Genomic DNA, 56846 nt, shown 5'->3' with positions numbered 1-56846 from the left:
CGTCAATTCATATCGTAAAAATGGTGTAATTAAATAAATTCCGTTAAATAGCTCGGAAGCTGCATCGATTAGTGATTTTGTAATTGCAATTCCTTCCCGTGCGGATTGAATTGGATCGTCCTGCAGTGCAGCCATTGTGTTCCGAATGGAGTCGGAAATCTTAATGCCGGGCACTTCATTGTGAAGAAATTCAGCATTTTTGCTACTTGTAAGTGGCATTAAGCCAATATAAATAGGGGTATCTAGATGCTTTGTTGCCTCATGGACCTCAATTAGCTTTTCTTCTGAATACACAGGTTGTGTAATAAAATAATCAGCACCATACTTAATTTTCTTTTCCAATCGTTGTACGGCTTTTTCAACTGAACGAACATTTGGGTTAAAGGCAGCCGCTATAGAAAAGTCACCTTTTTGACCGAGGTCCTTCCCGGAAATAGATAGACCTTCATTAAATTGCTTAATCATTTGAATTAATTCAAATGAGGAAACATCATATACAGAAGAGGCTCCTGGGAAATCCCCAACACGAGCAGGGTCACCAGTAATAGCGAGAACGTCATTTAATCCTAGTGTATGTAATCCCATTAAGTGAGACTGAAGGCCGATCATATTACGATCGCGGCATGTAATATGAACAAGGGGACGTAATCCCACTTGTGTTTTCGTTAAATAAGCAAGCGCTGAATTTTCAATGCGAGGGGAGGCAAGAGAGTTGTCCGCCAACGTTATAGCATCGATTCCTGCTTCTTTCAGTGCTCTTGCGCCTTCGAAAAAGCGGGTTGTATTCAACTTTCTAGGTGGGTCAAGTTCAACGATTACAGAAGGACGCACTGATGCGATAGTTTGTAACGGTGTATTATTCCGTTCTATTGGTGAGTGTTCAATAGGAATAGAAGAAACACGCTGAATCCTGACCGTTTTTTCTGTAACTGGCTTCGTACCCTTTAGCTCCTCTGCAAAGGAGTGGATAAGATCAGGAGTCGTTCCACAACAGCCTCCAAGCAGACGAACTCCTTGTTCACGAAAGGCTTGTGCCGATTTCTTAAAATAATCTGCATCTCCTTCATAATGGAACTTTCCATCTGTATAGGTTGGTAGACTTGCATTTGGAAATGCAGAAAGAAACGCCTTTTTTGGAATCTGCGCTTCTTCTAAACTCTTAATCATATGGTGGGGACCAAGTCGACAATTTAAGCCAACAATATCTGCCCCTAATGCTTCAAGTCGTTCAAAAGCTTCATTAATTGGCATTTGATTTTGCATGATTCCCGGCTCATGAATCGACACTTGCGCAATAATAGGTAGATTTGTTTCCTTGCGAGCAATGGCTAACACCGTTTCAATTTCATCTAAGTCATAGAAGGTTTCGAGGAGGATTCCATCAACACCTTCTAATAATAAACAATAGAGTTGCTCGCGAAAACTTCTCTTTATTTCATCGATTGAAATCGCCTTTGGATTAACTCCACGATTTCCCCCCATTGTTCCAAGAATATATGCTTTATTTTCAGCAGCCTGTTTTGCGATTTTTACAGCAGCCGAATTTATCTCTTTAACGGATTCTTCTAAGCCATATCTTTGTAGCTTTAGATAGTTTGCAGCATAAGTATTCGTTTGGATGATGTCCGAACCTGCAGCAATATAAGCCTCATGTATTTTAAGAATATCATTTGGATGGGATACATTTAGTTCTTCAAAACAGCTATCTGTTCCGTAGGAGTATAAAAGGGTTCCCATGGCGCCGTCTGCAATTAAGATTTCATTTTTTAATCTGTCTAGGAAACTCATACTTTTACTCCTTTCTATTTTACTACAGCTACTGCGTTACTTAAGGCATTGGAAAAATCAGCGATCAGATCATCGACATGTTCTAATCCAACAGATAACCTTAATAAGCTATTGCTTATCCCTCGTTTTTCGCGTTCCTCTTTAGGCATCGCACCATGTGACATTTTAGCAGGGTAGGAGAGGATGGACTCAACGGCTCCTAAGCTAACGGCAAACACAGGGATTTTAACGTTCTCGACGAAAAATTTCGTTACTTCTTCATTCTCTAGTTCGAACGAAAGTACCCCACCAGCATTTTTTGCTTGTTTCTGTTGTAACTCATGTTGCGGATGGTCGAGGAGTCCTGGATAGTATACATTATTCACTAAAGGATGATCCTTTAAATAGTTTGCTATTTTAGTAGCATTGGTGACAGATTGTTCGAGTCTTACGGACAATGTTTTTAATCCACGCATTACTAGCCAGGCATCTTGAACACCTAATACAGCTCCGAAAGAATTTTGTAAAAAAGCTAGTTGATTTCCAAGCTCTTGGTCTTTTACGACCGCGAGACCTGCGATAACATCACTATGACCTGAAAGGAACTTGGTTGCACTATGAAGGACCACATCAGCACCTAATTCCAACGGTTTTTGTATAGCTGGGGTTAAGAAGGTGTTATCAACAAAAGTATAAGCATTATGCGCCTTTGCTAATTGGCTGATAGCTTCAATATCAGTGACTTTTAGTAAAGGATTTGAAGGAGTCTCAACATAAAATACTTTCGTATTCGGTTGGATCGCATCTTTGACTGCTCGAAGATTCGTCATATCTACAAAAGTGTGCTCAATCCCAAATCGGGAAAGCACTTGAGTCACAATACGGAACGTTCCACCATACACATCCTCCGTAATGACAACGTGATCTCCTTTTGAAAGTAGGAGGAAGGCTGTTGAAATGGCAGCCATTCCTGAAGCAAAAGCAAAGCCACGAACGCCACCTTCTAACTCGGCAATTTGCTCTTCTAGAGCTTCTCTTGTAGGATTTAAGCTTCTGCTATAATCATATTTTCCGTACTTATCGAAGCTTGATTGATGAAAGGTGGAGGCGTGTTGAATCGGAACACTTACACCGCCTGTGGTTACGTCAAACTTATGGCGATGATGAAGAAGTTTTGTTTCAAAAGAAAAACAATCGTCACTCATCGTACAGCCTCCTTACTCACTTTTGTTAGGGCTTGCTCTAAATCCTCTATTAAGTCGCGGACATTTTCAATACCAACGGAAAAACGTAATAAGCGATTATCTACGCCGGTTGCAAATCGAACTTCTTCTGGGATGTCAGCATGGGTTTGAGTAGCAGGGTAAGTAATAAAGCTTTCCACACCACCAAGACTTTCGGCAAAACAAATAAGTTTTAAGCTTTTTAAGAAAGGGTTAACCCAAGCTTCATCTTGAACACGGAAAGAAATCATGCCTCCACGACCGGGATATAAAACATCCGTAATGCTATGATGTTTTGAAAGATATTCAACAAGTGCTTTTGCGTTTTGTTCGTGTCGGTCCATTCTTAAAGCTAATGTTTTCATTCCACGCATTAAGAGCCAAGAGTCAAAAGGACTTAAGACAGCGCCGTTGCCATTATGATAGAATGCTAGATCTTGACATAATTTTTCACCTTTTGCGACAACTAAGCCTGCAAGAACGTCATTATGACCACCTAAGTACTTAGTAGCACTATGAATAACGATATCTGCGCCGTCTGTGATCGGTTTTTGAATATAAGGTGTATAGAAAGTATTGTCAACAATGAGGAGAAGCTCATTTTCTTTCGCAATTTCTGCTACAGCTTTAATATCTGTTTGTTCCATCATAGGATTTGTTGGTGTCTCAATAAAAATAGCCTTTGTATGATTGGTTATGTATTTTGAAATGTTATCGGGTTCACTTGTATTGACATACGTTACCTTCAAGCCCCACTTTTTGAAGCCTTGTTCTAACATACGGTATGTTCCACCATATAGATCCTGAGAAACAATCCATTCATCTCCTGATTGGAACAGAGAGACAACTGTCAAGATGGCAGCCATACCGGAACTACAGGCAAAACCTGCATCGCCTTCTTCAAGGTCAGCGATCGTTTTTTCGAGCAACTGTCTTGTTGGATTACCAGTACGAATATAATCAAAGCCCGTTGATTCTCCAATGCCCGCATGTCGAAAGGCTGTAGAAAAATAAACCGGGGGATTGACCGTACCAGTTGCCGTTTCACTTCGATTTCCAATTTGCGCTAAAGTCGTTTCAAGTTGATGCATTGATTACACTCCTTTATGTTAGGTGGTGATGGGTAAAGGCTCTTTTCGCAGAGATTGTTCATTTTCTTACGAAAAAAACAACAAGCAATAAGAAAACGGCGTAGGGAAATAAAAAAAAGTCCTCTATAAGAAGAAGACTTTTACGTTTGATTTAGCCATTCTTCTTATCTCCCAAGTCTTAAAAGCGAACTTGCTGGAATTAGCACCTTGCGTAAAATGCATGCAGGTTGCTGAGGTTTCATAGGGCCAGCCCCTCTACCTCTCTTGATAAGAAATACAAGATTCAATTTTCTAAACTTTACTACAATAAATGAACGAAGTCAACAAAATTTTCTGGAAATGGTGGGGAACCATTGATGTTAATCCTCTTCAATTAAATTAAGAATCGGTACATCTTGTTCATCTTCTGGATTTTTCTTAGAATAAATTCGGGCTATCTTCGTTTGCTCATCCACATGTTGAATAATGACTGGTGTTCCTTCATAAGTGACGTTGTGGATATCAGCGCTTTCTACTATTTCTTTTGCACGACCTACATTCACGCTCTGTCAGTCCTCCTAGGATTAAATTCAAAGCATATTTTGTCTATTTTTACGAAAATTTATCCAAGGTTAGAAAAAGGTGAAAATTCTTTTTTAATTATTAGAAGTTCACTTTGGTACGAGAAGACCGGTGGTCCAAATTTGGATTAATAATCTGAAACGTTGTGAAAAGGCTTTCAAAAAATTTTATCGCAATAGGTATTTAGATGATACATTTTTTTACTATTTCAATAGTAAAAACCTTTGTAGATCTCACATGATCGTGTTAGAATATCTATGAAAACGTTATATCCTCTGAAAAATAATATTATTCTAAAATTTGAGTTTTGCTATGCAACAAAGGGGTAAGAGGATATAAATTCTATTTTTATCTATTTTGGAGGTTTTTCACATGAGAAAGCCATTAGAAGGTCAAGGACCTGTATGGCAGGGGTTTCACGGACCGAACTTAGGGTACGTCATGGAATTATACGAAATCTACTTAGAAAATCCAGAGTTAGTTGAAGAAGACATTCGCAGTCTCTTTGACAAATATGGTCCGCCTAGTGAAGAGACGGCTCATGAAAGCACTAGTATCACAAATGTATCTCATGAAGTGGCAACTGAAAAAATCATAGCAGCGGTTTCACTAGCAGATAAAATAAGAGGCTACGGCCACCTTGCTGCTGATATTTACCCGCTCAAAAATCAAGAGCCCGACAATGAATTAATTGAGCTTGAATTTTATGGACTGACAAAAGTGGACCTTGAGAAAATTCCTGCTCGCTTTATTTCAACTGATATACCTGCAAATATTAAAAATGGCTATGAAGCGATTGAATATTTAAAACAGGTATATACAGGCAAAATTGCCTTTGAAATTCGCCATGTAAATAGTCTCAAGGAAAAAATATGGCTCCGAAAAAAAATCGAAACAGGAACACTTCTTCCTGCTTTTAATAAAGAGAAGAAACGAAAAGTATTACAAAGATTAACAGAGGTTGAAGAGTTTGAAAAATTCATTCATAAAACCTTCGTTGGTCAAAAGCGGTTTTCAATAGAAGGACTTGATACATTAGTCCCCTTGATCGATGAAATTATTGCAGAATCAGTGCAAAAAGGGGCTTCAACGGTCAATATCGGGATGGCGCATAGAGGTCGTTTAAATGTGCTTGCACACAATCTTGGCAAGCCATACGAAATGATTTTTGCAGAATTCCAACATGCCCCTAATAAAGAACTTGTACCATCAGAAGGTTCAATTGGGATTAATTTCGGTTGGACCGGAGATGTAAAGTATCATTTGGGCTTAAATCGTGAATTGAAGGAAGAAGATCGACCAAAAGCAAGATTAACACTTGCTAACAATCCGAGTCACCTTGAATTTGTCGGAGCGGTTGTAGAAGGATTCACTCGTGCTGCTCAAGATAACCGTACAGAAAAAGGGTATCCACAGGAAGATTTGAATTCCGCGATGGCCATTTTGGTTCATGGAGATGCAGCGTTCCCGGGTCAAGGAATCGTGGCAGAAACACTGAATTTAAGCCGTTTAAAGGGATATCGTACAGGTGGAACGATTCATATTATCGCTAACAACCTAATTGGTTTTACAACTGAACGATTCGATTCCCGCTCTACTCGTTACTCTAGTGATTTAGCAAAAGGGTATGAAATGCCGATTGTTCACGTAAATGCAGATGATCCAGAAAGCGTATTGGCGGCAGCTCAATTAGCTTGTGAATACAGGGAGATATTTAAAAAGGACTTCTTAATTGATTTAGTTGGTTATCGCCGTTTTGGACATAACGAAATGGATGAACCGATGACTACGAATCCATTAATGTATCAACTTATACATGAGCATCCAACTGTGAAGGAATTATATGCGAACAAACTTGAAAATGAAAACGTTCTTTCTAATTCTGAGATCGACGAGATTTATTCAGGTGTTGCAACGAAAATTCAAGAAGCATATGCGAAGGTTCCAGCAGAAAAAGCTGTAGTGGACGATCCGAAACCACCTATTACGGTTGAAAAGGGCATTCCGAGGATCGAGACGAAGGTTTCCTTTGATACGTTAAAAACGATCAATGAAGAATTATTAGATTGGCCAGAAGATTTTCAGGTTTTCAGTAAACTAAGCCGAATTTTAAAAAGAAGAAAAGAAGGATTCCATGACAATGGCAAAATCGATTGGGGATTAGCAGAAACATTGGCATTTGCATCCATTATTGTAGATGGAACTCCAGTACGTCTGTCTGGTCAAGATTCGGAACGTGGAACGTTTGCTCATCGAAATATTGTTCTCTATGACCAAAATACGGGAAGAAAGTTTTCACCATTACATCGTTTATCTGAAGCAAAGGCATCATTTGCCGTATACAATAGTCCGTTATCTGAAGGCTCTGTCCTAGGATTCGAGTATGGGTATAATGTGTTCGCTCCAGAAACGCTTGTATTATGGGAAGCACAATTTGGTGATTTCTCTAACGCAGCACAGGTAATATTCGATCAATTTATCTCTGCAGGTAGAGCAAAGTGGGGAGAAAAATCGGGTCTAGTTATTCTTCTTCCACATGGATATGAAGGGCAAGGTCCAGAGCATTCCAGTGCAAGAATGGAAAGATTTTTAACACTTGCCGCGGAAAATAACTGGACAGTTGCAAACTTAACAACATCTGCTCAATATTTTCATGTATTAAGAAGACAAGCCGCAATTCTACAAAGGGAAGAGGTTCGTCCACTTGTCATTATGACACCGAAGAGCTTACTTCGTAACGTAAATGTAGCTTCGAATGCGAGTGACTTTACTGAAGGGGAATTCCAAGCAGTCATTGAGCAGGATGGACTCGGTCAACAAGATAAAAAGGTTGAACGAATTGTCATGGGAACTGGGAAGATTATGATCAATGTTATGGAACAGCTCGATTCGGTACAAGAACAAGATTGGTTACATATCGTAAGGGTTGAAGAAATCTACCCATTCCCAATGGAAAAGCTTCGCACTATCGTCGCGCGTTACCCAAACTTAAAAGAAATTGTCTGGATTCAAGAAGAACCGAAAAATATGGGAGCATGGACTTTTGTAGAGCCTCGTATTAAAGAAATTGCTACGAGTGCAGTAGAAGTAGACTATGTTGGTCGCAGACGTCGTTCAAGCCCGGCTGAGGGAGATCCAGATGTTCATAAAAAGGAACAAGCAGCAATAATAGAGAAAGCATTAACCCGCTCGGTAGAAGGAGGAAATTAAGGTGGCAGAAGTTAGAATACCTGAATTAGCAGAATCCATTACAGAAGGTACAGTTGCTCAGTGGCTTAAGAAATTAGGGGACCAAGTGGAAAAAGGCGATTATCTGGTTGAATTAGAAACAGATAAGGTCAATGTAGAAATCATTTCTGATTTTAGCGGAGTCTTAGCGGAAGTACGATACACCGAGGGTGATACAGTTAATGTTGGTGAAGTAATTGCTGTCGTTGAAGAAGGAGGAGTAGCTACTCCTCCTGCACCAAAGGAAACTCCGGTACAGAAGGAAGAGACGCCTGCTGCACAAGCACCAGTTGAGGCACCACAAGCCGTGGAGGAAACAGTAGATAAGAATGGTCGACCAATTGCTTCTCCATCAGCACGAAGAATTGCTCGTGAAAAAGGAATTGATTTAACTGCAGTGCCGACAGTCGATCCATTAGGTCGAATTCGCGCTCATGATGTCCAAAATTATAATCCACAGGCAAAAACAGCTCAAGCTGCGCCTGCACCTGCTCCAGCAGTAAAACAAGATGTAGTTGTTGATAGCAATAAGCCAGTGGAGAGAATCCGTATGTCTCGGCGTCGTCAAACAATTGCGAACCGTCTTGTTGAAGTACAGCAAACAGCAGCGATGCTTACGACTTTTAACGAAGTAGATATGACGAATGTGATGAACTTAAGAAAACGTCGTAAAGACCAATTCCAAGAAGAAAACGATGTGAAGCTCGGCTTTATGTCCTTCTTTACAAAAGCAGTTGTTGCAGCTCTAAAGAAATCTCCGTTATTAAACGCTGAGATTCAAGGCGATGAAATCCTTTTAAAGAAATTCTACGATATTGGAATTGCTGTATCAGCACCAGAAGGTTTGGTTGTACCAGTGGTTCGAGATGCGGATCGTAAAAATTTCGCGGAAATCGAAAAAGATATCCTACACCTTGCTGATAAGGCTCGCCAAAACAAACTAGCTCTCAATGACCTACAAGGTGGAACTTTTACCATCACAAATGGTGGAGTGTTCGGATCGTTGATGTCTACACCAATTTTAAATGGCCCACAGGTTGGAATATTGGGAATGCATTCAGTGAAGCTTCGTCCGGTTGCGATTGATGAGGAAAGAATGGAAAATCGCCCGATGATGTATATTGCCCTTTCTTATGACCACCGTATTGTAGATGGCAAAGAAGCAGTTACATTCCTGAAGCGAGTGAAGGAATTAATTGAGGATCCAGAATCATTAATTTTTGAATGAAGCTCTTTTCTCAAAAACTGACTTGTTTTTAAAACCATAAATTATAGTATTGATGTTTTCGATGACATCCTGCTGTATACAAATGAGAAAAGAGCCTGCAAACTTATTTGGGAATGTCAGAATAGCTTTTTCTACGTTAAAATCGGTAGTAGTATTTTAACATTAGTCCTTAGGGGAAAAAATCGAATAGCAAAAAGAGAACCACCGTTTTTTACAAACGGTGGTTTTTTTAATCTTAGTTTTTGAACGGTTTTAGCCCGCGTCTTCTGATTTCATTCATTAAAATTCTTGCCCATTCCTTATCCTTCCCCGACTTCAATGCATCACGATACGAGACAATTAACATTTCGTTACTCATAATCTTCATAGTGCATACCTCCTGGTAAAGGATTGTTAAAACTATGTTAATTCATTGTAAAGGATTTTCAGCATGTTGAAAACCACTTTCACCAAATTTTCAGAAAAAAGTTTTTTCTTTTGTTGGATATAAGGTAAAATAGGAATATCTTGGCTGGGGGGAAGAACATGAAAGTATTTGTGTACGGTACATTAAGAAAACATGGAAGATATCATCATTTATTAAATGGGAGCCCTTGTTTAGCTGAACAGGCGTGGACCTTTGGTGAGTTATTTGATACTGGCCGCGGATATCCGGTGATGAAAAGCTCTGCTCAACAAAAAGTATATGGAGAAATCTATGAAATTGATAATGCAACTCTACTAAAGTTAGATATACTAGAAGACTATGAGGAAGGCAGAGACGATAATGAGTACGATAGAATAACTACTGATGTATTTACCGATAGCGGTACACATAAGTGCTTTGTTTATATAGAAAATAAGATTGGACTTGGAAAAGTCACGATCCCACATGGAGATTGGAAACTACATCATCTAATGGAGACTAAACCAAGTTCAACCTATTATTTTGCTTACGGATCTTGTATGGACACAGAGAGATTTTCTATAGCAAATGTTGAACATTATTTTGAAAATGTGGTAGGGGCTAGTCTATTAAATGGATATTCAATGAAATATCTATTTGCTGTTGAGGATGGAGGCAGGGCCGATATTATTGAAGTTGGTGGGACAACAGAAGGAATATTATATGAAATTCCGTATGAGGGAGTCGAATATTTATTTAGGAGAGAAGGGTTTTACGGTGGGTGGTATCGCCCAACCTTTGTAGATGTGACCGTCAATAATCAATTATTTATGGATGTTTTAACTTTCCATGTCTATGAGAAACAGAGAGAACAAGCTCCACCAGCCCATTATGCAAAGGAAATATTAAGAGGGTCTAAAGGTAGAGTAAGCACAGAATATTTTCAGAAACTCGTAGCTGAATTAGCTAGACTTGGATGCATTGTAGAATTTTAAGAAATACTTTCTAAGAAAAATGTTTCAAACAAGCAACTGAAGTGGTAAATGAAATTAACCCCTTTTAGAAAGAAGGTTAGTTTCATGAAGCTATTTGTTGAAAATGGCTATTATGAAGTAATGTACAAAAATAAATGTTATCCATTTTTGGAATTTATCCGAATAGATACGATATGTGAGCGTACTTATGTAACCTTAAAAAATATCATAACCGGTGAAATCTTCACATTTGAGGTGGAGAAAGTAACAAGAATCCGAAAAAAACTTTTGTTGCGTGACTTCAAACTATTTCACTATAATAGGGATTAGATACACATTGAAGGAGCTGTCATAATGAAACATTTAACATGGAACGATACAGAAACGATTAAAACGGTAAAGTGTGTGCATACAAATGCTGAAAAATATATTGTCAACAATGCTTTAACTGTTGGTAAAATGTATGAAGTAAAAAATGAGACTGAGGAATTTTACTTTATCGTTGACAATAGCGGAAAAGTTGGCGGATTTTACAAGGATTATTTTGAAGCTGCTGAGTAAGACTTTGACAAGCAATATCACTAGACAAACGTGGAACTGTATACACAGTTCCTTTTGTATTTCAGCAACAGGTCTGGAGATTACATTTCTAATAAGAGTTGGTGTTTGAATTGAAGGTATATTTGTATGTGGGATTAGGAGGAGCGGTGGGTAGCTTGTTGCGTTATGTGGTGGCGCTTGCTTCTTTGCAGCTATTCGGTACTGGCTTTCCGGTTGGAACGATTTTCGTTAACTTAATTGGAGCATATATACTCGGTTGGTTGACAGCAAAAGTCATTCATCCTCATATGAGAGCAGCAATAGGAACTGGTTTAATAGGCTCTTTCACAACATTATCAACGTTAAGTGTTGATGTTGTTACTCTCATACATAGTGGGACATTATTAATTGCCACTTTCTACATCTTCATAAGTCTAATTGGTGGCTTACTTTTTGCAGCCTTTGGTTTTAGAATGGGAGAGCAAAGGGAAGTAGGTGAAGAAAAATGACATCATGGTTTTTAGTAGCAATAGGTGGTTTCTTTGGCGCTATAAGCAGATTTTATGTTGGGAATGTAGCGAAAAAAAGATTTGCTACCGATTTTCCAACTGGTACAATTGCAGTAAACCTACTCGGTTCTTTTCTACTTGGTTACTTATTTGCAGCACCATTTGAAAAAGGGATCTACACCTTTTTTGGAGTGGGATTTTTAGGAGCATTTACGACATTTTCAACAATGAGTGTGGAAGCCATTCAATTGCTATTTGCAAAAAAGTTTTCTATTTCAATCATCTACTTGGCGCTTACTTATATTTTAGGCATTCTTCTAGCCTTTTTAGGATATTTTATCGGTTACAAATAAGGACCTGCTAATCATAAGCAGGTCCATTTTTACTATTCATTAGTTGTTGCTTGAGCTTTAGGCGTTTTATAAAGTACCCTACCTAACCAAGTTTGGAAAATCAAAAAGATTCCTCCAACCGTCCAATATAATGGTAGAGCTGCTGGGGCGCTAAATGAGACAAAAACAATCATAACAGGTGATAATAAGCCCATTATTTTCATTTGTCCTTGTTGCTCTTTAGGAATGTTGGACATCGTTACTCTGAATTGTAAAAAGTATACGATTCCGGCAATTGCAGTTAGGATGATATCGGGTTGACCAAGGCTAAACCAGAGAAATGAATGGCTAGCAATTTCAGCTGAACTTCTAATTGCATAATAAAATCCCATTAAAATCGGCATCTGGATGAGCATTGGCAAGCATCCCATGGATAATGGATTGACCCCATGCTTTTTATAGAGACCGAACATTTCTTGCTGAAGCTTTTGTTGTTCTTGTTGGTCCTTTGTAGCCTTAATCTTTTTTTGAATCACTTCAAGTTCAGGCTTAAGAACTTCCATTTTCACTTTCATTTCTTGTTGATTCTTTGATTGTTTTAACATCAAAGGCATAAGAAGAAGACGGATGATTAACGTGATAATAATGATGGCTAATCCATAATTTCCATGAAAAAGATCAGCGATAAAATGAATAGCACTTGCAAAAGGGTTTACCAAAAATGTGTTAAAAAAGCCTGTGTTATTTCCGTTTTGAGCAGAACAAGCAGATAGAAAAATAGTTCCCAAGATAACAATAAAAAGCTTTAATTTGTGTTTCATTAATCGATTTCCTCCAATTGTGTAAGTTTAGTATTGTAGGTTATGGAGAAAATCGATAGAATCCTCATCGTTACTCGAGCTTATTTTTTTCCTTATATATCTTAAAATCCATGTAATGATATTGTTAAAAGATTGTTTCGCTGTTTTATAATAATGACCTGATACAAAGAAACATTTATCTTCAAATGTTTGACTTGAAGTTGTAAATTGATACTCAATATTCCAGATCCAGATCATTCTGATCAGAATGAGAAATAGACCACCGTACACTGAGTATATTGTAGATAAACTCGTTATATCTAATTCAGGGTCAAACATAAATTCACCTCTTATTTAGCACATCTTACAGTATAAGAGCAATAGTGCATAAAATCAATACTAGTATATACGTCCGAAAAGGGAAAAAGATTCATATAAAAAGAGCTGTCACGTGGATGACAACTCTTTTAAATTCTTAAGCTGATTGTTTTATATCATTTGAAATAAGTAATTTAGCAGATAACAACCTTTTTCTTACGATAATACCAATCCAAGAAGCAAGAATTGCTTTGATTGTGCCAACAACAAGAAATGGAGTAAAACCACTTGCGAGAGCAGACACCCATGATAAATCAGTTGCAATTTTTAACCAAACGGTTCCGAATGCTAAAGTAATCAACATTCCGATAATATTAGCAATAATTGCGTTTTTAAAAGTGAATCCTAATTTTTCCAAAAATAATCCGATGATAAAGGTTGCTGGAATAAAACCGATTAGAAACCCACCAGTTGGACCGACTAGTACAGATAGCCCTGCAGAAAACTCTGCAAAAACAGGAACGCCAATTGAGCCAATTGCGATATATAGTAAAACGGAAAGAGTGCCATAACGGGCTCCTAAAATTGTGGCAGCAAGACCGATCGCCAATGTTTGACCTGTAATCGGTACGAGAGGAAGTGGAATGGTCAATTGAGCCATAACGCCAATAATCGCTGCAAACAAAGCTGTGATAATCATTGATCTAAGCTTGATTTGTTCCTTACTCATACATTTGCTCCTTTCATATGTTAACCAATATGTATTTTAAGTTTACAATTAAAACTATAAAGATAACTGAAAAATATGTCAATCTGTTTTTTGAAAAATCTCAGGCCCTACAACGTGCTTCACCTTGTGGTATTATAATAGGCAATGGGGAAAATGTAGCAAATACCCTTCCAAAAATGTTAATATTTCTTATTATAGAAAGGTTGACCAATCAATATAGGGGGGAGAAAACAATGTTAAATACTAATTATAAGGAAATTGTAGATTTAACAGCAGTTGGAGGACAAAATCCCAAAAAGTTAAACGATATTTTAAGATTAGCAGCATCAGAAAAGATTGCACCTTCAAGTAGGGATGAAGAAAAAGTATTATTTGTTGGCATTGATTTTCAGAACGATTTTATGGAAAACGGTGAACTAGCAGTACCAAACTCTCATAAAGATATCGAAAATACAACAAAGTTTCTTTATCAAAACTTCGATAAGATTACATCTATTGCGGTCTCACTTGATACCCATGCACCACATCAAATTTTTCACCCCAGCTGGTGGGTTGATAACGAAGGGAATCATCCAAATCCTTACACAATAATCACTGAAGAAGACATCATTCATGGAAAATGGATGTCTGTTGAGAACCAAAAGGAAAGTTTAGAATATGTACAGCAGTTAGAAAACCAGGGAAGAATGAAATTATGTATCTGGCCGTTACATTGTATTGAAGGTACAAATGGCGCGGCATTAGAAGGTCAATTTTCTAATATGATTCATTTCCATTCAATAGCAAGAAAATCTCCGATTCATAAAATTGTTAAAGGAAAAGCTCCTTTAAGTGAAATGTACGGAATTATCAAGCCTGAATATGATAAGAACAGTTATGTGAATTCGGAATTTCTTGAGTTGTTAAAAGGATATGATAAAATTCTTGTTGCAGGGGAAGCAAAGTCACATTGTGTGCTTGAATCTCTGCGTCAAATTTTAGAACATTATCAAGACGATGTTCATTTAACTTCAAGGATTTATGTACTAGCGGATTGCATGAGTTCAATCCCTGGATTTGAAGAAAATGCTGAAAATACACTACACGATTTTATAAACAAATACCATATAAATATCGTTCATTCTAATGAATTGACGATTTAATAATAGTTATAACTTGAAAGAAGGAAATATATATGATTAATCAATACCCAGATGATAGCTTAACTTTACATACTGATTTATATCAAATTAACATGGCTGAGACATATTGGGAGGATGGCATCCATAATCGAAAAGCTGTGTTTGAAGTATATTTTCGGAAGCTACCATTTGGAAATGGTTATGCCATTTTTGCAGGACTGGAGCGAATCATTGAATATATTCAGAAATTCCGTTTCACAGAAACGGATATTGACTATTTGAGAAATGAAGTCGGTTATAAAGAGGATTTTATCGAATACTTAAAGACTTTACGTTTTACTGGAAATATTCGCTCAGTAGTTGAAGGCGAGCTTGTTTTTGGAAACGAACCATTGATCAGGGTTGAGGCACCTTTGGCGGAAGCTCAATTAGTGGAAACAGCGCTCCTTAACATTGTGAATTACCAAACATTAATTGCCACGAAAGCCTCTCGTATTAAGCATGTTGTTGGCGATGAAGTGGTGATGGAATTTGGTACAAGAAGAGCACAGGAGCTTGACGCGGCAATCTGGGGAACACGAGCTGCTTTTATTGGTGGATGTAGTTCTACTTCCAATGTTCGAGCAGGAAAAAAATTCGGCATTCCTGTAGCAGGTACACATGCCCATTCTTTAATCCAAGCCTATAAAGATGAGTACACAGCCTTTCATAAATATGCGCGTCGACATAAAGATTGTGTGTTTTTAGTTGATACGTATGACACAATAAAATCCGGTGTACCGAATGCGATTAAAGTAGCTAACGAACTAGGAGATAAAATCAACTTTGTTGGAATTCGCTTGGATAGTGGAGATTTGGCGTATCTTTCTAAAAAAGCTCGCAAAATGTTGGATGAGGCCGGTTATCCGAATACGAAAATCGTTGCGTCCAATGATTTAGACGAATATACAATCATCAATTTAAAGGCACAAGGTGCGAAAATTGATACTTGGGGAATCGGTACGAAGCTGATTACCGCTTTTGATCAAGCAGCATTAGGCGCTGTCTATAAACTCGTATCCATTGAAGATGAAAATGGAGGCATGCAAGATACAATTAAAATTAGCGGTAATCCGGAAAAGGTTTCAACACCTGGCTTAAAGAGAGTGTATCGCATTATTAATCAAATCAATCATAAATCAGAAGGGGACTATATTGCGCTTGAAGATGAGCATCCTCAAGCAGAGTCACCTCTAAAAATGTTCCATCCAGTGCATACGTATGTGAGTAAATTTGTCACAGATTTTGAAGCGAAGGAATTGCATCATGACATATTTAAGGATGGAAAACTTGTGTATGATTCTCCATCCATTTGGGATATGCAAAAATACGCAGTAGAGAATTTAGACTTACTTTGGGAAGAGTACAAACGTACTCTAAATCCAGAGGAGTATCCAGTTGATTTAAGTCAGAAGTGCTGGGATAACAAAATCAAAAACATCCAAGAAGTTAAAGACAAGCTCAAAAAGGATACGACAGTATAAATAAATGAAGGAGGGCGTCTCGTTATGAATTTACAGCAGCAAATTATGAAGGATTTATCTGTGAATCCAGATATTAATCCAAAAGAAGAGATAAGAAAGCGGGTTGACTTCTTAAAGTCATATCTAAAGAAAACAAAAGCAAATGGGTATGTTCTCGGAATTAGTGGTGGTCAAGATTCTTCATTAGCAGGAAGATTAGCTCAGCTTGCGGTAGAAGAGCTTCGTGCAGAAGATTACGAGGCTACCTTTGTAGCAGTTCGACTTCCTTATGGCGTTCAAAAGGATGAAGAGGACGCACAAAGAGCGTTACGTTTTATCAAACCGGATAAGTCATATACGTTTAATGTAAAAGAAGCGGTTGATGCGGTAAAGACAGAGTATGACCAAAGCATCCCGGGAGAGGCACTAAGAGACTATCACAAAGGAAATGTGAAAGCTCGGATGAGAATGATTGCTCAATATGCTATTGGCGGTCAGGAAAATTTACTTGTCATTGGGACGGATCATGCAGCTGAGGCTGTGACTGGTTTTTTCACAAAGTATGGCGATGGGGGAGCAGATATTCTGCCACTAACAGGATTGTCTAAGCGTCAAGGAAAAGCGTTATTACAAGAGTTAAATGCAGAGAAAGCCATCTATTTGAAGGTTCCAACGGCTGACCTGCTCGATCATACTCCTGGACAAGCTGATGAAACAGAGCTGGGCATTACATACGATCAGCTTGATGATTATTTAGAGGGTAAGGAAGTACCTGCTGATGTGGCAGATAAAATCGAAAAACGCTATTTAGTAACCATGCATAAGAGACAACTACCAGCAACGATGTTTGATGAATGGTGGAAATAGTTTTAATTTCCCTTGTGTGAACTTTAGAGAATTTAAAGTCAACAAATAAAAGAGCTGGAATTCCTGCTCTTTTATTTGTCAGCTCAGTTATTGTTCATTTTTGTTTTTTTGTTTTTTGGTGTACCCACTTAACCGGAGAAATTCCGTTTATTTAAATAAAATAATGGTTTTTAGGTGAAATAGGCGGAGATTTTCCGCTAAATGACCTAAAAAACCTTAAAATCATGAAAAATGTATAGCTAAGCCGGAAAAATTCCGCTTAATTATAGAGAAATAGGTGAATTACTTGATTTAACCGGTATTTTCCGCCTATTTTTCAATGTAAGAAATTCAACGTCTACCATTAACAGGGCTTATTTGTTAGGTGAAATATTTTCCAATGTTTGGGCATTTTCTTTATCTAAAAGTCCATAACTTTCTTTCGTGTTGTTGCTAATTATTATCGCGGTTTGATTACTTTGAATAAACCAGATTTGGTATTTGAATAATCTTTCAGGCATATTCTCATCCAACTCAAAAAAAAGAGTTGCCTTAACATCCTCTTTTCTGGCCATCTTAGGTTCCACATTTGGTTCCCGCTCAATTTGTTTAAATATTTTTCTTAAAGCATCTATCGTTTTTTCATCAGTAATCATAATAGAATCCTCATAGCTTCCGTCTGTTTTAACGATTTCAATGTCAACTCTAGTAAGTTGATTAAAATGCTTTTACAGCCCATTAGAAGTAAGCCGGAAAAAATGCAGATAAATAGAAAGAAATACTTGATTTTTAGCAAAAAACTAACTCCTACGTATTAAGTTCCAATTTATTCTGCAAAGCACGGTAAAATGTTTGAGAATCGTCCACGTTAAAAATGATTCTATCAACTTCTCGCGTTATCCCAAAGATTAAATGCACTTTTTCTTTATCCTTTAGAATGATTTCAAACATCGGTTTTTCTTGAATAAAATCAATGACCCTTGCGTCATGGGTATTTTTTTGATCTGTACGAGAAAGTTTTTCTGGACCATCGTAATGTTTGAATTCTTTGATCTGATTCAATGTTATTTCCATACTAGAAGTGATTCCCACTTGTAAATAGAGCATTTTTTCAGTAAGCAAAAAGGGTGTTAATCGTATAGCCTGAATTTCTGCAAAACTAAAAAGAACTGCATAGATGTTAAATAATAAGAGAATAAATGCGATGATTCCGTTCCATTCATGTAGGAGATAATGTAAACCAACACTTTCAAGGACTGTTGCGTGAATAATCATGATGTAAACAGCTAATACACTGGTCTTCTTATGATAAGTAAAAGTTTGTCCAGATGAAATTCTTATTTTCCTTTTCCAAGAAAATAAGGAGTAATAAAACATCGATACATCAGAAAGTAAAACATAGACCATTCGCTTATTTGGAAAATACTCTTCTAGGCATTTTCTTAAGTTTAATAGAAAATAGCTATTCTTCTGGTCAATGTTTTTAAAATTTTTGAGAAGTTTCGGGAGTATTTTCACAACTGTATAGATAAGATAAAGCTCTAATAGAGCTAATGCACCTTCTGAAACTGCAATGATGTAAGGGAGGAATGAGTATGATTCTAAGTGGTGATTAGGGATGATTAAGTATGCTAAGCCATATCCAGCTAAAAAAACTAACCCCATGTATTTCAATGAGTATTTCTTCCGAATGATAAGGAAGTAAGTGATAATAGGGAGGACAATTAAGAAATCAAAGATAGAACCTAATACAGCAGAGGTGGAAAGTGGTTGCATGGACTCAAGATTGTACAATAGATAATTTGTTAATATGATTAGGGTTATGAGAAATAGGTATATAGAAACACGATTTTTCTTAATATTTAAAACCAAATTGAACACCTCCTGTATTACCATTATATAACAAAAAAATCCAACTGCATTCTATTAGCAGCTGGATTTTTTGATAAGTTTTTCTGTAAGCAATTGTTGGGCAAAAGCAGTTTTTTCTTCACTTGGTGGTTGGATATCCTTTAGTGGATATTCCATCCCTAAGGCTTCCCATTTATAAACACCAAGCTGATGGTAGGGGAGAACCTCTACTTTTTGTACGTTACTCAATGTGCCGATAAAGGCTCCTAAATTTCTCAAATCCTCTTCATCATCAGTAACAGTAGGTACTAAAACGTGACGGACCCAGATAGGAACATTGTTATCAGATAAATAACGAGCGAATTCTAGTATATGGTCGTTTGCCATACCAGTTAGCTTTTTATGTTTTTTACGATCGATATGCTTTAAATCGAGCAAAATTAAATCAGTATAGTTCAAGAGCTCTTCTAAATTTTTCTGAAACTGTTCAGCGTGTGAAAAGCATCCACCAGATGAGTCGATTGTTGTATGAATGCCAAGCTTTTTACACTCTTTAAACAGTTCAATTAGAAAAGGGAGTTGTAATAATGGCTCTCCACCAGATACAGTAATTCCTCCACCAGACGCCTCAATGAAAGGAAGATAGGATTTTAAATCATCAATGATATCGGAAACAGACATTTGTTTGCCAATCCCAATTTCCCAAGTATCTGCGTTATGGCAAAACTGACAGCGAAGCAGGCACCCTTGTGTAAATAAACAATAGCGAATACCAGGGCCATCTACTGTTCCAAATGTTTCGATTGAATGAATGTTTCCGTTCATGTTGATTATCTCCTTTCATAATAAGGGGGTGGGAGAGGGTACAAAATAGGATTTTGACCCTCTCATTTTAATAAAAGATAGGAAAGTATTAAATTCGACTTTGAGAATTGTCCAACTCCAGGCGCCTTGCGCTTTTCTTATTATAGTGAACCGTGGAAGGTTCTGTTAATAACGTCTAGTTGCTGTTCTCTTGTTAGTTTAATAAAGTTTACTGCGTAACCAGAAACACGAATTGTTAATTGCGGATACTCTTCTGGATGCTCCATCGCGTCAAGCAATGTTTCGCGATTAAAGACGTTCACATTCAAGTGGTGACCTTGCTTCACAGCATATCCGTCTAAAATACTTACTAAGTTTTGAACACGGTTTTCTTCTTCTCTTCCTAAAGCTTTTGGCACGATAGAGAAGGTATTAGAAATTCCGTCCATTGCAGAGCTGTATGGTAATTTTGCAACAGATGAAAGGGAAGCGAGTGTACCCTTAGTATCACGGCCATGCATTGGGTTCGCACCTGGTGCAAATGGTTCTCCGGCACGGCGGCCATCTGGTGTATTTCCTGTTTTCTTACCGTACACAACATTTGATGTAATTGTTAAGATGGACATTGTATGAACAGAGTCACGATATGTTGCATGTTTGCGTAATTTTTTCATGAATGACTCTACTAGTTCAACAGCGATGCTATCTACGCGATCGTCGTTGTTCCCGTATTTAGGGAAGTCGCCTTCGATTTCAAAATCTACGGCAATGCCATTTTCGTCGCGAATTGGTTTTACCTTAGCATATTTAATTGCACTTAATGAATCGGCTACAACGCTTAAGCCAGCAATTCCTGTTGCCATCGTACGAAGAATCTTCGTATCATGAAGCGCCATTTCAATGCTTTCATAGCTATATTTGTCATGCATGTAATGGATAATATTTAAAGTGTTGATGTAAAGGCCAGCTAGCCATTCCATTGTTTTATCAAACTTCGCCATAACTTCTTCATAGTCAAGAACTTCGGAAGTAATCGGGCTGTATTCAGGTCCAACTTGAACTTTTTTCATTTCATCTTTGTTCCCGTTGATTGCATAAAGTAGGGCTTTCGCTAAGTTAGCGCGAGCTCCGAAGAATTGCATTTGCTTTCCGATTTCCATAGCAGATACACAGCAAGCAATACCGTAGTCGTCCCCGTATTCAGGTCTCATAATTTCATCGTTTTCATATTGAATGGCACTCGTTTCAATTGAAACCTTCGCACAGAATTTCTTAAAGTTCTCAGGAAGCTGTGTAGACCATAACACGGTTAAGTTTGGCTCAGGAGCTGGTCCTAAGTTGCTTAATGTGTGTAAGAAACGGAAAGAGTTCTTTGTAACAAGAGCGCGTCCGTCATTTGCCATACCACCAATTGATTCTGTCACCCATGTTGGGTCACCGCTATAAAGTGCATTGTATTCAGACGTACGAGAGAATTTCACTAAACGAAGCTTCATAACAAAGTGGTCGACAATTTCTTGTACTTCCTGTTCTGTTAATACGCCATTTTGTAAATCTCTTTCAATGTAAATGTCAAGGAAAGTTGAAACTCTACCTAAACTCATTGCTGCACCGTTTTGTTGCTTCACGGCAGCTAAGTAAGCAAAGTATAACCATTGGAAAGCTTCGATTGTGTTGGTAGCTGGCTTAGAAATATCAAAGCCATAGCTTGCTGCCATTACCTTAAGTTCTTTTAAGGCGCGATATTGTTCACTAAGTTCCTCGCGTAGGCGAATCACATCTTCTGTCATAACAGAAGAAGTAGCAGCAAAATCTTTTTGTTTTTCTTGCATTAAGAAGTCAACACCGTATAACGCAACTCGACGATAGTCACCAATAATACGACCGCGACCGTATGCATCTGGAAGACCAGTGATGATACCAACACTTCTTGCTTTTCTCATTTCTTCTGTATACGCATCGAAAACACCTTGGTTATGCGTTTTACGGTAATCAGTAAAAGTATTTTCAACATCTCTATTTAGTTCAAAACCATATTCAGCTAAAGATTGTTTTGCCATTCTAACTCCACCAAAAGGCTGAAGAGAGCGCTTGAATGGTTTATCTGTTTGGAAACCAACGACTTTTTCAAGGTCTTTATTTAGATAACCTGGTCCGTGAGATATGATTGTAGACACGATTTCTGTATCCATGTCAAGAACGCCACCATTTTCACGCTCTTGCTTTGTTAATTCCATGACTTGGTTCCATAATTTTGTGGTTGCTTCAGTAGGTCCTTGTAAAAAAGTATCTGCTCCTTCATATGGAGAGAAGTTTCTTAAAATAAAATCGCGGACATTAATTTCTTTCTGCCAAACTCCTTTAGTAAAACCCTTCCATTGTTCCATCATGAACACCTCATTATAGTAATTAGTTTGTATAACAGTTAATACAACTTAACTATATTCAAAGTATAACAGATAATATGTGAAATACATCACATAATTTGTGAACGTATTATGAACGTTGAATTGAAAGGGATTTGATTCAAAGAGGCGAAAAACGAGAGGTGAAATCTGTACTATAACTGTTTATAAAAAGGTTAACTATCATAATAATAGTCCAATTCAAATTGAATTGGACCTTGAAAAAAGCATTAACTAATCAACAATAATATTAGCGATCATTGGACCGCTGTTATCCATGTCTGAATGAGTTAAGCAGACAAGTCTGTAAACTCCTTCTTCGGATAGTTGGAGCTCAACGGTTGTATCTTTTCCTTTTGTAACAGTCCCTTTAATATCTGTTCCTTCAATAATAAAGGGATGTTCATGTCCATTGACACCATATAAGTGTAAGAGTACTTTTTCATCTTTTCCGACAAAGATTGTGCCAGGGTCCCAGCGATAAGCTTCAATCTCTTTTCCACCCTCAGTTGTTGTTTTAAATTCAGTTGTGACGAGATGGATCTCACGAATTTTTTCTTCTTGCCCAATCGTTGCGACTGATCCATCCATAGCAAACAGCCAAAAAGAGCTAACAGCAATAGTAGCAATAATTAGACCGATGAATAGAATAGACCGCCTTTTTAATACGATAAAATGCATTTCTGTTGCACCTCCTAAAGTTTCCACTACTACTATATGCTTGTCTCTAACAAGAACTTGTCTACAATTTTTATTTTTTGAAGGCTATTTTCGTAAGTATTGTGGCTAATGGCATTAAAAGGGGTTTATTTACTATTTTATGGTTAGATTAATTTAAAAATTTGTTGCAGTTTTGCTGAAGAATGAACCTTCAAGTTCTTCCAGATAATTCACACAGACGGTTGCGTTGTTTCTGGAAGGATTAACCGCCTATTTTGTTGAACTTGTTATTGGACGAAGCAGAAAAGTTGAAGAAGAAATAAAAGGGGATTTGTCTCTAAAAAAGAAGGACGGAAATTTTTATGCCTATTTATGGTGAATATCAAAGCCTCAAAGAATTCGGAAGCCGGTAAGCTCCTGAGCTCTGACCTCATTAAAGCCATGATGAAGTACAGTGAGGAATTAGTTAAGGCAGGCGTGCGTGCGTGAGGGTTGCGACTAAAGGACTTCATCCAAGTTCAAATGGGATTCGTCTTTCGTATTTGAAACCAGGGGAAAAGCCCGTGGTTTGGTAGGACCCATTTATGGAATCGAAAGAATTGATTACTGGGTTCATTCTAATTGATGTGCAGTCGAGGAAAGACGCCATCGAGTGGACCATGCGTATGCCGGATCCGTAAGGACATCGGGAAGGTCAGATTGAATTGCGTCAAGAATTTGAGTGCCGGAGCTGACCGAGACTTCGGAAATGTTGGCCAAGGAAGGGGAAGTACGCGAGAAATCTGAGAAGGAAAGGTGATTTTGACACCCTGTATTACCTCAATTTTCTTCCCAAAAAAACTCAAAATGGTTTAATAGGAACAGTTTATTTGTTGGTGTTAAACTGTTCCTGTGAATTTTTATAACGTCGGTAAGTTCAATGCTGTATTGATATTATTTAAATCTAAACTGATCTGTTCGTTTGTATCCCATGCATGGTACCATCCTTTTTCCACCATATATGCGGATATTTGTTCATGCATATCAAGAGCTTCCACTAAATGGCGGGTGAGCATTTCTTTAATTTCCGGTGTTCCTGATTCTGTTACTGCCATGGCATAATTTCTAACTCCACTTTTAGCTGAAATCAGTAGGTCCATTGCAACGACTTGATCCGAAAGTCCGTCCATGCCAGTTAAAGTTTCTATGATTGGATTCATGTTCATTCATCTCCTAATTTACTGCTTAGCGTTGGAAAGGATAGAAGCATATTCTTGTAATTGTCTCGTAGTTACATCAATGTCTTGCTGCATAATATCTTTTAATAGCTGATCTGTAACTAACGCTTTCATCGTTTTGGACTTAGTTAAACATGTGGTCTTAAATGCAGTCATCTCATGGACCTCAAGAACTTCATGTAAGGCGTAGTTCATTTTGATACCTCCTTCCTTAAGGTTTCAACACGACTTTTATACATTCATCCATTTTTGTGTCAAAAATCTCATAGCCACGCTTTGCTTCACTAAGTGGAAGTACATGACTCACGACATCTCCTGGATCAATTTTTCCTGTCGAAACTAATTCAAACATATATGGCATATAGTGGATGACAGGTGCTTGACCGGAGCGGATATTGATATTTCGCTGCATAATATCTCCAAGAGGGAAACCATTATATCTGCCGCCGTAAACGCCAGTAACTTGAATTGTCCCGCCTTTACGCACTGCTTGTGAAGCCATGATAAACGCACTTAATGCCCCGCCTTGAAGCTTCATTCCGCTCGCGAGGAATTCTAAATCTGTCATTTTACCGTCCATACCTACAGCGTCAATGACAACATCTGCACCGCCTTTGGTAATTTCTTTAAGGTAATTTCCTACATTCTCATGGTCCTCAAAGTTAACAATTTCTACTTTGTTGGTGCGCTTGGCGTGCTGCAGGCGATAATTGACATAATCAACGGCAATGACTCGCTTTGCTCCTTTTAGCCAACAGAATTTTTGAGCAAAAAGACCAACCGGACCACAGCCAAGAACAATAACTGTATCTCCATCCTTTACGCCTGCATTGTCAACACTCCAAAAACCAGTAGTCATCGCATCGGCAATAACTGCTAATTTTTCATCTGGTTCTTCACAAGTCTCTGGAATTTTGAAATGAGTAAAGTTGGCAAACGGCACTCTTAAATATTCAGCTTGCCCACCTGGATAGCCACCCGTCGAACCAGAATATCCGAAATAGGCACCCATATCACCATTATCATTAGAATTATCACATTGGCTTTCCAAATTGTTTTTACAGTAAGAACATTCACCGCAGGCTATATTAAAAGGAATAATGACACGATCTCCCTTTTTTAGCTTCGTCACACCTGGACCAACTTCTTCCACGATTCCCATTGGTTCATGTCCAATAACATAGTTTTCTTGCAGGTTAGGAATCATGCCATGAATCAAATGTAAATCAGACCCACATATAGCTGTACTCGTTACTTTAATAATCATGTCATCTGGTTTTTCAATCTTTGGATCTGGGACTTCTTTGACTACAACATTTTTAATACCTTGATACGTTACTGCCTTCATTGGTTACAGCCTCCAGTGTTAGTGTTCATCAGGTGTCCGGTCAAACATACCTTTTCTATTGGTCTCAACAGGAAATAGATTCATTTTGCCAATCATCAATGTATTGTTGGCAGAGAGTTGGTCTAATTGATATTGTTCACTTAGTTCGTATATATGTAACCATTTTTTACTAATCATTAGTTCTGTAATTTCTCGGTGCATGGCAATCCCTTGCATTAACTGGTTACGTAAGAGGGTTCTAACATCAGGTGAAGCGGACTCCGTTAATGCGACAGCAATGTTGCGGACACCTTCTTTGGCACGAAGAAGTAAATCCATCGCAAATGTGGTATCTGCTAGCTCTGGTACGTGTAGCGAGTTTATAGGGTCTAAATAGTCATGGTTCAATGAATTTGCCTCCCTTTCAATTTATTATTGGTGTTGGACGGTTTTGAGGAACAGGAGCTTCAAAAGGTGCACGTTGATATAGTGCCTGTAATTCTCTTAGCGCTTGTATTGATTGTTCAACATCTTTTTGCATTAATGCTCTTAAATCATGATCAAATACCAGTCCTTGCATTAGTTTTGATTTCGCTAAGCAAAGGGTTTTAAAATTTATCACTTCGTGTAGATCCAATGATTCATGGTCGGCTAATTTTTGAATGTCCATTTTTGGTTCACTCCTTTTTTACTAAATATAAAATACAAAAGTATTGTTCCAAAATATACGATGAACCATTCTTTAAAAGTTTTTTAAGAATAGTGTATTTACCTGGAGAGACGGCGTTTTCATTAAATTAGACGTTAGTAAATCTATTGGAAAATAAAACAAAAATGATGCTTTCTTCAAATTAGTCCTAGTTTGATGTTAGCAGCTTCTTATCTTGAATAATATTTAGACATTGGTATTTTAATCGTCCATTTTTTAGGTGAAAATGGGCACCCTTTATATTCTCATCAAGATAATATTAATGAATGAGTAGGATTTATCCTTTAAAAGCAATTTCTATTCTTGGGATCCTGCCGACAAAACACGTATATTATATGCTAAGACATTTTTGGGGAGGAAAAGCCACTAATTTTTCTAAGGTAAGTAGAAAATTCAATGGCCTTTTTCGTTTTGAGTGTTTTTTTTGGTGCTTATTATCAAAAAAATAGATGAAAATATAATTAAGAGAAGAAATTGTGAAAATATACTTAAAGTACTGGTCAGTTTTCTGAAGAACAGTAAAAAACCCAACCTAATTTAGGCTGGATTCTTCCGAAAACTTTATTAATTGGATAATTCCCTACGATCGACCGAATGCGGGGGTTCCTCGAACCATTCATTAGCAATCATGATTTCCGCACAGTCTTCCGAGAGTTTGACATCATTTTTAATGGCAGAAGCATACTTGAGTCCTAGATCGCGCCGCATTGAACCAGACAAAGCAGTTCCATAATATGCCATGGCAGATTGAATAAGAAACGCACAATGGAAAGTCATCAATTTATCGGAAAAAGGTGCGGTTTCGGAATCGGTGATATGGGTATCCCAGGAAATCGATGAACTGATAAAGTCCTCTTGCAGGATGGAATGGAAAATCGAAATATGCTCTTCTACCTGTTCCACCACCCGTAGGAAAAATGTTCGAATTTCGTTGGACTTGGCAGTTTGGCTAAAACCTAAGATTAAATCTTTTGCGAGCGTACTCTTCTGTAAATTAAAATAAAGAGTGCTGATTTCAATAACGTTCAAGGGTCGATGGTCCCCGAACCAACCGGCAAGAAAACTTGGTTTTTTAGCAAATTCCACTTTTTCTGGCAAGGGGGTGGTAGGAACACGATCCGATAGTCCCTTAGATTTTAACATGTCTAAGGTCGAATCATATATTTCAGAAGCTCCTTTGAATGCTTCTAAATAAAATCTTCGTACGTCCAGCCTGTGAGTTGCCGTCATTCCTAGAGAATAAGCAGTTAATCCATGGATAGTCATTCCATGAAGATAAAACAGCCAAAATTCATCAGAAAATAAGCGTGGAGCATCAAGATGGACATCTTTCTCCGTAAATCCATGTGGAATCGGAAACTGTTCTTTTTGAAAAATCTCAGTAATAATTTGAATGAAATGATTGGACAGTTGTAGTGCTTTTTCGAAAATGGAATGGATATCGGAATCCATAATGGTTTTTAAAGCATAGGAATTGACGCAACGTGCCATCGTGTTGTTGAGATAGGGGGTCCAGAGATTCGAAACATCCAGGTCTATGATTTTTTTATCCAATGATATTCCTCCAAAATAAATTTCTAAAGCTAAGCCATGATAATAATCAATTTATTGTCCTTTATAAGTAATTATTTTACACCCCTTTACTTTATTGACAGAATTTATTGTACACAAGTATGTGAAGTAATATTCTTAAACGATCGGGTGCAAGAAAGCTGGCAGCTGCCGAGATCGTAAGTGTGACATTCTGTTCCTCTATCTCTTTAGTTGCATCAGCACAACCAACAAGGAGAATGAACAAGAGGGGAAAGAGTAAGCCTATGTATTTCAATGAATAAAGCCTCCAGATAAGCCGACTAAAAATTATTATCTAAGGAATTATAACGAATAATCCTGAAAAGGGAGGGCCATTCAATCCATTCCGTTCACCAGCGAAAATAAAAAGAAGACTAATGAGCTTTAGTCTTCTTAGTTTGATTATCGTAAATTTTGTTCAACTTTTTGGCAAACCTCGTCGGCAGATAAACCATTTGCTTCGATCACTGGACCGGCAATAATCGTATCGTTCATACCCATTACATTTGAATCAATTCCTGTGACAACACAGCAATCACAGCCACGTGCATCTGATTCTTGACTTAATTGAACAACGTCATGCCCTTTTTGCCGAAGGGCTTCTTGAACATTTGTTAAGGAATCCTCAACGCCAATTTTCGCCATCTTCACACCTCCTCCAAACGATAGAATGTGTTTTCTTAAGCGAAATTATTCCAATTGCATAAAAAGGGAGGGTTCTTGACAAGGTAAATTTATGGAGGTGTAGTACAATGTCAAAACGGAAGAAAGATCCTTCAAAGGTTGGCCTAAGTTCTCCAGAAGTGCAAGGGCAGGGGACAACGAATCAGGAAATCGATGGAAAAAGTGTTTCATCGGCTAGGAAAAGCACAAAAAAACCATGATACAAAAAATGAGAGTCTCCATCATGGAAACTCTCATTTTATATTTACAGTTTAAGAAAGCATGTTTAGACTTTGAAAATTGTCTAGCTCCAGCGCCTAGCCCCTCCTGAAAAATAAAGAACATTTTTCATTAGTCACTTCACCCCAGAATATGAGGTCAAAGTACGGACCTCATTCTGGGGCTCCAGTGCTTGTCGGGGCTGACCAGGGCGCTTGTGCTTTTCTTTTAATACATACTAGCTACTTGTTTTTGTAATTCAGCGTTCTCTAGATACTCATCATATGTCATTTGCTTATCAACTAAACCGCTTGGAGTAAGTTCCATAATGCGATTTGCAATCGTTTGGATGAACTGATGGTCATGAGATGCAAAAATCATTGAGCCTTTAAAGTTGATTAAGCCATTGTTCAGTGCAGTAATAGATTCAAGATCTAAGTGGTTCGTTGGTTCATCTAAAAGAAGGACGTTTGATCCGCTCAGCATCATTTTTGATAGCATGCAACGAACCTTTTCTCCTCCTGATAGAACGCTAGCTTTCTTTAATACCTCTTCACCTGAGAAGAGCATTCTTCCTAAAAATCCTCGTAAAAAGCTTTCACTTTGATCATTAGGAGAGAATTGACGTAACCAATCGACAAGAGTTAGATCACTGTTCTCAAAGTACTGTGAGTTATCCTTAGGGAAATAGGCTTGAGAAGTTGTTACACCCCATTTGAAAGTACCACTATCGGGCTCCATTTCACCCGTCAATATCTTAAACAGGGTTGTTTTCGCAAGTTCGTTTGCACCAACAAGAGCAATTTTATCGTCTTTGTTCATGACAAAACTGATATTATCAAGTACTTTAACGCCGTCAATTGTTTTTGTTAATCCTTCAACACGAAGAAGGTCATTTCCAATCTCACGTTCTGGTGTAAAACCAACATAAGGGTATTTACGAGAAGATGGTCGAATATCATCTAATTCAATTTTATCAAGCAATTTTTTACGTGAAGTTGCTTGTTTCGATTTTGAAGCATTGGCACTAAATCGCGCGATAAAAGCCTGTAGTTCTTTAATTTTCTCTTCTTTTTTCTTATTTTGATCTTGAGCCATTCTTGAAGCTAATTGGCTAGATTCATACCAGAAGTCATAGTTCCCAACATAGATTTGAATTTTTCCAAAGTCTAAATCGGCAATATGTGTACAAACCTTATTCAAGAAGTAACGGTCATGGGATACTACGATGACTGTGTTTTCAAAGTTGATTAGGAATTCTTCAAGCCATTGAATTGCTTTAATATCAAGGTGGTTCGTCGGCTCATCTAGTAGTAATACGTCAGGTTTTCCGAATAGAGCTTGCGCAAGTAAAACCTTCACTTTTTCTCCACCGGATAAATCCGCCATTTTCTTTGTGTGAAGTTCCTCTTCAACACCAAGACCTTTTAAAAGGATTGCAGCTTCAGATTCAGCTTCCCAACCGTTAAGCTCAGCGAATTCACCTTCAAGCTCAGCAGCTTTCATGCCGTCTTCATCGGTAAAATCAGCCTTCATGTAAATAGCGTCTTTTTCTTGCATTACTTGGTAAAGACGAGCATGTCCCATGATAACTACTTTAAGAACTTCTTCTTCTTCGAATTCAAAGTGATTCTGTTTTAAAACGGCTAAACGCTCTCCAGGACCTAAATGTACAGAACCTGATTGAGATTCGATTTCACCAGAGATTATTTTTAAAAAAGTTGATTTTCCAGCACCGTTTGCACCAATTAGGCCATAACAGTTCCCTGGAGTAAACTTAATATTTACATCTTCAAAAAGTTTACGATCACCATAGCGCAAACTTACGTCAGTTACAGTTAACATTTACTACCTCCAAATTTGAACAATATCTCACATTATAACATTTTCACGATAGCAAAGGGAAACTTTTTCCCCAAATAGGATGGTGAAAATAAAGGAATTTCTCTATAAATCAAGAATTATGTAGGAGGTAGTAGGAAAAAAGGGGGGAAGAGAATGGAGGCAACACTTCCAATACAGAAACAAAGGGGTAAACGATGGAAAAAGATTGTTGGCTGGACAGCGGGGAGTCTGGTCGTTCTGATAGTAGCGATTGTAATCGGTTTGTACGCTTATATCACACGTTCTCATCCGCAAATAGAAGGGGAAATCCAACTAACAGGATTACAAGAAACTGTTCAAGTGGTAAGAGATGAGAATGGAGTACCTCATATCACTGCAAAGAACGAAGAGGACTTATATTTAGCGCAAGGGTATATCCAAGCTCAAGACCGCTTATTCCAGATGGATCTAAGCCGGAGACAAGCTTCTGGTCGGTTAAGTGAGGTTGTAGGAGAAGCGGCGTTAGAAAACGACAAGTATTTTATAACATTAGGACTTAGAAGAGCGGCTGAAAGCTCATATGATGAGTATTCAGATACAGCCAAAAACGTCCTCGACAAGTTTGCAGAAGGGGTCAATCTTTATATAAAAGAGCTTCAAGAGAGCAATAAGTGGCCAATCGAATTTACCTTGTTAGGTTATGAACCTGAACTATGGACACCGGTTGACTCACTTACAATTGGAAAGTATATGGCATTCGACTTAGGCGGCCATTGGGAAGATCAAGCTTTTCGTTACTATTTATTACAAAGCTTCCCTGAGGAAAAAGCGTATGATTTATTTCCATCCTATCCAGAGGATGCACCCTATATTATTAGTAAAGACGAGTTAGATATTGAAAAAAGCTTTGCATCTGCAGTCATCCCACATGAATTTAACGGGAGTAATAACTGGGTTGTAAGTGGGGAAAAAACGGCATCAGGCAAACCAATTTTAGCAGATGACCCACATTTATCACTTGCTACTCCATCTATATGGTATCAGATGCAATTACAAGCGCCATCTGTAAATGTAAGCGGAGTCATTTTTGCCGGGATTCCTGGAATCATTCTTGGACACAACGAGCATGTGGCATGGGGGGTAACAAATACGGGTCCAGACGTGCAGGATTTATATATTGAAAAAAGAAATCCTGATAATGAATATGAATTTCTTTTTAATGACAATTGGGAAGAAGCATCTGTAGTCAAAGAGGAAATTAAAGTAAAGGATCAGGAATCAGTTGACTACGAAATTGTTATTACACGTCATGGACCAGTCATATCTGAATTTGCTGGCGAAGGCGGAAAAGACACGGTACTATCCCTGCAGTGGACTGCATTGGAACCATCGAGTGAACTCGAAGCAGTGCTGAATATGAATAAAGCGGAGAACTGGGACCAATTCGAGAAGGCATTAGAAGGATTCCATACGCCAGCACAGAACTTTGTTTTTGCTTCAACGGATGGAACGATTGCCTACAAGGCTAATGGGAAAATTCCAATTCGCAAAAAAGGGGATGGATTATTACCAGTACCGGGCTGGACTGATGAGTACGAATGGGTTGATTATATTCCATTTGACGAACTTCCGAGAGTGGTCAATCCAAAGGAAGGCTTTATCTCAACGGCCAATAATAAAGTCATTAGTGATGATTATCCGTATCATATTAGTCATGATTGGGCACAGCCTTTTAGACAAATGCGAATTCAAGAATTTATTTCGGCCAAAAACAATATTACGGTAGATGATATGATGGCCCTGCAAATGGATAAGATGAACTTACAGGCTAGAGAATTTGTTCCTTCATTTGTGGAACAGTTAAAGGATTCCGATGACGAAGAGGTGAAGGAGGCCCTCTCCATTCTAAATAAATGGGATTTTGTTGATGAAGCTGACCAAGCCGCACCAATGATCTTCAATTTATGGACAAGAGAGATTCAGGAGCTTCTGTTCGAAGAGGAAATTCCAGCTGAAACTTTAGAATTATTTGGCGGAAAACGTCAGGCAATTGATGAGCTTTTAAGAAAAGCAATAGCAGGGAATCCCGGTCCTTGGATTGAAGAACATGGGGGATTAACGACTGTTTTAGAAGATTCACTTGTCCGAGTATTAACTGAATTAGAAGATTCCTATGGTTCCAATATGGAGAAGTGGGAATGGGGAGATTATCACCAAGTTTATTTCGCTCATCCACTTTCGAGTGTGAGTCCATTAAATCTATTATTTAATAGTGGTGGGAAAGTTCCTGTCGGAGGAAGTCCGGTGACGGTACAGGCTGCTGCATTCAAAGATGATGGAACCGTGAACCATGGTGCTTCATGGAGATTTGTCGTTGATACGGATGACATTCAGACTGGTTACCATCTTGTCGGCCCTGGTCAATCAGGAAATGTCCTAAGTAAATGGTATCATAATCAGCTAGAAAGCTGGGTCGATGGAACGTACCATACAACCAGTATAGAAGACTATAAAGGAAAAACATTGGAACTTACTCCGAAAAAATAAAAATATTTTTCATTTTTTCATAGTTTATTCATATTTGTCAGTTACAATAGAAACATCTAGAATGGTAAAGGAGTTTTGAGAATGGATAAGAAGAAGCTAGTCGAACTTGTCGATCGATTAAAAAAGTCCGGGATTAAAGCGAGTATTACCAAACCAAGATCGAAAACTATCATGATTCTCAAACAACAAACGGCACAATGAATTAAGGAAGCGGTGAATTTCAAATCACCGCTTCCTTTTTTTAGTCAATTTTCTTCAATATTTTATCAAACATCGCTTCTCTATCGAATTCCTCACCCATAGGGTATTTCTTGATATATTGGTTGTTTTCATCTAACAGGTAGATATAAGTCGAGTGAACGAAGAAGCCATCACCTGGATCTCGATATTGGAATTGGAAGGTACCGGCAAGTTCTTCGATTTCTTTCAAGTCCTCTTTAATGTTCTTTTGGTCACCTGTAAGGAAAAGCCAATTACCGTCATCTTCAATCTCGAAATTCTTCATATATTCCTGCAACTTTTCAGGCGTATCTCGATAAGGATCAATCGTAATGGTTAGAAATTGTATCTTGTCTCCAAAGACACCAGCTTCTTGTAAATCCTTTTTAAGCATATTCATTTTTAAAGTTGTAGTAGGACAGATATCAGGGCAATTTGTATAAATAAATTCGACAACTTTTAATTTCTGATCCGATTCAGAAAATTTATAAGGCTCATTATGCACTGTGACTAAATCAATCGTATTTGGAATGGTTGAAGTTTGGTCACGGATGATGAAAAATGAAATACCCGCTGCAATCGCGAGTGCTACGATAACACCACAAATAATATATATTCTCTTCATTTTGTACCCTCCCATAATAAAGATAAGAAATAAGTGAGGAAAATACTATGGATATATTGTGAACTTATTTTTAGAAATAGTTTGTCCTTTCCATTTTTTTATGTGGTTTTTTAAATTCTTTTAAGTCGTTAGTGAAGAAGCCCATTCGGGACAACTTGCCCTTTCATAATATAGGTGTAGATGTTATAGGAGGTGGATTTTAATGAGCGCAGGAGCTGGAATTGGATATGGCGGCGGATTTGCATTACTCGTAGTATTGTTCATCCTTCTTATTATTGTAGGTGCGTCCTACATTGGTGGATGGTATTAATCACGGAGAAGGCCTCCAAATAATAAGATAAAAAGAGAGAATTCTTCAACACTTTAGGAAGGAAGTGGAGTAATGGGTTACGGTTACGGTAGTTGCGGCTACGCTTATCCAACGGGAGAATATGGTCAGGGCGGTTTTGTATTAATTGTCGTTCTATTCATTCTCTTAATCATTGTCGGAGCAGCTTGGTTGTAATTTAATTATTTATAGAAAAACCTGCGTTTTGCGCGGGTTTTTCCAATTTCAAGAGGTAAAAACTGAGAAAAGATCCGGATCTATGAATGAATATCCTTTAGTTAGTGAAAGCTAACTTTGTTACCACTATATTTTTTGAAAGGGGCATACATATGAAAGACAATAAATCTGAAGATAGTTCAAAGCTAGCAAACCGCCATTATTCTCCTGATGATTACAATAAAAATGATCAAGTTTCCTCTGGCTTAGCTACTACACATGAACAAGTTAATGATTCTTATGTAGAGGGAGAAATTGAATCAAACGATACTAACAAATAGGGGGCGGTTGCAATTTTTTTTAATAGAAAAGCGGCAGAAGAAAAACCAGAAGATATTCTCATGGATACGGAAGTATATGCATGTATGGATGATGGCTGTAATGGCTGGATGAGGAAGGATTTCGCAAGTAACGATTTGAAATGCCCTTTATGTGGAAATGAGACATCGATGGAGGTACGTGAGCTCCCTAAGATCAATTAAGAATAAAGGGCCAAACTCATAAGATTCGTGAGAAGTGGCCCTTTATTTTATAGATTTTCCCTTTGTTGACCAATTTCACCTTCGGCGATAATGGTATTTGCTGTTTCAAGACTTTCATGCTCGTTAACAGAATCACCAGGGTAATTTTTTTGATTAGGTGCTCGTCCATCCGTGTTAATCGTCATCCCTTTTTTTTTGGGTGCATGTGTTAAGTACTCATCATTATTCATTTCGCTCACCTCATATTAAAAGGGTTTACCCATGGACTAAAACTTATTCAAAAAAAGAAAACTCTCTAGCGGACTAGAGAGCTTTCAACCGTATAATTATTCTATTCGTAACTTTCCTCAAGAATATCGATTAATGAACCAACATATGCTACTGCTTTTTTAATAGGCTCAGGCTGTGACATATCAATGCCCGCATGTTTCAATAAATCAAGCGGTGTCTTTGTTCCTCCTGCTTTTAAAACTTCTAACCATCTGTCGACAGCAGGTTGGCCTTCTTCTTTAATCAATTGTGACATAGCAGTGGAAGCTGTTAAGCCAGCCGAATAAGTATAAGGATAGAGACCCATATAATAATGTGGTTGACGCATCCACGTTAAGCTAGCACCTTCATCTAAAACAACGGAATCTCCCCAGAATTCGGAAAGGACATTTCCTTTGACCTCACATAATACTTTTGCCGTTAATGGTGTACCTTTTTCAGCTAAAGCATAGACTCTTCTTTGGTATTCACCCTCTAATAAATGAGTCACAAAGTTGTGGTAATACGTACCGAGCAACTGTAACACAACCCAACGTTTCATTTGTGGATCTGTTGTATTCGAAAGTAAATGGTCACCTAAAAGCATTTCATTCATCGTAGAAGGGGCCTCGACAAAATACGTAGAAGGTCTAGTATTCATAATTCGTTGATTCTTATTCGCTAAATAGAAATGTCCTGCATGTCCTAGTTCATGAGCAAGGACGAATGCTCCTCGCATTGTGTCAGTCCACGTAATCAAAATGTAGGGATGAGAACCATAAGGACTTGAACAGAATGCGCCTGTAGCTTTCCCGACATTATCAGCTAAATCGACCCATCTTTCCGTTAATCCTTTTTTCATGATCTCTGAATACTCAGGACCCATGACTTTTAATGCTCCTAAAATGACTTCACTTGCTTCCTCATAAGTAGTTTGTGGATTGAAATCGGGATCTAAAGGTGCTTTTAAATCACAAAAGCGGAGCTCGTCCAGTCCTAATACTTTCTTCTTTAAATGAGCATATCGACGCATATGAGGAGCTAACTCTTTTTGGATAATATCCAGTTGATTATTGTACATTTCAGTCGTCACTTGCTGTGGCTGTAAAAGCATGTCCGTAACTGAATCATAACCTCTTAATTTAGCTAAGGTTACTTGCTTCTTTACTTCTGTTGCATAAGTTGCAGCAAATGTATTTTTATAGTTGTTTAATGTCTCTACAAATGAATCATACGCTTTTCTACGAGTATTTGTATCAGGTGTAAATTCATAACGATCTTCAAATAGAGCAAAAGAGTTTGGCAGTTCAAATCCATTTTCATCTTCAATGGATTTGAATTGCATATCAGCCAATTTGCTTGTTTGATAGATAGCATAAGGAGCATCATGTACGATTCCTAATGCTGCTAAAACTTCCTCAGTTTCAGGAGAAAGTCGATATTTTTTCTCATCTAAAATGTCAATTAAAGTCTTTTCAAATGGTTTTAAGCCATCCTTTTGTAAGTAAGCCTGAATGGTTTCTTCTTCTATTAAAATGATTTCTGATTTGATAAAAGAAAGAGTTGCATCTACTTTTGAACGCAGATTACCAATAATAGAGGCATTTGCTTGATTGATCGGGTCAGTCCCGTCACCTGATTGCTTTAACTGTGCGTACACGACAACCAAAATTAACTTCATTATTAATTTTTCTTGTAGTTCAAGACATTCTAATAATGTACTTGCGCTCCCATGGAGTCTTCCTTTGTATGTTGAAAAGGAAGATAGCTCTGCTTCTATTGCAGCAATTTCAGCTTCCCAGTCTGCTGGGGTCTGAAATAAATCTTCAAGTTTCCATGTAAGTTCTACAGGGACTTCTTCACGCTTCAAACGTCTAGCAACAGTTTTCTCCATTTATTCTCCTCCTTATGTATGGCAGGGCACTATTATTTCGATACCCTAATTAAATAATAGCATAATTTTAAATATAATTAATATATTCTTCTAAATATTTTATGAAATGAATCAATTACTAGATTAAAAGAAAAAATGCAATGAGGCTGTATGAACTCCTCATTGCATTTTTTCTTTACTCAACCTTTTTTGATAAACAGCGGTCGCATTCCATTAAATAGGATTCTGCTTGCTCCTGCATCACCTGCCCACACTCAGGACAAACCTTTTTTGGTAACGTACGGAAAAATTCAACTGGACTTTGAATCATCGTAATCCCCTCCTTGTTTGACACAGTTTATCATTGTTCGTTCTGTTATAGTACAGTATACGCGAAAGTTTAGAAAAAGTGTACTGTTTTTTATAAAAAATTCTGAATTCTAATATCTTGTCCCTTTTTAGTGAATAGATAAAATATTCCTTTCTTGTTGCGACACTTTCCATTACAATCATAGTTGTAATGTTAGGATGTTTTCGTAAAAAACAATTTAAGCACCAGGATATATTGATGATGCATGGCTCTTGCCAGAATAAAAGAGCTTTATATAAACAGCAAAAAGGATTGATACATGGATGGAAAATCTTTTGAACTCAGTGGACCCGATTATTATGGGCGTCGCTGTTATTTTAACAATGATGGCAACGTATTCAGCTTTAGATATGTTTTCAATGCTAAGGACATCTGAACGAAATAGACCACTATTATTTATCGGTGGCTCATTATCGTTAAGCTTCGGTATTTGGATCATGAATTTTTTGTTGGCATTAGATGTAACTGCAACTTCAAATTATAATTTGCTTATTACGCTGTTGGCAATCGTAGTGGGGATTTGTTTTACAGGGATGTCTTTTTATGCTGTTTCGATTGAGAATACATCTACAATTCATATACTTATTGCCAGCTTCTTAATGACTGGTGCGGTTTGTGCCATTCATACAATTGGGATGTTTGGGCTTGAAATGTCGATCACATACAATATAGCCATTCTGGTTGTAGCAGCTGTTCTTGTATTTGTGTCGTTTTATTTTGTGTTTTGGCTCCTGTATAATCCGAGAATCGGAAGCCTTACTAAAAAGACGTGGCTTCGTCCTTTGAGTGCTTTGATTATTACAGGGGCAGTCGTTGAAGGGCATCTGTTACTTTTAAAAGCTACGAAAATTGCTGAAAGTGATCGAATAATCGACGGTACTCCCTTTCAAGACAGCTTTCTTATTTATGTCATCTTAATAATTGCCGTCCTTATTTTAAGTGGATTAATTGGTTCGAGTGCACTTGTAAGCAAAAGGCTGGCTGTTTCCGACTCTAATTTAAAAGATATAAAAGCTGCTCTAGATGTATCTTCGATTGTGGCTATTACTGATGCAAAAGGTACAATTACTTATGTGAACGATAAGTTTGTTGAAATCTCTCAATTCTCACGAGAAGAATTAATCGGACAAAATCATCGGATTTTAAATTCTGGTTACCATTCAAAAGAATTTTTTCAATCTCTATGGAAAACGATTGGAAATGGTGGGGTATGGAAAGGTGAGATTTGTAATAAAGCGAAGGATGGAACTTATTATTGGGTAGATACGACGATTGTTCCTTTTTTAAATGATAAAGGGAAACCTTATCAATATGTATCCATTCGGACTGATATTACCGATCGGAAAACCTCCGAAAGAAAATTGAAGGAAACAGTCAAAGAGATCACAGACATTAAATTTGCTTTAGATCAATCATCCATTGTCGCTTTTACGGATGCTAAAGGAATTATTACAAAAGTGAATGATAAATTCTGTGAAATATCAAAATATAGCAAGGAAGATATTATCGGTAAGGATCATAGCGTTCTAAACTCTGGCTATCATAGTAAGCAATTTTTCCAAAACCTATGGAGGACGATTGGGAACGGACATGTTTGGAAGGGAGAAATCCGAAATCGAGCAAAGGATGGATCCTATTATTGGGTAGATACGACGATTGTTCCTTTTATGAACGAGAATGGCAAGCCGTATCAGTATTTAGCGATTCGTAATGATATTACGGAGAGGAAACGTACAGAAGACATATTACATCGTCAAGATAAGCTTGCTGCAGTTGGACAGCTTGCAGCTGGTGTTGCTCATGAAATCCGCAATCCGCTTACTTCAATGAAGGGTTATGCCGAAGTACTACTTGAAGATGAAGTTGAGCCTCAAAAGCGCGAATTTGTTGAAATTATATTGGATGAAATTGATCGAGTGAATCAGATTGTTGAAGATTTTATGGTGTTAGCAAAACCGAGAGCAGTGGACTTAAAGGAAAAGAATATTGTTCCGATTGTCCAAACTGTTGTATCATTACTGGATTTTGAAGCGAGGAAGAAAAAAGTGCGGATGCACCTAGAGGCTCCTGACGATATTGTCCAGATTGAATGTGATGAAGACCGTTTAAAGCAAGTGTTCTTGAATTTTATCAAAAATGGAATCGAAGCGATGCCAAATGGTGGCGATATAACTGTAAAAGTAAATGTAGAGCAAGAGCAAGTTAAAATCTCGATTCAAGATACTGGGGTTGGAATTCCGGAGGATAAGCTGAAAAAGATCGGTGAACCATTTTTCACAACAAAGAAAGATGGAAATGGTCTCGGTTTAATGGTTAGCTACAAGATTATCGAGAGTCACAATGGTACTGTTTATATTGAAAGTGAATTGAACAAGGGTACAACATTTAATATCATCCTGCCAGCACATACAGCTTAAAAAACGAGCGAACCCCCATTAATTATTGGGGGTTTTGTGTTTCCTTTACTTTTTCTTTGTCATCTTTTGAAACCAAGAATCTTTGTATCGGGCTCGTAATACGTTGAAAATTGTTCTCTATGCTCTCAACAATATGTGAGGCACGTTCGTAAATAACTGAGCGAAGATGATCAATTTCTCCATTAATCTTTTTAATTAGTCCTTCTTGTTGATCGAGGCGTTCCATCACGGTATTATGAAAAACCTCTTGTAGGTTAAGCTTATTTGAGAATTCATCGTATACTTCATCTTGTTTTTTCAATTGTTCTGAAATGGCTTCATTTTCATCCAACTTGTCGGCAATTTTCGAAAGAATGGTATCCTGCACCGACTGCTGTTCTAATATTGCCTGAGTTAACAGCCCATCTGCTTTCATCTTCTCGAGTAATGCTCCATTGTTTTTCTCTAAAAGCTCTAATCTTTGCAAAAGACTTTCTGTGATTTGTTCTTGTTGTTCGATAAAATGAAGCACTTGTGAATCTAATTCTTCTTTTTGTTTAAGCTTATTGATTACTTCTGTCATTTGGTTATTTTGTGATTCGCGAGTGCTTTTAATAAAGTGGCGCACTTGTTTCACCGATTTAGCTAATGATTTGTTTATGGTTGCTTGCCCATCAAATATATCTTGTAAATAGCTCCTTCTAAATTCTTTTTGATTGGAGCTATTTTTTATAGAATGAAAAACCTTAGGTTTTACTTTAGGATCTTGATATAAGCCCATTTTTTCACATCCTTCTCTATTTTTTCAATTTCCTACGATTATCGTATGAAACGGGATCTTAAAAGGAAACTTCTTAAATCAAAGTTAGCATAAACGTCTTGTACTCTGGCCAAAGTAAGTAAAAGGAGATGAACATATGAATAAGAAGAAAAATGGGCAGGAACCAACTATGGCCCCTGGAATGAATGATCAAGAAGAATTAAAACAAGATGCAACGAATGAAGAAATTGATAAAGGCGAATACACGAATGTGACGAGACTGTCCTTTGATGAGGTTGATCCAAGCTAAAGGAGACGAGAAAAATGGGTGCTATTGATCGAAATGGATATCGGTTTGAAACAGAATTTAGTGTCATCAACCAAAATGGGGCAATTCATGTATTTCATGAAGGAGAATTCATGGAGGAAATTCCGTTTTATTTTGAAGGGAAGTTTCCAGAGCCCAATCTGTTAGAGGAATTAGTGGAAGATTACTGCGAGAAGCATAATATCTAAAAATATGTATATTACTTTTGCTTTCTCTCATAATAGAGAGGAGGTGGTTTGTTTGAAAAAGTTGTTTTTTTTGTTGTTAGTATTATTTGTAACTATAAATGCGCCAATACATAGCAAAGCAGAAGAACAAGAGTTATCTGCAAAATGTAAGAAGATGCTTGAGGAAACGAAAGCTGAGTATATTAATTTAGTGAATAATGATGTACTTTCTAGTTTTGATTTACTTGAGAGGGAGCCAGTCGTTTATTTTACTGCAAGCGAGCTTTGGAAAAATGAAATATTATCAGGGAAAAATGAGGTCTTTGATTCACTGAAAAAATTGATGACAGGAAAGTATCGAGGAGAAAAGAGACTTTATTTTTTTGAGCCTGATCCGAAAATTGGCTATATCCTATTCAAAGATATTAACAATAATAATGTTATGTTAACTATCGAAAAAGAACAGGATAAATGGGTATTAAAGGAAAAAATAGTGAAGGAAGGAAAAGAAATTTCATTAGAGACAGCAAAGTGTGACGAACAACATTTTATGCAGAAGATGTTTGATAATTTATATCCTTAAAAGGTGGGTCATCTAAACAGATGGCTCAATTTTTTTTGCGTAGGAAATTACGGATTTTGCCAAGAAGGCAGACTTATGTGAAAAGGATTAAAACATCTCTTTGTAGAATTAGAACAGGTATACAGAGGTTTGAAATTCAGCATAATTTTTACTCAATAGAATACATAGACATATAAAGGAGGGAAAATATGAATTTTCAATTAGACGAGGAAACACTTTTGTTAAAGACAACCATACGCCATTTTATAGAAAATGAAGTCGAGCCCAATGACATGGAATAACAAATGCTCCAATCGCGGATGTGTTTACGGTCATGGCTGTTACAGATTCTACAAAGGGGGCAAAAGGCATCACTTCGTTTATTGTAGAAAAGGATTTTCCTGGTTTTAAGGTAGGAAAGATAGAGAGAAAGATGGGTCTAAAGGGCTCTCATTCTGCAGAGCTAATTTTTGAAAATTGTGAGGTACCGGAGGAAAATGTGTTAGGTAAAGAAGGGGAAAGCTATGTTAATGCTCTGAAGATATTAGCAAATGGCAGGGCTGGACTAGCTGCTCGCAATCTAGGCTCCTGTCAGAAATTACTGGACTTATCTATGGCTTATGTTATAGACAGAGAGCAGTTTGGAGTTCCCATTATTGAACATCAAGCAATTGCACATATGGTAGCTGAGATGGACCTAGAAATTGAAGCACTGCGTTCCTTTACATATCGGGTCGCATGGATGTTCGATCAAAAACATAAAGTCATTAAGGAAGCGGCCATGTTAAAGCTCTTCGGTTCAGAAGTATATTATCGTGTGGCTGATAAGGCTGTCCAGGTTCAGGGAGGATTGGGGTATATCCAAGATTATCCGATTGAACGCTATTTTCGTGATGCAAGGATAACACGGATTTACGAAGGAACTTCTGAAATTCAAAAGAATATCATAGCAGCTCAACTGAAGAAGGAATACAGTTAAGAAAAATGTGTGAGCCATGGAGAAAGGAGGTTATCCACTATCGTGAAGGAAGATATTGTAATCGTAAGTGCTGTAAGAACTCCGATTGGAAAATTTGGTGGTAGTTTGAGAAATATTAGTTCAGGTGAGCTTGGAGCCATTGTTGTAAAAGAAGCAATATGTCGCACAAGTTTGGTTCCAGAGCAAATTAGTGAGGTCATCTTGGGTGAGGTAAGGCAATCAACTGAATCTTCAAATGTTGGACGTGTTGCTGCCTTAAGAGCAGGACTACCAGAGACAACACCTGGTTTTACCGTAAATCGATTATGCGCCTCAGGAATGCAAGCGGTTACATCTGGAGTACAACAGATTTTATCTGGACATGGAGACATCATTATAGTTGGTGGCACGGAAAATATGAGCCGAGCTCCAATCTATTTGAGAAATTCTAGGTTTGGTGAAGGAAATCCTTATTTAGTAGATTCACATTTAGAGAATGGACAGCAACCCATTGAAATATATGGTGTTGAACTAGGGATGGGAATCACTGCAGAGAATGTGGCAGAAAAATATCAGATTTCTAGAAAGGATCAGGATATTTTTTCACTCCAAAGTCAGCAAAAAGCAGCGGCTGCCATAAAAAATCAAAAATTCATGGAAGAAATTGTGCCAGTGGAGGTAAGGGAAAAAAAGCGAACTTTCCTATTTGTAGAAGATGAGCATCCACGAGCGGAAACCACATTAGAAAAATTAGTAAAGCTTAAACCAGTATTTAAAGAAAATGGAGTAGTTACTGCAGGTAATGCATGTGGCCGAAATGATGGGGCAGCGGCTATGATTCTTATGAAAGCAGAGAAAGCACGCTCGCTAGGTGTAAAGCCTTTAGCAAAAATTGTTGATTGGGCAGTTTCAGGAGTTTCTCCAGAACTTATGGGGATTGGCCCTGTTCCTGCAATTGAAAAACTATTAGAACGTACCAACAGAAAGAGCCAAGAGATCGGATTGATAGAGTTGAACGAAGCGTTTGCCGCACAGGCACTAGCTGTAATTCAAGAGGCACGGTTAGACTTGGAAAAAGTGAATGTCAATGGAGGGGCAATTGCCTTAGGACATCCTATAGGGGCAACGGGTGCGCGGATCATGACTACCCTATTGTTTGAAATGAGAAAAAGAGATGAACAGCTTGGTATAGCTACTCTTTGTGTCGGCGGTGGACAAGGAATGGCAATCATGCTGGAGTTATGTAAATAAGATTAAAAAACGGGAGTGATAAGTGATGCATTTACGATTAACCGATGAACAAAAAATGGTGCAACAAACGATTCGTAAGTTTGTGGAAAAGGAATTAATGCCATTAGAGAATGAGGTCTTAAGAAATGAAAGAGAAGGAAGACCAAGCTTGCCTGCTGGAAAACTTAAGGACCTTCAGCTAAAAGCAAAGGAAGCAGGGTTTTGGGGAATTAATACACCAGCAGAATATGGTGGGGCGGACTTAGGCCAAATGATGATGGCAATCGTTATGATGGAAACCTCAAAAACATTTGTACCTTTTTCATTTGGCGGCTCAGCTGATAATATCCTCTATTATGCGAATGAAGAGCAGAAAAAGAAATATTTGATTCCAACGATTAATGGTGAGAAAAAATCGTGCTTTGCGATGACTGAGCCAAGTGCTGGTTCCGACACAAGAAATATTAAAATGACAGCCGTGAAAGACGATAGTGAATGGGTACTAAATGGGGAAAAGACGTTCATTACTGGTGGGAATGAAGCTGACTTTGTTATGGTTATCGCGATTACAGACAAAGAAAAGCATCAAGCAACAGGCCGTGATGGTGTAACATGCTTTATTGTAGATCGTGATATGGGCTGGAAGTCAGAATATATCCATACGATGGGTGAATGGGGACCAGCTGGATTAGTATTTGATAATGTTCGAGTACCAGAGGAAAATATTTTAGGAGAAGTACACGGTGGATATAAACTCGGATTAGAATGGATCGGTTTTGCTCGCTGGGTTGTCGGAGCCAGAGCAGTTGGTGCAGCTGAACGACTTTTACAAATGGCTATTGATTATTCGAAGGAACGAATTACATTTGGAAAGCCTATCGCTGAGAGACAGGCGATTCAATGGCAAATTGCCGACTCGGCTGTGGAAATTGAAGCAACTAAATGGCTCGTATTAAATGCTGCCTTCACATTGGATCATGGAGAGGATAATCGACATTTGGCTTCCATGGCTAAATTGTATGGTTCTAACATGGGGAATCGTGTTGTTGACCGAGTCCTTCAAATCCATGGGGGAATGGGTTATACGCGGGAATTGCCGATTGAAAGATGGTACCGTGAAGCACGACTATGGCGAATTTATGATGGAACAGATGAAATTCAGCGCATGATTATTGCGAGAAATCTAATTAAGGGTCATGTGAAAGTTGGGCAATATATTTAGTATTTGAGAGTTATATTTTTCATTTTTCCCAATAACTAGTATAATTGTATATACAAAATTCAGAATTAACCATAAACTAACCATAGGTTCAAGGAGGAAGTGCAAATGGCTGGAAGATTTGCAGGTAGAGTCGCATTTGTAACTGGCGGAAGTCGAGGAATAGGAAAAGCAATAGTGGAGCGCTTTGCCGAAGAAGGAGCCAAAGTGGCATTTATTGACGTAAATGAGGAAGCGCTTTCTGAAGCGACTAATGATTTAAGTGAAAAGGGTTATGAAGTATTTTCAAAGTTTGCTAGTGTAACAGATGAACAACAAGTTGAGGATGCAGTAAGGGAGGCTTATGAAGCACTAGGATCACTGGATATTCTTGTGAATAATGCAGGTGTAATCAGAGATAATCTTCTTTTTAAAATGACAGATTCAGACTGGCAGACGGTTATGGATGTTCATTTAAAAGGATCCTTCTTTACTGCAAGAGCGGCACAAAAGTATATGGTGGAAAATAAGTATGGAAGAATCATCAATATTTCCTCCACTTCTGCTCTTGGCAATCGAGGACAAGCAAATTATGCCACTGCCAAAGCAGGGTTACAAGGTTTTACGAAGACATTGGCGATTGAATTGGGCCGTTATGGAATAACAGTTAATGCAGTTGCTCCTGGTTTTATTGAAACCGATATGACAAAGGCAACGGCTGAACGGATTGGAATATCGTTCGAGGAATTAATAAAGGCTAGTGTATCACAAATTCCAGTAGGGCGAACTGGAAAGCCAGAAGACATTGCCAATGCTGTAGCGTTTTTTGCTGATGAAAAATCATCATTCGTTAGTGGTCAAGTGATTTATGTAGCAGGTGGACCGAAAAATTAAGGTGAGGTGAAATCATGTTATCTGAGTCTGTCGGAAAAAAATCTAATAAGGTTCGGAATACAGTAGAAAAAGGAGCAGTCAAAAAGTTTGCGGAAGCAGTTGGAGACTTGCAAACTATATATATAGATGAGAAAGTCGGGAAGAATTCTCGTTATAAAACAAATATTGCACCACCTACATTTCCACGAGTTTTTGATTTTGGCATTATTGAAGGATTTAAGCTTCCAAGTGTTGGGCTTATACATGGAGAACAGCATTATCACTACGAGAGACCTCTACTAGTTGGTGAAGAGGTCCAATGTTATTCAGAGGTTCATAGCTATGTGGAGAAAACGGGAAGCTTTGGGAAAATGGGCTTTTTATCAATTAAACAATATGGGGAAGACATTAATGGAGAGCTTATTTTTAGCTCAGAGCAGATCATTATTGTTCCAGAAGCTGTCGCAAGGGGGCTTGGCATATGAGCAAGTTAAACGAACTACAGGTTGGGGCAAAGCTTTATGAAATTGTACTTTCCCCAGTATCACGATTAGACCTAATCAAATATGCAGGTGCTTCAGGTGATTACAATCCGATTCATACAATTGATGATGAGGCTAAAAAACTTGGACTTCCAGGAGTTATTGCTCATGGAATGTGGACGATGGGAAACTTGGCGAAGCTATTTACTTCATATTACGAAGAAGGCTTTCTACAAGATTACTCGATCCGCTTCCAAGACATGGTGTTCTTAGATGATGTCATTACATTAATGGCCGAGCTAACAGAAAAAGAAGAGACTAAGTTGAAATTTAGTGTCGCAGCCATCAATCAACGTGGCAAAGAAGTGTTAAAGGGTAGTGCTGTTTTTGCACTTTACGAATAAAAAAATTAACTAATTTCCAATTCGAAGACCAATCAGACATGATTTGGTCTTCGCTATTTTAAAGGGAGGATATCATGAAAAAGCTGTGGTTTGCGATTTTTACAGTTTTGGTAATGGGAATTGAATTTGGGATATCTTATTTGATTTTCTTTTTATTTAACTATCAATTACTTGGAGCGATGTTTCTTGTAGGATTGGTTTGTTCCTTAGTCACTATTTTTTTCTCGAGTTCTGGAGGAATAGTCTCAAATTATACGGAATCAAATTTTGCAACAAGCATTTTAGGATTGAAAAATGGTTATAAATTCAAACGAACTTTGGGCTCAGTATCAGTGAACTGCTTTAATCTTGGGTCAGTACTGTTTTTTGTCCTTGGATTTGTTATAGCTTTTGCAATTTGACGTATTCGAATATAATTGACAACGTGCTTAGGATTGAATATCCTGCGCTTTTTATTGTATATTTGGAGGATATTACCAACTTTGATGATATAATTTGTCCTAATAGAGATAAAAAAGGGGAGACTGTCGATGAAAAAGAATTTGAGTTATATAGAAATAAATTCAAAAATGTGGGATGTTTGGGCCTCAGAAGGTGGAGATTGGTCAATCCCGATCTCGCATGAAGATTTTATAAAGGCAACTCAAGGAATATTTGAAATATATTTGACTCCTTGTAAACCGGTTCCGAAAGATTGGTTCATACCATTAGATGGAGCAAAGGTTTTAGGACTTGCCAGTGGAGGTGGACAACAGTGCCCAGTCTTTGCTGCACAAAATGCTAAGGTTACTGTTTTTGATAATTCGGACAAGCAGCTTGAGATGGAACAAATGGTTTCAGAAAGAGAAGGCTACACAATCGAAATCATTAAAGGGGATATGAGCAAACAACTTCCCTTTGAAGATGATACTTTTGATATGATTTTCCATCCTGTTTCGAATTGCTATGTTGAAGATGTTGAGCATGTTTGGCGAGAGAGTTTTAGAGTACTCAAAAAAGGTGGCGTGCTACTTTCAGGTTTTACTAACCCTGCTTTGTATTTATTTGGAGAAGGAGAGGAAGAGCTGAAGGTAGTCGATAAATTGCCATATAACGGAATGGAGAGTAGTTCGAAAAACGTTGATGAATTAATTGTTGCAAGTGGTGTGCAATTCAGTCATTCTTTAGAAACTCAAATTGGCGGACAATTGAAAGCTGGATTTCAATTAAAAGAACTGTATGAAGATAAGCATCATAAAGGAATATTAACCGAATATATGCCATGTTATATTGCAACAAAATCTGTGAAATAGCATTTTAGGGGACCTTAATGGGTCCTTTTTGTATGGGAAATTCCCTACATAAGATCTTACTTCGTCTTTTTATTTAACCAATGGAATATAATTCTAGCTGTTCGCAAACGATAAGATTACAAATGGGGAGACGAGAGACAATGATACAACAAACCTGATTGTATCAAAAGGTGCTTAAACTCTTTTCGGGTTGAGGTGTACATCATGAGACTAAACGAAAAGAAGCAATTGATCATTGCTCATATTATTATAGCTATTTATTTGTTACCCCTTTTGATTTTGGGGGAGAACGCTCATATCCGAGTTCATGATAATCTTGATTCCAACATTGCCTGGTACAAGGTTTTATCTGAAAGTGGGCAAATGTTCGGTTCCATCAGTGCTACAATTCCTCAGGTGATTAATGGATTGCCTCGAAATGCTTTAGGTACAGAGTATAGCATCATTGTATGGCTTTACCATCTATTTCCCACTATGCTTGCTTATTTCTTGAGCCAAGCAATTTCAAGATTCGTTGCCTTCTGGGGAATGTATCTTCTATTGAAAAAGCATTTCATCTTACAACGAGAATGGACTTTTATTAATGTTTGGGTTGCACTGGCCTTTGCCCTTACTCCTTTTTGGCCATCCGGTATGTTAAGTACATTAGGGATGCCATTGGCATTGTGGGCATTTTTGAATATACGCAACAGGGAGCGTTCCTGGAAAAACTATGTAGCGTTAACACTTCTCCCTTTGTATTCGAGCTTTGTTTTAGGGTTTTTCTTTTTTCTTGCTGCAGTGGGTTTACTTTGGCTCGTCGATTTACTTAGAGGTAGAGGTGTGAATTTTAGATTTTTACTATCAATAGTGTATATGACTGTACTATATATGCTTGTTGAATATCGACTCGTGAGTTCCTTTCTTTTTTCTACAGAACCCAACAGCAGGGATGAATACTTTCATGCGAGGCTGCCATTATGGAGAGTTATACGCTTAACTTTTAAGAACTTCATACTTGGGCATACTCACGTTATGACCGTACATGGTCTAGTTATTTTGCCTGTTCTACTACTAGCTCTTTATATCATTTTCATTCGTAAGCTTTGGAAAAAGGAAAAGGCTTTTTGGATTCTACTGGTCATAAATTTTGTTTTATCCACTTGGTACGCCTTTTGGTTCTATAAAGGCTGGTATCCATTAACCGTGCGTTTTCATGTCTTGGATACATTTAATTTTGCCCGGTTCCATTTTTTACGGCCACTCATTATTTATTTAGGTTTTGCCCTGGGTTTGAAAATCATGTTTGAGCATATCACGTTAAAACCGATTGTCCACTTTTTTCTTGTCGCACAGATTATTCTTCTATTTGCTTTCAATGATGAGATCATCCATCATACAAAACCAACAGTGAAACAATTTTATGCTGAGGAATTGTTTCAAAACATTAAGGACTATATTGGATTACCAGTAGAGGATTATCGTGTAGCAAGTATCGGAATTCATCCAGCAATCTCTCAGTACAATGGGTTCTACACGCTAGATACGTATAACAATTTCTATCCACTTACATATAAATATACGTTCCGCAAGATTATCGAAAATGAGTTAGCTAAGAACAAAAATATTCGTACCTATTTTGACGAATGGGGAGGACGCTGCTATCTTTTTACCGATGAACTCGGAAAGCATTATATGTTTAAAAAGAACTCTAAACAGAAGTTGAAGAATCTAGAACTAAATACAGAAGCTTTCAAAGAAATGGGTGGTAGGTTCCTGTTTTCTGCCATTCCGATTAAGAATGCAGAAGAAAATCATCTCCAATTAGAAAAGACTTTTACCAATAAAGATGCAGCTTGGAAAATTTACTTATACAAAGCAAGATGAGCAGCTAGGAGGATAACATGAGTGAGCCAATACTAACGATTGTGGTACCCTGTTTTAACGAGGAAGAGATGCTCCCGTTCACGGTTGTTGAGTTGAAGGGACTAATCAATGAAATGGTTAGAGAAGGCGCGATATCACGGCAAAGTAAAATTCTTTTTGTCGATGATGGAAGTAAGGATGAAACATGGAAAATTATCTATAAAGAAACGATTAAAAATGAATTTGTTCGCGGCTTAAAGCTTGCCCGTAATGTCGGACATCAAAATGCATTACTGGCGGGACTTTTTACAGCTAAGGATATGTCAGATTGTATTATTTCAATTGATGCGGATCTACAGGATGATATTGCGGTTATTAAAGAATTTGTAAGCAAATATAAGGAAGGCTATGACATCGTCTATGGAGTAAGAAATAAGAGGGAGACGGACACATTTTTTAAAAGGTCGACGGCACAAGCTTTTTATAAAATGATGAAGGTAATGGGAGTAAATCTCGTTTATAATCATGCAGATTTTCGACTTATGAGTAAAAGAGCGGTCGAGAAATTAGAAAGGTTTAAAGAAGCGAATATGTTCTTACGAGGAATCGTTCCGTTAATCGGATATACGACTACATCTGTCTATTATGACCGAAAAGAAAGGTTGGCAGGAACAACGAAATATCCTTTGAAAAAGATGCTCTCTTTTGCCTTTGATGGAATTACATCATTTTCCATTCAGCCGATTCGTTTTGTCCTGTTTATAGGACTTACCTCTTTTTTCGGTAGTCTTGTATTTGCTCTTTACTTTTTATCGTTAAAAATATTCGGGGATACAGAGTTAGGCTGGACATCCTTAATCACATCTATATGGTTGATTGGTGGCTTGCAGCTTATTGCTGTGGGGCTTGTCGGTGAATACATCGGAAAAATCTATAAGGAAGTAAAGAGCCGACCAAAATACATTATCGATATAGATACCTTTAGTATTCCAATGCCCATGCATAAGTCGGAAAGTGATAAGGTATTTGCGGTGGAGCAAAGAAAATTATTGGAATCAAACTAGTTCCATATATTTGCTTTTTTAGCTTGTTTGCTCAAGAATATAAGTAAATATAGGGGGAGTGAGTATATGTTTCAACCATTGAAAGGCCAGCATCATGTTTCGGCGATAACAAAAGACGCGAAAAGAAATTATGAATTTTATACAAAGGTATTAGGACTTCGCTTAGTTAAAAAAACAGTCAATCAAGATGATACATCTGTTTATCATTTATTTTACGCGGATGAAAGAGGAAATCCAGGAACGGATTTAACCTTTTTTGAGATTCCTAATGCGGGTCGGACCTATTATGGCACCAACAGCATTTCGACCACTTCTCTGAGAGTAAGAGATGATAAGGTACTACAGTATTGGAAAGAAAGACTGGCAGAATTTGATGTCGACCATGATGAGATTTCCAAAGAATCAGGGCGTGCAACGATAGCATTTCGTGACTTCGAAGGGCAAAGGCTGATGTTGGTGTCTGACGAGGATAATGAAGGTGTTGCTGGAGGTCGGCCATGGGATAGAAGTCCAGTGCCTGTTGAATATGGGATTGTTGGATTGGGTCCAGTGTATTTAACTGTGTCTAAATTAGGGAATTCAGTGCAAATTTTAACAAAGGTTTTAGGGTTTAAAGAAAAAAGAAAGTATGTGCTTGATGACCACGAGGTAGTCGTATTCGAAACAGGTGAAGGTGGTACTGGTGCAGAGGTTCATATTCAAGAACGTTCTGATCTTCCAGTTGAGAGGCCCGGTAAAGGAAGTGTACATCATGTGGCATTCCGAGTAGAAAATGAGGAAGAGCTACAAAAATGGGTTGATTACTTAAAACAATTACGTATTCCGAATTCAGGTTTGGTGGAACGCTATTATTTTAAATCTCTGTATTTTCGAGAGCCAAATGGGATTTTGTATGAGCTGGCAACAGACGGTCCGGGATTTGAAGGAGACGAAGATTTCGAGCATTTAGGGGAAAGACTTGCTTTGCCACCGTATTTTGAAGAACAGCGTGAAAGTATAGAAGGAAAGCTGAAACCGTTAGATACAAGCAAATAAAAAAGACCTCAAAATTGAGGTCTTTTTGTTCGAAAAATTGAGGCGCACATGACTACACTCCACATTGTGTTGCCTATATTTCAAGGCGCGTCAAGTCGTCTTACACAATTCAGCTCATCGCTTTACTAATATAACATGTGTCATTTAATAAAACAAGTAATTTAATTAATGTAATATATGGATGGGCGAAAGCTTGCACTTATTATTAATTATTGAAATATTATGAAATCAATGGAATAATGAGATTATTAAAATGCAATTGGAGGAGAAAAAATGGCTGTTCGCGAGGAATTAGATGCGTTTGTTGCAAAGGTAAATAGTAATCCAGTGCATATTGCAAATGAAAAAGATCGCGTATTTCAAATTGAGTTACAGGAAAGTGGCGTACTACAAATTGTTTTAACAGATGGCAATTTGTCTGTAGCTGAGGGAACTCCACATGAACCACAAGTGACGATTAAGACTTCGGATAAAAACTTCTCAAAGCTTTTAAAGGATGACTTAAATACAACTATGGCTTTTATGACCGGCGGATTAAAAATTGACGGCAATATAGGCTTAGCTATGAAACTTCAAGAGATTGTAAAAAGGTATCAATAACGAAATGTTTCGCACTCCAATCTGGGGTGTTTTTTTGAGAGTAATAGATTGATTGAAAAACGCCTATACGATAGTCTTTATCCATACTACTAATCTATGATAAGATAGGATGATAGCAGCTGCTAGCAAGATGATAGCAAGTTGCTAGCAAAATGATAGCAGAGCGCTAGCAATATGCTAGCAGCTGATAGCAACACATAGGAGATGTTGATATGAGTAATAATCCCAAAAGTCAGCTGAACCTCAGAGTTCCGGCTGAAACATTGAAGCAACTAGATGAAATCGTTGAATTTTATCAGGAGAATACAAAATTCGGGAAGGTATCTAAGGGCGATGTTCTGAGTGATATCATAGATAAATCACATGAAGTGATGACTAAACAAAAATTAAATAAAAGACCTCGATAGTCATAAACGGGAAAAATTTTGTTCAAAACCAGAGGTCTTGATGGTGTAGTTTTAGATCTAGTAATGGCATGTTAGAATCCTAAAAGACTTAGGAAAACCTTTTTCCTTTTTCTTGTTACTAAAATCGGTTCAGTGGATTCGGTTTGATTTTCTTCGACTTGATTCGTTCTGTCGAGTAACTCCTTGATCTGCAAGTTGAGAGATTCGATTTCCTTTTTTAAATCTTCAATTTCTCTACGGTGTTGTAATAGCTGATAAGAGACAACAGAATCAGCCTTCGATTCCACTTTTCTCTCGACCTCTTTTAATCTTTCTAAAAAGCCTTGGTCTGGTTCATCTGTTCTCTGCATATTTCTTGAGCCCCTCCGAACTTTTTTCGTTACTTGTATGTCTTGAAATGGTACCCCGTCTTGAAGCTGTTGTTTAAACTCTTTTAGTATTTGTACATCTTCCTCAGAATACAAGTAATGACCAAATTCATTTCTTTCCATTTTTAACCCTAAATGCTTAACCCATCTTTGGACGGTGCTAGACGAAACACCGAGCATTCTTGAAATGGCGCTTGTATTCATTTTCCTCACTCTCCTTTATAAATGAATTCTTTGTCTAAATGGAAAATCCTATCTAGACGACAAAACAAGTTTTCATTCGCCAAAGAAAGTGGAATTACAACCTTTTTAGCAAAAATGAATAGTCAAAAAAGTCGATGGTAAAATTATCCCTTAGAAAGCTTTACTTAATCCTCCTCACATGGCACAATGTACTAGAAAAAATAGTGAAGGTTGTGAATATATGACAGGACAGGAAGGTCGACTGAGTAACTGGAAAAAGAATATAATTCTTTTCTTAAGCAGTCAGACGATTTCGCTTTTTGGCTCAGCTTTAGTGCAATATGCAATAATGTGGCATGTAACATTAACAACAGAGTCAGGTATGATGATGACGTTGTTTATTATATGTGGGTTTATCCCTACATTTATTTTATCTCCGTTTGCAGGTGTATGGGCAGACCGCTATAACCGAAAGTTGCTAATTATCCTATCTGATTCAATGATTGCATTGGCCACGTTAATATTGGCGATTGTCTTCTTAATGGGATACGATGCAACATGGTTATTGTTTCTAATGGCTGCTGTGCGAGCACTTGGTACAGGAATACAAACTCCAGCAGTTGGAGCGATATTACCTCAAATTGTACCAAGTGAGAAATTAACGAAAGTTAATGGAGCGAATGGTAGTATTCAAGCAGTTATTATGTTTGTTGCACCGATTGTAAGTGCTGGACTTTTGACAGTGGCTACGATTGAAATGATTTTCTTTATTGATGTCATTACGGCTGCTATCGCCATTTTTACGCTACTTGCCTTTTTCCGAATCCCTCTTCATGAGAAAGCAAGCGAGCAACAAACGACAAGTTATCTTAATGATTTTAAAGAAGGTATTAAGTACATAAAAGAACATGCGTTTCTGAAAACATTCTTTCTGTTTTTCGCCTTATTCTTCATTTTAATGGCACCTGCAGCCTTTTTGACACCACTCCAAGTGACTCGTAGCTTCGGTGACGATGTTTGGCGTCTAACGGCTATTGAGCTCGTGTTCTCAATTGGTATGATGGCAGGCGGAGGGGTTATCGCATCATGGGGAGGATTCAAAAACAAGGTACATACAATGACATTTGCCAGTGTTTTGATGGGACTCTGTACGTTTTTATTAGGAGTCGTACCGATCTTTTGGATTTATCTCGTTTTCATGGGCATCTTTGGTATAGCGATGCCAATCTTTAATACACCCACAACGGTTATGCTTCAGGAAAAAGTGGATGAAAATTATCTCGGTAGAATCTTTGGGGTATTTGGCATGATTTCTACTTCGATGATGCCAATTGGAATGCTCATTTTCGGACCGCTTGCTGATGTAGTGGACATCGAATGGCTCCTTATCCTAACAGGTGTGTTAATTTTAGTACTTTCATTGTTCTTAGGAAAAAATAAAGCTTTGCTAGAAAGCGGAAAAGCACTACAAACATCTTAACAAAGTAAAGAGCAGACTCACGTTGGGGAGTCTGCTCTTTACCATTAATTCATAACGTATTGACGAAGGTGACGGTAGTATATTGCGTTTTGAATAATTAACAGAAGTAAGATCACAAAAATAAATACAAAACGATGGAGCGGAAATGCCATCAGCAAAATCACGAGAGGAAGGTAATTTGAGTAGAAGATGTATACTTTCTTAGTTGCTTTTTCAGATACTTGTTGAAACAGTTCGTCATCCTCCAAAATTTCATGTGGTTTCATGGATGTAAAAGCAGTTAACCGGTTGTTTGGATGTTCTTTGTTATATCGATGTAGTTTTAAGAAATAGGCAACAAAGAAAACGATTAGTAAGACAAACCCAACGAAGAATGAGATAAGACCAAAGATATTCCAATGAATTTCTCCATTAGGTAAAATGGTCCCTTCAAAATCATTAAATAGCATATCCGCAGCATAGACAACACTATAACACCATATCATCAATATCGATAATAAGGCTATATTCCAAAGTGGAAACTGTATTCGAAAATCATGTTTGTCCATCTAAATCCTCCTCTAACCAAAATAGTTCATCGACTCTAATTTGCAAATGCTTTGCTAAACGTAAAGACAGTGCAATTGATGGTGAAAATTCTCCTTTTTCGATAAATCCAATCGTTTGTCGTGTAACACCAACGAGGTTCCCTAATTCTGACTGTGATAATCCATGTCTCGCCCTTAATTCTTTCACTCGATTTCGAAGCATATCAAAATCCTTTCTGAAATTTGTGTTAATAATTATATACATATTGTTAACTATAGTTAACATTTTGTCAACAACTGTTAACACTTTAGATGCGAATTTACTTTTTAATTATAAATTTGTAACAATTTAAAAGAGGAGATCCTCCTTTGAGAAGGAAATACTAATATAATGATCTCAAATTTTTGGGGAGGTACTTATGAAATCATTAGTAAGAGAGCTGAAGCTACTGTGCGATAATTTCCCACTAACAGAGAAGATAATAATAGTGGATTCATTCCTTATCGGAGAACAGATAAATGAAGCATACAATTTACAAGGGTACCATTCCATTAATCTTAAATTTAAAACAGCTTTTGATTTAGCGGTGGAAACTACTGAATTACATGCTATATCAAGTGGCAAAATTCTTGACCCGACAATCGCTGAGCAAATGATGTATTCTCTCTTGGAACATTTGAAAGCTGAGAGTAGGCTTGACTATTTTTCTGGTATGGAAATTACACCGACTTTCAGTAAATCTGTTTATGCAACCATTCGTCAGCTACGAGGAGCGGGATATACAAAGGAAAACTTTCCTTTTGATGCTTTTCTTAGTAAAAGCAAAGCTGATGATTTACATACGATTCTAAAGAAATTTGAAAGCTTGTTAGAGAGAAGCAAACTTATGGATGAGGCGGCTGTATTTTTAACAGCGAGTGAATTCGTGAATAAGCGCGACGATCTTGTCTATATTTTGCAATCTAATTTGCAGTTAACATATGTGGCGGAAGAATTCATAAAGCAGCTATTGCCTGAGAATACTTATAAACTGCCTCTTGCACAGGTTCGAGGGGTTCAGACGGTTGAAAAATCAGGTATCCGTTCGATTTCTTGGGGAGACACCTCCACTCTTAGTTATATTTATGATTTAGAGAATGCACAGGAAAAGCCGGAGTTGGCCTATTTCACCGCCAAAACGGAAGAGCTTGAAATTAAAGAAGTATTGGAAAGAATAAAGTCTTCCAACCTTCCATTTGATCAAAATGTTGTCTATTACACGAACTCAGAAAGCTATGTAACCCTTTTTTATCATTTAGCACAACAAATCGGGATTCCTCTCACGTTCGGTGAAGGGTTTCCGATATCCTTTAGTCGACCGGGGAGACTAGT

63 protein-coding genes, 2 pseudogenes and 1 riboswitch (2 of these 66 running past the window's edge) are annotated in these 56846 nt (G+C 37.6%); of the genes and pseudogenes, 35 read left to right on the top strand and 30 right to left on the bottom strand.

The window, feature by feature from the left end:
- The 4 genes from FA727_RS07540 to FA727_RS07525 form a co-directional block, all read right to left on the bottom strand.
- Positions 1–1788, bottom strand: partial view of a bifunctional homocysteine S-methyltransferase/methylenetetrahydrofolate reductase gene (locus FA727_RS07540; protein ID WP_136830292.1) — the 5' portion only. Its footprint begins 63 nt before the window's first position; 1788 of the gene's 1851 nt are visible here — the first part of the coding sequence; its start codon is at positions 1786–1788; its stop codon lies beyond the left edge, outside the window.
- 14 nt (positions 1789–1802) lie between these two features.
- The gene (gene metC / locus FA727_RS07535; RefSeq protein ID WP_136830291.1) at positions 1803–2972 is read right to left on the bottom strand and encodes a cystathionine beta-lyase; all 1170 of its coding nucleotides are present in this window, start codon (positions 2970–2972) and stop codon (positions 1803–1805) included.
- Positions 2969–4081, bottom strand: a complete 1113-nt coding sequence (locus tag FA727_RS07530; RefSeq protein WP_136830290.1) for a methionine biosynthesis PLP-dependent protein — start codon at positions 4079–4081, stop codon at positions 2969–2971. Before FA727_RS07530 ends, metC begins: the two co-directional genes overlap by 4 nt.
- Positions 4082–4242: 161 nt before the next feature.
- A riboswitch (SAM riboswitch) is annotated at positions 4243–4355 on the bottom strand.
- An 85-nt stretch (positions 4356–4440) separates the two neighbouring features.
- On the bottom strand, positions 4441–4623 hold the full coding sequence (locus FA727_RS07525; protein WP_136830289.1) for an H-type small acid-soluble spore protein: 183 nt from the start codon (positions 4621–4623) through the stop codon (positions 4441–4443).
- A 391-nt stretch (positions 4624–5014) separates the two neighbouring features.
- Between FA727_RS07525 and FA727_RS07520 the strand changes: the two genes are divergently transcribed.
- Both FA727_RS07520 and odhB read left to right on the top strand, forming a co-directional pair.
- Positions 5015–7852: a 2-oxoglutarate dehydrogenase E1 component gene (locus FA727_RS07520; protein ID WP_136830288.1), complete on the top strand. Its 2838-nt coding sequence runs from the start codon at positions 5015–5017 to the stop codon at positions 7850–7852.
- A gap of 1 nt (position 7853) precedes the next feature.
- Positions 7854–9098, top strand: coding sequence for a 2-oxoglutarate dehydrogenase complex dihydrolipoyllysine-residue succinyltransferase (gene odhB, locus FA727_RS07515; RefSeq protein ID WP_136830287.1), 1245 nt, complete (start codon positions 7854–7856; stop codon positions 9096–9098).
- A 235-nt stretch (positions 9099–9333) separates the two neighbouring features.
- Here odhB and sda read toward each other — a convergent pair whose 3' ends face one another.
- The gene (sda, locus tag FA727_RS07510) at positions 9334–9465 is read right to left on the bottom strand and encodes a sporulation histidine kinase inhibitor Sda (RefSeq protein WP_136830286.1); all 132 of its coding nucleotides are present in this window, start codon (positions 9463–9465) and stop codon (positions 9334–9336) included.
- 158 nt (positions 9466–9623) lie between these two features.
- Here sda and FA727_RS07505 point away from each other — a divergent pair, with 158 nt between their 5' ends.
- From FA727_RS07505 to crcB, 4 genes are all read left to right on the top strand, one after another.
- Positions 9624–10478: a gamma-glutamylcyclotransferase family protein gene (locus tag FA727_RS07505; RefSeq protein ID WP_136830285.1), complete on the top strand. Its 855-nt coding sequence runs from the start codon at positions 9624–9626 to the stop codon at positions 10476–10478.
- 333 nt (positions 10479–10811) lie between these two features.
- Positions 10812–11018 (top strand): DUF6501 family protein, encoded by a 207-nt coding sequence (locus FA727_RS07495; RefSeq protein WP_136830283.1) that lies wholly within the window; start codon positions 10812–10814, stop codon positions 11016–11018.
- Positions 11019–11119: 101 nt separating this feature from the next.
- Positions 11120–11506, top strand: coding sequence for a fluoride efflux transporter FluC (locus FA727_RS07490; RefSeq protein ID WP_281280862.1), 387 nt, complete (start codon positions 11120–11122; stop codon positions 11504–11506).
- Positions 11503–11859: a fluoride efflux transporter CrcB gene (gene crcB / locus FA727_RS07485; RefSeq protein ID WP_136830281.1), complete on the top strand. Its 357-nt coding sequence runs from the start codon at positions 11503–11505 to the stop codon at positions 11857–11859. Before FA727_RS07490 ends, crcB begins: the two co-directional genes overlap by 4 nt.
- 32 nt (positions 11860–11891) lie before the next feature.
- Here crcB and yidC read toward each other — a convergent pair whose 3' ends face one another.
- From yidC to FA727_RS07475, 3 genes are all read right to left on the bottom strand, one after another.
- Complete coding sequence (yidC, locus tag FA727_RS07480) at positions 11892–12659, bottom strand: membrane protein insertase YidC (RefSeq protein WP_136830280.1); 768 nt, start codon at positions 12657–12659, stop codon at positions 11892–11894.
- Between the two features lie 27 nt (positions 12660–12686).
- Positions 12687–12896: a hypothetical protein gene (locus FA727_RS24545; protein WP_206663831.1), complete on the bottom strand. Its 210-nt coding sequence runs from the start codon at positions 12894–12896 to the stop codon at positions 12687–12689.
- A gap of 217 nt (positions 12897–13113) precedes the next feature.
- A complete protein-coding gene (locus FA727_RS07475) occupies positions 13114–13686 on the bottom strand; it encodes a biotin transporter BioY (protein ID WP_136830279.1) in 573 nt (190 codons plus the stop codon).
- A gap of 17 nt (positions 13687–13703) precedes the next feature.
- Between FA727_RS07475 and FA727_RS07470 the strand changes: the two genes are divergently transcribed.
- The 3 genes from FA727_RS07470 to nadE are packed head-to-tail and all read left to right on the top strand — an operon-like array spanning position 13704 to position 17176.
- On the top strand, positions 13704–14828 hold the full coding sequence (locus FA727_RS07470) for a cysteine hydrolase family protein (RefSeq protein WP_206663830.1): 1125 nt from the start codon (positions 13704–13706) through the stop codon (positions 14826–14828).
- A 32-nt stretch (positions 14829–14860) separates the two neighbouring features.
- Positions 14861–16330, top strand: a complete 1470-nt coding sequence (locus FA727_RS07465; protein ID WP_136830277.1) for a nicotinate phosphoribosyltransferase — start codon at positions 14861–14863, stop codon at positions 16328–16330.
- 24 nt (positions 16331–16354) lie between these two features.
- Entirely contained in the window at positions 16355–17176 is an 822-nt protein-coding gene (gene nadE / locus FA727_RS07460) for an NAD(+) synthase (RefSeq protein WP_136830276.1), read from the top strand.
- A 353-nt stretch (positions 17177–17529) separates the two neighbouring features.
- On the opposite strand, the gene FA727_RS07455 is transcribed toward nadE, so the two are convergent.
- From FA727_RS07455 to FA727_RS07435, 5 genes are all read right to left on the bottom strand, one after another.
- Positions 17530–17811: a hypothetical protein gene (locus FA727_RS07455; protein WP_136830275.1), complete on the bottom strand. Its 282-nt coding sequence runs from the start codon at positions 17809–17811 to the stop codon at positions 17530–17532.
- A gap of 151 nt (positions 17812–17962) precedes the next feature.
- Positions 17963–19027, bottom strand: a complete 1065-nt coding sequence (locus FA727_RS07450) for a hypothetical protein (protein WP_136830274.1) — start codon at positions 19025–19027, stop codon at positions 17963–17965.
- Positions 19028–19081: 54 nt separating this feature from the next.
- Positions 19082–19831, bottom strand: a complete 750-nt coding sequence (pflA, locus tag FA727_RS07445; protein WP_136830273.1) for a pyruvate formate-lyase-activating protein — start codon at positions 19829–19831, stop codon at positions 19082–19084.
- A gap of 140 nt (positions 19832–19971) precedes the next feature.
- On the bottom strand, positions 19972–22197 hold the full coding sequence (gene pflB, locus FA727_RS07440; protein ID WP_136830272.1) for a formate C-acetyltransferase: 2226 nt from the start codon (positions 22195–22197) through the stop codon (positions 19972–19974).
- A gap of 252 nt (positions 22198–22449) precedes the next feature.
- A complete protein-coding gene (locus FA727_RS07435; protein WP_136830271.1) occupies positions 22450–22896 on the bottom strand; it encodes a cupredoxin domain-containing protein in 447 nt (148 codons plus the stop codon).
- A gap of 351 nt (positions 22897–23247) precedes the next feature.
- Here FA727_RS07435 and FA727_RS07430 point away from each other — a divergent pair.
- A pseudogene (locus FA727_RS07430) lies at positions 23248–23674 on the top strand (YciI family protein).
- A gap of 100 nt (positions 23675–23774) precedes the next feature.
- Here the strand turns inward: FA727_RS07430 and FA727_RS07425 are convergent.
- The 8 genes from FA727_RS07425 to FA727_RS07390 form a co-directional block, all read right to left on the bottom strand.
- A complete protein-coding gene (locus FA727_RS07425) occupies positions 23775–24074 on the bottom strand; it encodes a spore coat protein (protein WP_136830270.1) in 300 nt (99 codons plus the stop codon).
- An 18-nt stretch (positions 24075–24092) separates the two neighbouring features.
- A complete protein-coding gene (locus FA727_RS07420; RefSeq protein WP_136830269.1) occupies positions 24093–24287 on the bottom strand; it encodes a hypothetical protein in 195 nt (64 codons plus the stop codon).
- Positions 24288–24303: 16 nt separating this feature from the next.
- Positions 24304–25440, bottom strand: a complete 1137-nt coding sequence (locus FA727_RS07415) for a zinc-dependent alcohol dehydrogenase (RefSeq protein ID WP_136830268.1) — start codon at positions 25438–25440, stop codon at positions 24304–24306.
- An 18-nt stretch (positions 25441–25458) separates the two neighbouring features.
- Positions 25459–25827, bottom strand: a complete 369-nt coding sequence (locus FA727_RS07410; RefSeq protein WP_136830267.1) for a spore coat protein — start codon at positions 25825–25827, stop codon at positions 25459–25461.
- 16 nt (positions 25828–25843) lie between these two features.
- Complete coding sequence (locus FA727_RS07405; protein WP_136830266.1) at positions 25844–26089, bottom strand: spore gernimation protein GerQ; 246 nt, start codon at positions 26087–26089, stop codon at positions 25844–25846.
- Positions 26090–26692: 603 nt separating this feature from the next.
- The gene (locus FA727_RS07400; protein WP_136830265.1) at positions 26693–27682 is read right to left on the bottom strand and encodes a DUF3231 family protein; all 990 of its coding nucleotides are present in this window, start codon (positions 27680–27682) and stop codon (positions 26693–26695) included.
- 91 nt (positions 27683–27773) lie between these two features.
- Positions 27774–27956, bottom strand: coding sequence for a hypothetical protein (locus tag FA727_RS07395; protein ID WP_136830264.1), 183 nt, complete (start codon positions 27954–27956; stop codon positions 27774–27776).
- A 146-nt stretch (positions 27957–28102) separates the two neighbouring features.
- The gene (locus FA727_RS07390) at positions 28103–28345 is read right to left on the bottom strand and encodes a YkuS family protein (protein ID WP_136830263.1); all 243 of its coding nucleotides are present in this window, start codon (positions 28343–28345) and stop codon (positions 28103–28105) included.
- Positions 28346–28452: 107 nt separating this feature from the next.
- On the opposite strand from FA727_RS07390, the gene FA727_RS07385 reads away from it, so the two are divergent.
- Positions 28453–28584 carry a YuzL family protein gene (locus tag FA727_RS07385; protein WP_136830262.1) on the top strand — a complete coding sequence of 44 codons (132 nt, stop codon included), beginning with the start codon at positions 28453–28455 and terminating at the stop codon, positions 28582–28584.
- A gap of 226 nt (positions 28585–28810) precedes the next feature.
- Here FA727_RS07385 and FA727_RS07380 read toward each other — a convergent pair whose 3' ends face one another.
- Positions 28811–30427, bottom strand: a complete 1617-nt coding sequence (locus FA727_RS07380; RefSeq protein ID WP_136830261.1) for an ABC-F family ATP-binding cassette domain-containing protein — start codon at positions 30425–30427, stop codon at positions 28811–28813.
- Between the two features lie 153 nt (positions 30428–30580).
- Here FA727_RS07380 and FA727_RS07375 point away from each other — a divergent pair, with 153 nt between their 5' ends.
- Entirely contained in the window at positions 30581–32953 is a 2373-nt protein-coding gene (locus FA727_RS07375) for a penicillin acylase family protein (protein ID WP_136830260.1), read from the top strand.
- Positions 32954–33194: 241 nt separating this feature from the next.
- Here the strand turns inward: FA727_RS07375 and FA727_RS07370 are convergent, their stop codons facing one another.
- Positions 33195–33797, bottom strand: a complete 603-nt coding sequence (locus FA727_RS07370) for an SCO family protein (protein ID WP_136830259.1) — start codon at positions 33795–33797, stop codon at positions 33195–33197.
- 202 nt (positions 33798–33999) lie between these two features.
- Here FA727_RS07370 and FA727_RS07365 point away from each other — a divergent pair, with 202 nt between their 5' ends.
- From FA727_RS07365 to FA727_RS07350, 4 genes are all read left to right on the top strand, one after another.
- Positions 34000–34107, top strand: coding sequence for a YjcZ family sporulation protein (locus FA727_RS07365; RefSeq protein WP_126409858.1), 108 nt, complete (start codon positions 34000–34002; stop codon positions 34105–34107).
- 72 nt (positions 34108–34179) lie between these two features.
- Positions 34180–34302, top strand: a complete 123-nt coding sequence (locus tag FA727_RS07360; protein ID WP_136830258.1) for a YjcZ family sporulation protein — start codon at positions 34180–34182, stop codon at positions 34300–34302.
- A 152-nt stretch (positions 34303–34454) separates the two neighbouring features.
- Positions 34455–34622, top strand: coding sequence for a YozQ family protein (locus FA727_RS07355; RefSeq protein WP_136830257.1), 168 nt, complete (start codon positions 34455–34457; stop codon positions 34620–34622).
- A gap of 12 nt (positions 34623–34634) precedes the next feature.
- Positions 34635–34823: a cold-inducible protein YdjO-related protein gene (locus FA727_RS07350; protein ID WP_136830256.1), complete on the top strand. Its 189-nt coding sequence runs from the start codon at positions 34635–34637 to the stop codon at positions 34821–34823.
- A 47-nt stretch (positions 34824–34870) separates the two neighbouring features.
- Here FA727_RS07350 and FA727_RS07345 read toward each other — a convergent pair whose 3' ends face one another.
- From FA727_RS07345 to yhfH, 3 genes are all read right to left on the bottom strand, one after another.
- Complete coding sequence (locus FA727_RS07345; RefSeq protein WP_136830255.1) at positions 34871–35053, bottom strand: hypothetical protein; 183 nt, start codon at positions 35051–35053, stop codon at positions 34871–34873.
- 101 nt (positions 35054–35154) lie between these two features.
- A complete protein-coding gene (pepF, locus tag FA727_RS07340; RefSeq protein WP_136830254.1) occupies positions 35155–36966 on the bottom strand; it encodes an oligoendopeptidase F in 1812 nt (603 codons plus the stop codon).
- Between the two features lie 175 nt (positions 36967–37141).
- The gene (gene yhfH / locus FA727_RS07335; protein ID WP_126409864.1) at positions 37142–37276 is read right to left on the bottom strand and encodes a protein YhfH; all 135 of its coding nucleotides are present in this window, start codon (positions 37274–37276) and stop codon (positions 37142–37144) included.
- A 302-nt stretch (positions 37277–37578) separates the two neighbouring features.
- Between yhfH and FA727_RS07330 the strand changes: the two genes are divergently transcribed.
- Entirely contained in the window at positions 37579–39732 is a 2154-nt protein-coding gene (locus tag FA727_RS07330) for a PAS domain-containing protein (protein WP_136830253.1), read from the top strand.
- Between the two features lie 22 nt (positions 39733–39754).
- On the opposite strand, the gene FA727_RS07325 is transcribed toward FA727_RS07330, so the two are convergent.
- Positions 39755–40492, bottom strand: coding sequence for a hypothetical protein (locus FA727_RS07325; protein ID WP_136830252.1), 738 nt, complete (start codon positions 40490–40492; stop codon positions 39755–39757).
- Between the two features lie 136 nt (positions 40493–40628).
- On the opposite strand from FA727_RS07325, the gene FA727_RS24365 reads away from it, so the two are divergent.
- The 16 genes and pseudogenes from FA727_RS24365 to FA727_RS07250 all read left to right on the top strand — a co-directional run bounded on the left by FA727_RS24365 (position 40629) and on the right by FA727_RS07250 (position 52916).
- Positions 40629–40781, top strand: a complete 153-nt coding sequence (locus FA727_RS24365) for a hypothetical protein (protein ID WP_170209243.1) — start codon at positions 40629–40631, stop codon at positions 40779–40781.
- Between the two features lie 14 nt (positions 40782–40795).
- Entirely contained in the window at positions 40796–40987 is a 192-nt protein-coding gene (locus FA727_RS07320; protein WP_136830251.1) for a YbxH family protein, read from the top strand.
- 52 nt (positions 40988–41039) lie between these two features.
- Positions 41040–41549 carry a hypothetical protein gene (locus FA727_RS07315; RefSeq protein ID WP_136830250.1) on the top strand — a complete coding sequence of 170 codons (510 nt, stop codon included), beginning with the start codon at positions 41040–41042 and terminating at the stop codon, positions 41547–41549.
- Positions 41550–41820: 271 nt separating this feature from the next.
- Positions 41821–42507 (top strand): annotated as a pseudogene (locus FA727_RS07310) (acyl-CoA dehydrogenase family protein); the annotation flags it as partial.
- A gap of 42 nt (positions 42508–42549) precedes the next feature.
- Entirely contained in the window at positions 42550–43737 is a 1188-nt protein-coding gene (locus tag FA727_RS07305; RefSeq protein ID WP_136830249.1) for a thiolase family protein, read from the top strand.
- A gap of 25 nt (positions 43738–43762) precedes the next feature.
- On the top strand, positions 43763–44938 hold the full coding sequence (locus FA727_RS07300; protein WP_136830248.1) for an acyl-CoA dehydrogenase family protein: 1176 nt from the start codon (positions 43763–43765) through the stop codon (positions 44936–44938).
- Positions 44939–45043: 105 nt separating this feature from the next.
- A complete protein-coding gene (fabG, locus tag FA727_RS07295; RefSeq protein WP_136830247.1) occupies positions 45044–45808 on the top strand; it encodes a 3-oxoacyl-ACP reductase FabG in 765 nt (254 codons plus the stop codon).
- Between the two features lie 14 nt (positions 45809–45822).
- Entirely contained in the window at positions 45823–46272 is a 450-nt protein-coding gene (locus FA727_RS07290) for a MaoC family dehydratase N-terminal domain-containing protein (RefSeq protein WP_136830246.1), read from the top strand.
- Complete coding sequence (locus FA727_RS07285; RefSeq protein WP_136830245.1) at positions 46269–46673, top strand: MaoC/PaaZ C-terminal domain-containing protein; 405 nt, start codon at positions 46269–46271, stop codon at positions 46671–46673. Before FA727_RS07290 ends, FA727_RS07285 begins: the two co-directional genes overlap by 4 nt.
- A gap of 74 nt (positions 46674–46747) precedes the next feature.
- Positions 46748–47074 (top strand): hypothetical protein, encoded by a 327-nt coding sequence (locus FA727_RS07280; RefSeq protein ID WP_136830244.1) that lies wholly within the window; start codon positions 46748–46750, stop codon positions 47072–47074.
- Between the two features lie 129 nt (positions 47075–47203).
- Positions 47204–47965, top strand: coding sequence for a class I SAM-dependent methyltransferase (locus tag FA727_RS07275; RefSeq protein ID WP_136830243.1), 762 nt, complete (start codon positions 47204–47206; stop codon positions 47963–47965).
- Positions 47966–48169: 204 nt separating this feature from the next.
- Entirely contained in the window at positions 48170–49831 is a 1662-nt protein-coding gene (locus tag FA727_RS07270; protein WP_136830242.1) for a DUF6044 family protein, read from the top strand.
- A gap of 17 nt (positions 49832–49848) precedes the next feature.
- Complete coding sequence (locus FA727_RS07265) at positions 49849–50874, top strand: glycosyltransferase family 2 protein (RefSeq protein ID WP_136830241.1); 1026 nt, start codon at positions 49849–49851, stop codon at positions 50872–50874.
- Between the two features lie 66 nt (positions 50875–50940).
- Positions 50941–51909: a ring-cleaving dioxygenase gene (locus FA727_RS07260; protein ID WP_136830240.1), complete on the top strand. Its 969-nt coding sequence runs from the start codon at positions 50941–50943 to the stop codon at positions 51907–51909.
- Positions 51910–52182: 273 nt separating this feature from the next.
- On the top strand, positions 52183–52509 hold the full coding sequence (locus FA727_RS07255) for an SCP2 sterol-binding domain-containing protein (protein WP_136830239.1): 327 nt from the start codon (positions 52183–52185) through the stop codon (positions 52507–52509).
- A gap of 212 nt (positions 52510–52721) precedes the next feature.
- Complete coding sequence (locus FA727_RS07250) at positions 52722–52916, top strand: hypothetical protein (RefSeq protein WP_136830238.1); 195 nt, start codon at positions 52722–52724, stop codon at positions 52914–52916.
- Between the two features lie 71 nt (positions 52917–52987).
- On the opposite strand, the gene FA727_RS07245 is transcribed toward FA727_RS07250, so the two are convergent.
- Complete coding sequence (locus FA727_RS07245) at positions 52988–53488, bottom strand: MerR family transcriptional regulator (RefSeq protein ID WP_136830237.1); 501 nt, start codon at positions 53486–53488, stop codon at positions 52988–52990.
- 220 nt (positions 53489–53708) lie between these two features.
- Between FA727_RS07245 and FA727_RS07240 the strand changes: the two genes are divergently transcribed.
- Positions 53709–54947 carry an MFS transporter gene (locus FA727_RS07240; protein ID WP_136830236.1) on the top strand — a complete coding sequence of 413 codons (1239 nt, stop codon included), beginning with the start codon at positions 53709–53711 and terminating at the stop codon, positions 54945–54947.
- Positions 54948–54991: 44 nt separating this feature from the next.
- Here FA727_RS07240 and FA727_RS07235 read toward each other — a convergent pair whose 3' ends face one another.
- A complete protein-coding gene (locus tag FA727_RS07235; RefSeq protein ID WP_136830235.1) occupies positions 54992–55495 on the bottom strand; it encodes a hypothetical protein in 504 nt (167 codons plus the stop codon).
- Positions 55482–55697, bottom strand: a complete 216-nt coding sequence (locus tag FA727_RS07230; protein ID WP_136830234.1) for a helix-turn-helix transcriptional regulator — start codon at positions 55695–55697, stop codon at positions 55482–55484. The genes FA727_RS07235 and FA727_RS07230 overlap by 14 nt, the downstream gene beginning before the upstream one ends.
- 196 nt (positions 55698–55893) lie before the next feature.
- On the opposite strand from FA727_RS07230, the gene FA727_RS07225 reads away from it, so the two are divergent.
- Positions 55894–56846 carry the beginning of a PD-(D/E)XK nuclease family protein gene (locus tag FA727_RS07225; RefSeq protein ID WP_136830233.1) on the top strand. Its footprint extends 2038 nt past the window's final position, so 953 of the gene's 2991 nt are visible here — the first part of the coding sequence; the start codon lies at positions 55894–55896; its stop codon lies off the right edge, out of view.

This window comes from Robertmurraya kyonggiensis (assembly GCF_005116465.1).
GTDB lineage: Bacteria > Bacillota > Bacilli > Bacillales > Cytobacillaceae > Robertmurraya > Robertmurraya kyonggiensis.
This window is presented reverse-complemented; position numbering and strand designations above follow the sequence as displayed.

What these genes read in the sequence shown, in the direction of transcription:
- metC (WP_136830291.1), bottom strand. Translation starts at nt 2,972, where the DNA reads ATGAGTGACGATTGTTTTTCTTTTGAAACAAAACTTCTTCATCATCGC.
- FA727_RS07530 (WP_136830290.1), bottom strand. Translation starts at nt 4,081, where the DNA reads ATGCATCAACTTGAAACGACTTTAGCGCAAATTGGAAATCGAAGTGAA.
- FA727_RS07520 (WP_136830288.1), top strand. Translation starts at nt 5,015, where the DNA reads ATGAGAAAGCCATTAGAAGGTCAAGGACCTGTATGGCAGGGGTTTCAC.
- sda (WP_136830286.1), bottom strand. Translation starts at nt 9,465, where the DNA reads ATGAAGATTATGAGTAACGAAATGTTAATTGTCTCGTATCGTGATGCA.
- FA727_RS07505 (WP_136830285.1), top strand. Translation starts at nt 9,624, where the DNA reads ATGAAAGTATTTGTGTACGGTACATTAAGAAAACATGGAAGATATCAT.
- FA727_RS07495 (WP_136830283.1), top strand. Translation starts at nt 10,812, where the DNA reads ATGAAACATTTAACATGGAACGATACAGAAACGATTAAAACGGTAAAG.
- crcB (WP_136830281.1), top strand. Translation starts at nt 11,503, where the DNA reads ATGACATCATGGTTTTTAGTAGCAATAGGTGGTTTCTTTGGCGCTATA.
- yidC (WP_136830280.1), bottom strand. Translation starts at nt 12,659, where the DNA reads ATGAAACACAAATTAAAGCTTTTTATTGTTATCTTGGGAACTATTTTT.
- FA727_RS24545 (WP_206663831.1), bottom strand. Translation starts at nt 12,896, where the DNA reads ATGATCTGGATCTGGAATATTGAGTATCAATTTACAACTTCAAGTCAA.
- FA727_RS07475 (WP_136830279.1), bottom strand. Translation starts at nt 13,686, where the DNA reads ATGAGTAAGGAACAAATCAAGCTTAGATCAATGATTATCACAGCTTTG.
- FA727_RS07470 (WP_206663830.1), top strand. Translation starts at nt 13,704, where the DNA reads ATGTTAACCAATATGTATTTTAAGTTTACAATTAAAACTATAAAGATA.
- FA727_RS07465 (WP_136830277.1), top strand. Translation starts at nt 14,861, where the DNA reads ATGATTAATCAATACCCAGATGATAGCTTAACTTTACATACTGATTTA.
- nadE (WP_136830276.1), top strand. Translation starts at nt 16,355, where the DNA reads ATGAATTTACAGCAGCAAATTATGAAGGATTTATCTGTGAATCCAGAT.
- FA727_RS07455 (WP_136830275.1), bottom strand. Translation starts at nt 17,811, where the DNA reads ATGATTACTGATGAAAAAACGATAGATGCTTTAAGAAAAATATTTAAA.
- pflA (WP_136830273.1), bottom strand. Translation starts at nt 19,831, where the DNA reads ATGAACGGAAACATTCATTCAATCGAAACATTTGGAACAGTAGATGGC.
- pflB (WP_136830272.1), bottom strand. Translation starts at nt 22,197, where the DNA reads ATGGAACAATGGAAGGGTTTTACTAAAGGAGTTTGGCAGAAAGAAATT.
- FA727_RS07435 (WP_136830271.1), bottom strand. Translation starts at nt 22,896, where the DNA reads ATGCATTTTATCGTATTAAAAAGGCGGTCTATTCTATTCATCGGTCTA.
- FA727_RS07425 (WP_136830270.1), bottom strand. Translation starts at nt 24,074, where the DNA reads ATGAATCCAATCATAGAAACTTTAACTGGCATGGACGGACTTTCGGAT.
- FA727_RS07420 (WP_136830269.1), bottom strand. Translation starts at nt 24,287, where the DNA reads ATGAACTACGCCTTACATGAAGTTCTTGAGGTCCATGAGATGACTGCA.
- FA727_RS07415 (WP_136830268.1), bottom strand. Translation starts at nt 25,440, where the DNA reads ATGAAGGCAGTAACGTATCAAGGTATTAAAAATGTTGTAGTCAAAGAA.
- FA727_RS07405 (WP_136830266.1), bottom strand. Translation starts at nt 26,089, where the DNA reads ATGGACATTCAAAAATTAGCCGACCATGAATCATTGGATCTACACGAA.
- FA727_RS07390 (WP_136830263.1), bottom strand. Translation starts at nt 28,345, where the DNA reads ATGGCGAAAATTGGCGTTGAGGATTCCTTAACAAATGTTCAAGAAGCC.
- FA727_RS07385 (WP_136830262.1), top strand. Translation starts at nt 28,453, where the DNA reads ATGTCAAAACGGAAGAAAGATCCTTCAAAGGTTGGCCTAAGTTCTCCA.
- FA727_RS07380 (WP_136830261.1), bottom strand. Translation starts at nt 30,427, where the DNA reads ATGTTAACTGTAACTGACGTAAGTTTGCGCTATGGTGATCGTAAACTT.
- FA727_RS07375 (WP_136830260.1), top strand. Translation starts at nt 30,581, where the DNA reads ATGGAGGCAACACTTCCAATACAGAAACAAAGGGGTAAACGATGGAAA.
- FA727_RS07370 (WP_136830259.1), bottom strand. Translation starts at nt 33,797, where the DNA reads ATGAAGAGAATATATATTATTTGTGGTGTTATCGTAGCACTCGCGATT.
- FA727_RS07365 (WP_126409858.1), top strand. Translation starts at nt 34,000, where the DNA reads ATGAGCGCAGGAGCTGGAATTGGATATGGCGGCGGATTTGCATTACTC.
- FA727_RS07360 (WP_136830258.1), top strand. Translation starts at nt 34,180, where the DNA reads ATGGGTTACGGTTACGGTAGTTGCGGCTACGCTTATCCAACGGGAGAA.
- FA727_RS07355 (WP_136830257.1), top strand. Translation starts at nt 34,455, where the DNA reads ATGAAAGACAATAAATCTGAAGATAGTTCAAAGCTAGCAAACCGCCAT.
- FA727_RS07345 (WP_136830255.1), bottom strand. Translation starts at nt 35,053, where the DNA reads ATGAATAATGATGAGTACTTAACACATGCACCCAAAAAAAAAGGGATG.
- pepF (WP_136830254.1), bottom strand. Translation starts at nt 36,966, where the DNA reads ATGGAGAAAACTGTTGCTAGACGTTTGAAGCGTGAAGAAGTCCCTGTA.
- yhfH (WP_126409864.1), bottom strand. Translation starts at nt 37,276, where the DNA reads ATGATTCAAAGTCCAGTTGAATTTTTCCGTACGTTACCAAAAAAGGTT.
- FA727_RS07330 (WP_136830253.1), top strand. Translation starts at nt 37,579, where the DNA reads ATGGAAAATCTTTTGAACTCAGTGGACCCGATTATTATGGGCGTCGCT.
- FA727_RS07325 (WP_136830252.1), bottom strand. Translation starts at nt 40,492, where the DNA reads ATGGGCTTATATCAAGATCCTAAAGTAAAACCTAAGGTTTTTCATTCT.
- FA727_RS24365 (WP_170209243.1), top strand. Translation starts at nt 40,629, where the DNA reads ATGAATAAGAAGAAAAATGGGCAGGAACCAACTATGGCCCCTGGAATG.
- FA727_RS07320 (WP_136830251.1), top strand. Translation starts at nt 40,796, where the DNA reads ATGGGTGCTATTGATCGAAATGGATATCGGTTTGAAACAGAATTTAGT.
- FA727_RS07300 (WP_136830248.1), top strand. Translation starts at nt 43,763, where the DNA reads ATGCATTTACGATTAACCGATGAACAAAAAATGGTGCAACAAACGATT.
- fabG (WP_136830247.1), top strand. Translation starts at nt 45,044, where the DNA reads ATGGCTGGAAGATTTGCAGGTAGAGTCGCATTTGTAACTGGCGGAAGT.
- FA727_RS07290 (WP_136830246.1), top strand. Translation starts at nt 45,823, where the DNA reads ATGTTATCTGAGTCTGTCGGAAAAAAATCTAATAAGGTTCGGAATACA.
- FA727_RS07285 (WP_136830245.1), top strand. Translation starts at nt 46,269, where the DNA reads ATGAGCAAGTTAAACGAACTACAGGTTGGGGCAAAGCTTTATGAAATT.
- FA727_RS07280 (WP_136830244.1), top strand. Translation starts at nt 46,748, where the DNA reads ATGAAAAAGCTGTGGTTTGCGATTTTTACAGTTTTGGTAATGGGAATT.
- FA727_RS07275 (WP_136830243.1), top strand. Translation starts at nt 47,204, where the DNA reads ATGAAAAAGAATTTGAGTTATATAGAAATAAATTCAAAAATGTGGGAT.
- FA727_RS07270 (WP_136830242.1), top strand. Translation starts at nt 48,170, where the DNA reads ATGAGACTAAACGAAAAGAAGCAATTGATCATTGCTCATATTATTATA.
- FA727_RS07265 (WP_136830241.1), top strand. Translation starts at nt 49,849, where the DNA reads ATGAGTGAGCCAATACTAACGATTGTGGTACCCTGTTTTAACGAGGAA.
- FA727_RS07260 (WP_136830240.1), top strand. Translation starts at nt 50,941, where the DNA reads ATGTTTCAACCATTGAAAGGCCAGCATCATGTTTCGGCGATAACAAAA.
- FA727_RS07255 (WP_136830239.1), top strand. Translation starts at nt 52,183, where the DNA reads ATGGCTGTTCGCGAGGAATTAGATGCGTTTGTTGCAAAGGTAAATAGT.
- FA727_RS07250 (WP_136830238.1), top strand. Translation starts at nt 52,722, where the DNA reads ATGAGTAATAATCCCAAAAGTCAGCTGAACCTCAGAGTTCCGGCTGAA.
- FA727_RS07245 (WP_136830237.1), bottom strand. Translation starts at nt 53,488, where the DNA reads ATGAATACAAGCGCCATTTCAAGAATGCTCGGTGTTTCGTCTAGCACC.
- FA727_RS07240 (WP_136830236.1), top strand. Translation starts at nt 53,709, where the DNA reads ATGACAGGACAGGAAGGTCGACTGAGTAACTGGAAAAAGAATATAATT.
- FA727_RS07235 (WP_136830235.1), bottom strand. Translation starts at nt 55,495, where the DNA reads ATGGACAAACATGATTTTCGAATACAGTTTCCACTTTGGAATATAGCC.
- FA727_RS07230 (WP_136830234.1), bottom strand. Translation starts at nt 55,697, where the DNA reads ATGCTTCGAAATCGAGTGAAAGAATTAAGGGCGAGACATGGATTATCA.